At 53.1% G+C, this 57201-nt stretch carries 52 protein-coding genes, 2 tRNA genes and 2 pseudogenes (2 of these 56 only partly in view); 36 read left to right on the forward strand and 20 right to left on the reverse strand.

The genetic code is table 11. The features are described from left to right. The 3 genes in view from CpATCC19410_RS05395 to CpATCC19410_RS05405 are tightly spaced (at most 4 nt apart) and all read right to left on the reverse strand, a layout consistent with a single transcriptional unit that may run on beyond the window. Positions 1–230, reverse strand: the 5' portion of a protein-coding gene (locus CpATCC19410_RS05395; protein WP_013242415.1) for an ABC transporter permease. It extends 634 nt beyond the left edge of the window; 230 of the gene's 864 nt are visible here — the first part of the coding sequence; the start codon lies at positions 228–230; its stop codon lies off the left edge, out of view. 4 nt (positions 231–234) lie between these two features. Continuing rightward, on the reverse strand, positions 235–1185 hold the full coding sequence (locus CpATCC19410_RS05400; protein ID WP_013242414.1) for an ABC transporter permease: 951 nt from the start codon (positions 1183–1185) through the stop codon (positions 235–237). Next, positions 1185–2726, reverse strand: coding sequence for an ABC transporter substrate-binding protein (locus CpATCC19410_RS05405; RefSeq protein ID WP_013242413.1), 1542 nt, complete (start codon positions 2724–2726; stop codon positions 1185–1187). Before CpATCC19410_RS05405 ends, CpATCC19410_RS05400 begins: the two co-directional genes overlap by 1 nt. Positions 2727–2812: 86 nt before the next feature. Between CpATCC19410_RS05405 and CpATCC19410_RS05410 the strand changes: the two genes are divergently transcribed. The 3 genes from CpATCC19410_RS05410 to CpATCC19410_RS05420 are packed head-to-tail and all read left to right on the forward strand — an operon-like array spanning position 2813 to position 6175. Next, positions 2813–3733, forward strand: coding sequence for an AEC family transporter (locus CpATCC19410_RS05410; RefSeq protein ID WP_013242412.1), 921 nt, complete (start codon positions 2813–2815; stop codon positions 3731–3733). Positions 3734–3748: 15 nt separating this feature from the next. Continuing rightward, positions 3749–4297, forward strand: a complete 549-nt coding sequence (locus CpATCC19410_RS05415) for a hypothetical protein (protein ID WP_013242411.1) — start codon at positions 3749–3751, stop codon at positions 4295–4297. A 45-nt stretch (positions 4298–4342) separates the two neighbouring features. After that, positions 4343–6175 (forward strand): BCCT family transporter, encoded by a 1833-nt coding sequence (locus tag CpATCC19410_RS05420; RefSeq protein WP_013242410.1) that lies wholly within the window; start codon positions 4343–4345, stop codon positions 6173–6175. Here CpATCC19410_RS05420 and CpATCC19410_RS05425 read toward each other — a convergent pair. The 4 genes and pseudogenes from CpATCC19410_RS05425 to CpATCC19410_RS05440 all read right to left on the reverse strand — a co-directional run bounded on the left by CpATCC19410_RS05425 (position 6156) and on the right by CpATCC19410_RS05440 (position 11765). Next, positions 6156–7343 (reverse strand): HNH endonuclease signature motif containing protein, encoded by a 1188-nt coding sequence (locus CpATCC19410_RS05425; RefSeq protein ID WP_013242409.1) that lies wholly within the window; start codon positions 7341–7343, stop codon positions 6156–6158. The two genes, CpATCC19410_RS05420 and CpATCC19410_RS05425, sit on opposite strands and share 20 nt — an antisense overlap. Before the next feature lie 117 nt (positions 7344–7460). Next, positions 7461–8456, reverse strand: coding sequence for an LLM class flavin-dependent oxidoreductase (locus CpATCC19410_RS05430; protein ID WP_013242408.1), 996 nt, complete (start codon positions 8454–8456; stop codon positions 7461–7463). Between the two features lie 7 nt (positions 8457–8463). Continuing rightward, positions 8464–9783, reverse strand: a complete 1320-nt coding sequence (gene brnQ, locus CpATCC19410_RS05435; RefSeq protein ID WP_013242407.1) for a branched-chain amino acid transport system II carrier protein — start codon at positions 9781–9783, stop codon at positions 8464–8466. Positions 9784–9918: 135 nt separating this feature from the next. Then, positions 9919–11765, reverse strand: a pseudogene (locus tag CpATCC19410_RS05440) (ABC transporter ATP-binding protein). A gap of 123 nt (positions 11766–11888) precedes the next feature. Between CpATCC19410_RS05440 and CpATCC19410_RS05445 the strand changes: the two are divergent. From CpATCC19410_RS05445 to idi, 4 genes are all read left to right on the forward strand, one after another. Next, positions 11889–12395, forward strand: a complete 507-nt coding sequence (locus CpATCC19410_RS05445; protein ID WP_013242404.1) for a hypothetical protein — start codon at positions 11889–11891, stop codon at positions 12393–12395. A 302-nt stretch (positions 12396–12697) separates the two neighbouring features. After that, on the forward strand, positions 12698–13366 hold the full coding sequence (locus CpATCC19410_RS05450) for a DUF3558 family protein (RefSeq protein ID WP_013242403.1): 669 nt from the start codon (positions 12698–12700) through the stop codon (positions 13364–13366). Then, positions 13366–14916 (forward strand): hypothetical protein, encoded by a 1551-nt coding sequence (locus CpATCC19410_RS05455; RefSeq protein ID WP_014522452.1) that lies wholly within the window; start codon positions 13366–13368, stop codon positions 14914–14916. The genes CpATCC19410_RS05450 and CpATCC19410_RS05455 overlap by 1 nt, the downstream gene beginning before the upstream one ends. A gap of 33 nt (positions 14917–14949) precedes the next feature. Then, positions 14950–15504, forward strand: coding sequence for an isopentenyl-diphosphate Delta-isomerase (idi, locus tag CpATCC19410_RS05460; RefSeq protein ID WP_014300858.1), 555 nt, complete (start codon positions 14950–14952; stop codon positions 15502–15504). A 78-nt stretch (positions 15505–15582) separates the two neighbouring features. On the opposite strand, the gene CpATCC19410_RS05465 is transcribed toward idi, so the two are convergent. Then, complete coding sequence (locus tag CpATCC19410_RS05465) at positions 15583–16854, reverse strand: carboxylesterase family protein (RefSeq protein ID WP_013242399.1); 1272 nt, start codon at positions 16852–16854, stop codon at positions 15583–15585. Between the two features lie 32 nt (positions 16855–16886). Between CpATCC19410_RS05465 and CpATCC19410_RS05470 the strand changes: the two genes are divergently transcribed. Genes CpATCC19410_RS05470 through CpATCC19410_RS05480 form a run of 3 tightly spaced genes read left to right on the forward strand, consistent with a single transcriptional unit; the run spans position 16887 to position 19372 of the window. Next, entirely contained in the window at positions 16887–18965 is a 2079-nt protein-coding gene (locus CpATCC19410_RS05470) for a M3 family metallopeptidase (RefSeq protein WP_013242398.1), read from the forward strand. Positions 18966–18970: 5 nt separating this feature from the next. Then, positions 18971–19189, forward strand: a complete 219-nt coding sequence (locus CpATCC19410_RS05475; protein ID WP_014300857.1) for a hypothetical protein — start codon at positions 18971–18973, stop codon at positions 19187–19189. 42 nt (positions 19190–19231) lie between these two features. Further along, positions 19232–19372 (forward strand): hypothetical protein, encoded by a 141-nt coding sequence (locus CpATCC19410_RS05480; RefSeq protein WP_013242396.1) that lies wholly within the window; start codon positions 19232–19234, stop codon positions 19370–19372. A 55-nt stretch (positions 19373–19427) separates the two neighbouring features. On the opposite strand, the gene malQ is transcribed toward CpATCC19410_RS05480, so the two are convergent. Then, positions 19428–21614, reverse strand: coding sequence for a 4-alpha-glucanotransferase (malQ, locus tag CpATCC19410_RS05485; protein ID WP_014401309.1), 2187 nt, complete (start codon positions 21612–21614; stop codon positions 19428–19430). 189 nt (positions 21615–21803) lie between these two features. On the opposite strand from malQ, the gene CpATCC19410_RS05490 reads away from it, so the two are divergent. The 14 genes and pseudogenes from CpATCC19410_RS05490 (at position 21804) to CpATCC19410_RS05555 (ending at position 36633) form a co-directional block, all read left to right on the forward strand. Next, on the forward strand, positions 21804–23639 hold the full coding sequence (locus CpATCC19410_RS05490; RefSeq protein WP_013242394.1) for an AMP-dependent synthetase/ligase: 1836 nt from the start codon (positions 21804–21806) through the stop codon (positions 23637–23639). 347 nt (positions 23640–23986) lie between these two features. Continuing rightward, positions 23987–24667 carry a hypothetical protein gene (locus CpATCC19410_RS05495; protein WP_013242393.1) on the forward strand — a complete coding sequence of 227 codons (681 nt, stop codon included), beginning with the start codon at positions 23987–23989 and terminating at the stop codon, positions 24665–24667. A gap of 3 nt (positions 24668–24670) precedes the next feature. After that, positions 24671–25825: a radical SAM family heme chaperone HemW gene (gene hemW / locus CpATCC19410_RS05500; protein WP_013242392.1), complete on the forward strand. Its 1155-nt coding sequence runs from the start codon at positions 24671–24673 to the stop codon at positions 25823–25825. A gap of 74 nt (positions 25826–25899) precedes the next feature. Next, a pseudogene (gene hrcA, locus CpATCC19410_RS05505) lies at positions 25900–26920 on the forward strand (heat-inducible transcriptional repressor HrcA). A gap of 282 nt (positions 26921–27202) precedes the next feature. Further along, positions 27203–28339, forward strand: coding sequence for a molecular chaperone DnaJ (dnaJ, locus tag CpATCC19410_RS05510; RefSeq protein WP_013242390.1), 1137 nt, complete (start codon positions 27203–27205; stop codon positions 28337–28339). Positions 28340–28355: 16 nt separating this feature from the next. Further along, complete coding sequence (locus CpATCC19410_RS05515) at positions 28356–29126, forward strand: 16S rRNA (uracil(1498)-N(3))-methyltransferase (protein WP_013242389.1); 771 nt, start codon at positions 28356–28358, stop codon at positions 29124–29126. 47 nt (positions 29127–29173) lie between these two features. After that, positions 29174–30211: a PhoH family protein gene (locus CpATCC19410_RS05520; protein ID WP_013242388.1), complete on the forward strand. Its 1038-nt coding sequence runs from the start codon at positions 29174–29176 to the stop codon at positions 30209–30211. Then, on the forward strand, positions 30212–30802 hold the full coding sequence (gene ybeY / locus CpATCC19410_RS05525) for an rRNA maturation RNase YbeY (RefSeq protein WP_014401307.1): 591 nt from the start codon (positions 30212–30214) through the stop codon (positions 30800–30802). Further along, the gene (locus CpATCC19410_RS05530; RefSeq protein ID WP_014401306.1) at positions 30799–32124 is read left to right on the forward strand and encodes a hemolysin family protein; all 1326 of its coding nucleotides are present in this window, start codon (positions 30799–30801) and stop codon (positions 32122–32124) included. Before ybeY ends, CpATCC19410_RS05530 begins: the two co-directional genes overlap by 4 nt. A 60-nt stretch (positions 32125–32184) precedes the next feature. Then, entirely contained in the window at positions 32185–33036 is an 852-nt protein-coding gene (pdxY, locus tag CpATCC19410_RS05535; protein WP_014522451.1) for a pyridoxal kinase PdxY, read from the forward strand. A 97-nt stretch (positions 33037–33133) separates the two neighbouring features. Further along, positions 33134–34051, forward strand: coding sequence for a GTPase Era (era, locus tag CpATCC19410_RS05540; protein ID WP_013242384.1), 918 nt, complete (start codon positions 33134–33136; stop codon positions 34049–34051). Then, entirely contained in the window at positions 34051–34779 is a 729-nt protein-coding gene (recO, locus tag CpATCC19410_RS05545; protein WP_013242383.1) for a DNA repair protein RecO, read from the forward strand. The genes era and recO overlap by 1 nt, the downstream gene beginning before the upstream one ends. A gap of 85 nt (positions 34780–34864) precedes the next feature. Continuing rightward, the gene (locus CpATCC19410_RS05550; protein ID WP_230455527.1) at positions 34865–35536 is read left to right on the forward strand and encodes an isoprenyl transferase; all 672 of its coding nucleotides are present in this window, start codon (positions 34865–34867) and stop codon (positions 35534–35536) included. After that, the gene (locus tag CpATCC19410_RS05555; protein WP_013242381.1) at positions 35533–36633 is read left to right on the forward strand and encodes a VIT1/CCC1 transporter family protein; all 1101 of its coding nucleotides are present in this window, start codon (positions 35533–35535) and stop codon (positions 36631–36633) included. Before CpATCC19410_RS05550 ends, CpATCC19410_RS05555 begins: the two co-directional genes overlap by 4 nt. A 40-nt stretch (positions 36634–36673) precedes the next feature. On the opposite strand, the gene CpATCC19410_RS05560 is transcribed toward CpATCC19410_RS05555, so the two are convergent. Both CpATCC19410_RS05560 and CpATCC19410_RS05565 read right to left on the reverse strand, forming a co-directional pair. Then, a complete protein-coding gene (locus CpATCC19410_RS05560) occupies positions 36674–37099 on the reverse strand; it encodes a Fur family transcriptional regulator (RefSeq protein ID WP_013242380.1) in 426 nt (141 codons plus the stop codon). Positions 37100–37374: 275 nt separating this feature from the next. Next, a complete protein-coding gene (locus CpATCC19410_RS05565; protein ID WP_013242379.1) occupies positions 37375–37776 on the reverse strand; it encodes an ArsR/SmtB family transcription factor in 402 nt (133 codons plus the stop codon). Between the two features lie 468 nt (positions 37777–38244). Here CpATCC19410_RS05565 and CpATCC19410_RS05575 point away from each other — a divergent pair, with 468 nt between their 5' ends. Genes CpATCC19410_RS05575 through CpATCC19410_RS05585 form a run of 3 tightly spaced genes read left to right on the forward strand, consistent with a single transcriptional unit; the run spans position 38245 to position 40657 of the window. Then, positions 38245–39630, forward strand: a complete 1386-nt coding sequence (locus tag CpATCC19410_RS05575) for a glycine--tRNA ligase (RefSeq protein WP_014300853.1) — start codon at positions 38245–38247, stop codon at positions 39628–39630. A 51-nt stretch (positions 39631–39681) separates the two neighbouring features. After that, positions 39682–40209 carry a hypothetical protein gene (locus tag CpATCC19410_RS05580; RefSeq protein WP_013242377.1) on the forward strand — a complete coding sequence of 176 codons (528 nt, stop codon included), beginning with the start codon at positions 39682–39684 and terminating at the stop codon, positions 40207–40209. Positions 40210–40228: 19 nt separating this feature from the next. Further along, positions 40229–40657, forward strand: a complete 429-nt coding sequence (locus tag CpATCC19410_RS05585) for a hypothetical protein (RefSeq protein WP_013242376.1) — start codon at positions 40229–40231, stop codon at positions 40655–40657. 49 nt (positions 40658–40706) lie between these two features. On the opposite strand, the gene CpATCC19410_RS05590 is transcribed toward CpATCC19410_RS05585, so the two are convergent. Then, positions 40707–42779, reverse strand: a complete 2073-nt coding sequence (locus tag CpATCC19410_RS05590) for a TPM domain-containing protein (RefSeq protein WP_014522450.1) — start codon at positions 42777–42779, stop codon at positions 40707–40709. A gap of 170 nt (positions 42780–42949) precedes the next feature. On the opposite strand from CpATCC19410_RS05590, the gene CpATCC19410_RS05595 reads away from it, so the two are divergent. Next, positions 42950–43726 (forward strand): YdcF family protein, encoded by a 777-nt coding sequence (locus CpATCC19410_RS05595; RefSeq protein WP_014401304.1) that lies wholly within the window; start codon positions 42950–42952, stop codon positions 43724–43726. Next, the gene (locus CpATCC19410_RS05600) at positions 43719–44993 is read left to right on the forward strand and encodes a deoxyguanosinetriphosphate triphosphohydrolase (RefSeq protein WP_014300851.1); all 1275 of its coding nucleotides are present in this window, start codon (positions 43719–43721) and stop codon (positions 44991–44993) included. The genes CpATCC19410_RS05595 and CpATCC19410_RS05600 overlap by 8 nt, the downstream gene beginning before the upstream one ends. Here the strand turns inward: CpATCC19410_RS05600 and CpATCC19410_RS05605 are convergent. Both CpATCC19410_RS05605 and CpATCC19410_RS05610 read right to left on the reverse strand, forming a co-directional pair. Then, a complete protein-coding gene (locus CpATCC19410_RS05605; RefSeq protein WP_014300850.1) occupies positions 44990–45247 on the reverse strand; it encodes a hypothetical protein in 258 nt (85 codons plus the stop codon). The genes CpATCC19410_RS05600 and CpATCC19410_RS05605 overlap by 4 nt on opposite strands. Then, positions 45237–45764: a guanyl-specific ribonuclease gene (locus CpATCC19410_RS05610; RefSeq protein ID WP_013242371.1), complete on the reverse strand. Its 528-nt coding sequence runs from the start codon at positions 45762–45764 to the stop codon at positions 45237–45239. Before CpATCC19410_RS05610 ends, CpATCC19410_RS05605 begins: the two co-directional genes overlap by 11 nt. 138 nt (positions 45765–45902) lie before the next feature. On the opposite strand from CpATCC19410_RS05610, the gene glmS reads away from it, so the two are divergent. Both glmS and dnaG read left to right on the forward strand, forming a co-directional pair. Continuing rightward, positions 45903–47777 (forward strand): glutamine--fructose-6-phosphate transaminase (isomerizing), encoded by a 1875-nt coding sequence (gene glmS, locus CpATCC19410_RS05615; RefSeq protein ID WP_014300849.1) that lies wholly within the window; start codon positions 45903–45905, stop codon positions 47775–47777. 130 nt (positions 47778–47907) lie between these two features. Next, positions 47908–49824: a DNA primase gene (gene dnaG, locus CpATCC19410_RS05620; RefSeq protein WP_013242369.1), complete on the forward strand. Its 1917-nt coding sequence runs from the start codon at positions 47908–47910 to the stop codon at positions 49822–49824. A 62-nt stretch (positions 49825–49886) separates the two neighbouring features. On the opposite strand, the gene CpATCC19410_RS05625 is transcribed toward dnaG, so the two are convergent. The 3 genes from CpATCC19410_RS05625 to CpATCC19410_RS05635 all read right to left on the reverse strand — a co-directional run bounded on the left by CpATCC19410_RS05625 (position 49887) and on the right by CpATCC19410_RS05635 (position 51095). Further along, a complete protein-coding gene (locus tag CpATCC19410_RS05625) occupies positions 49887–50468 on the reverse strand; it encodes a neocarzinostatin apoprotein domain-containing protein (protein ID WP_013242368.1) in 582 nt (193 codons plus the stop codon). Between the two features lie 90 nt (positions 50469–50558). Then, the gene (locus tag CpATCC19410_RS05630) at positions 50559–50801 is read right to left on the reverse strand and encodes a hypothetical protein (protein ID WP_013242367.1); all 243 of its coding nucleotides are present in this window, start codon (positions 50799–50801) and stop codon (positions 50559–50561) included. 221 nt (positions 50802–51022) lie between these two features. Next, positions 51023–51095, reverse strand: a tRNA-Asn gene (locus CpATCC19410_RS05635). Positions 51096–51321: 226 nt separating this feature from the next. Between CpATCC19410_RS05635 and CpATCC19410_RS05640 the strand changes: the two genes are divergently transcribed. The 4 genes from CpATCC19410_RS05640 (at position 51322) to CpATCC19410_RS05655 (ending at position 53731) form a co-directional block, all read left to right on the forward strand. After that, positions 51322–51395 (forward strand) — tRNA-Ile (locus tag CpATCC19410_RS05640). Between the two features lie 217 nt (positions 51396–51612). Beyond that, the gene (locus tag CpATCC19410_RS05645) at positions 51613–52374 is read left to right on the forward strand and encodes a trimeric intracellular cation channel family protein (RefSeq protein ID WP_014300846.1); all 762 of its coding nucleotides are present in this window, start codon (positions 51613–51615) and stop codon (positions 52372–52374) included. 5 nt (positions 52375–52379) lie between these two features. Then, positions 52380–53189, forward strand: a complete 810-nt coding sequence (locus tag CpATCC19410_RS05650; protein ID WP_013242365.1) for a serine hydrolase domain-containing protein — start codon at positions 52380–52382, stop codon at positions 53187–53189. A gap of 179 nt (positions 53190–53368) precedes the next feature. Continuing rightward, complete coding sequence (locus CpATCC19410_RS05655; RefSeq protein WP_013242364.1) at positions 53369–53731, forward strand: hypothetical protein; 363 nt, start codon at positions 53369–53371, stop codon at positions 53729–53731. A gap of 17 nt (positions 53732–53748) precedes the next feature. Here CpATCC19410_RS05655 and CpATCC19410_RS05660 read toward each other — a convergent pair whose 3' ends face one another. After that, positions 53749–54570 (reverse strand): HAD-IIA family hydrolase, encoded by an 822-nt coding sequence (locus CpATCC19410_RS05660; protein WP_086591955.1) that lies wholly within the window; start codon positions 54568–54570, stop codon positions 53749–53751. Further along, on the reverse strand, positions 54570–54875 hold the full coding sequence (locus tag CpATCC19410_RS05665) for an acyl carrier protein (RefSeq protein ID WP_014300844.1): 306 nt from the start codon (positions 54873–54875) through the stop codon (positions 54570–54572). The genes CpATCC19410_RS05660 and CpATCC19410_RS05665 overlap by 1 nt, the downstream gene beginning before the upstream one ends. Positions 54876–54946: 71 nt before the next feature. On the opposite strand from CpATCC19410_RS05665, the gene CpATCC19410_RS05670 reads away from it, so the two are divergent. After that, positions 54947–55912, forward strand: a complete 966-nt coding sequence (locus tag CpATCC19410_RS05670; RefSeq protein WP_014300843.1) for an alpha/beta fold hydrolase — start codon at positions 54947–54949, stop codon at positions 55910–55912. Between the two features lie 84 nt (positions 55913–55996). Here the strand turns inward: CpATCC19410_RS05670 and aceE are convergent, their stop codons facing one another. Next, on the reverse strand, positions 55997–57201 hold the 3' portion of the coding sequence (aceE, locus tag CpATCC19410_RS05675) for a pyruvate dehydrogenase (acetyl-transferring), homodimeric type (protein ID WP_014300842.1). Its footprint extends 1531 nt past the window's final position; the window shows 1205 of its 2736 coding nt (coding positions 1532–2736); the start codon falls outside the window, past its right edge — the gene reads right to left on this strand; its stop codon occupies positions 55997–55999.

The following is a 57201-nucleotide window of genomic DNA, read 5'->3' on the forward strand; positions in this document are numbered from 1 at the left end:
GTGATGCGAGATCCCACCATCAACTGCGATAACACATCTCTGCCATAGCGATCTGTGCCCAAAAGATGGCTTATCGACGGCCCCTCCAACCGCGACCCCGGCATAACCCGAAGCGGATCATAGGGCGTCCAGACCAAGGAAACTAATGCAATAACAGCAACGACGATAACGATCCCCAGCCCGATCTTGCCGCCGAGCGAAAAACGACTACTGTAACGACTACCGCGCATGAACCTAGGCCTCCTTTCGAGTGCGTGGGTCTACCACAACGTAAGCCATATCCACGATCGCATTGATCACGATGGCAAGGACAACGAGGATCATCACAATCGTCTGCACCGTGGGCAAATCGCGATTAGTTACAGCGGTGAGTAGCAGGCTGCCCAATCCCGGAATGACAAAAACTCGCTCAATAACAACTGCGCCGACTAGTAGGGAAGTGAGCTGCAATCCCGTCACCGTCAGAACAGGCAATGCTGCGTTACGCAGTCCGTGGCTGCGCAGAGCCTGCCAAGAGCTCAGCCCGATAGCGCGTGCAGTGCGCATAAAATCTTCACGCATCACATCCATAACGGCTGCCCGAACATATCGAGTCATAATCGCAGCCTGAACAATTCCGAGGGAAATCACTGGCAGCACAAGACGCGCCAGAAAACCGCTGAAATCCTCATTGGGCACTGACCAACCGTTAGTGGGCAACCAGCGCAGGCGAACCGCAAAAAAAGAAATGAACAGGATTGCAGCAAGGAAGCTAGGAACTGCAATTCCGACCTGGCTGAGCGCAGAGATAAAGGTTCCGTCGACGTGACCTGAGCGCCTGGCCGCCCACAAGCCCAGTGGAATCGCAAGCACCAAGGCGAACAACATCGATAGAACAACGAGGATCAGACTGACCTGAAGCCGATCTGCGACGATAGACGAAATATCCGTTGAACTGGTCAACGAAGTCCCAAATTCCCCACGGAGGAGGCCACCGGTCCATGACACGTACTGCTCCCACAGCGGTTTATCTATCCCCATTGTGGCGCTTAGCTTTGCCACGGCCTCTGGCGTCGCGGTAACGCCGAGCGCCACTTCTGCCGGGTTACCTGGGACAATCCGAAGAGCTACAAAAATGACCACACTGGCAATAAATAACGTAAACACGTATTTAGCCGCGCCTCGTGCAAGTTTTGCTGCAATCACTACTGTGTTACCTTCCTTGGCTCTTCTTTCGCGATAGCAGCCAACGAGAGACCATCGCCAACAGCGTTGACGGGAACCCCGCTGACGTTCTTTGCAGTTACCACGATGTTGGGCAGATTGAACAAATTATCTGCTGCGGCTTGATCCAGGATCCGAGTGACGGCTTTTTTCATCGTGGGGACATAGTCCGCCTCATTTACGGTGTCTGCTTGGGCGATGAGCTCTTGGACTTTTTTATCGTCATAGCCCAAGTAGTACTTTGGGTTAGCAAAAATATTGGGAATGTCTCGAGCCTCGGTATGCGCGATCACCGACATATCATAATCGTGGCCTTTATAAACTTTGGCCAACCATACGGAGGGAAATTCGGTGGACTCGATGCTCACATCGAAGCCGATGTCTCGAAGCTGCGAGTATAAAATCTCAGAGGCCGTGGCAGCATAGGGCAGCGACGGCACAGAAATGGTTATTTTTGTTCCCGTTGCCCCGGCCTCATCCATTAGCTGGCGTGCACGGTCAGGATCAAAAGGATACTGCTCGGCTTTCTGATACCAGGGGTCCGTTGGCGGCACGGGAGCACCGCCCGTATCAACGCCGTAGCCCTCCCAGGTGGTATCAATGATTGCTTGCCTATCGACGCCAAACATTACCGCCTTCCGGACGCGCAGATCATTAAATGGTGCCCGTGCATGATTCATCGTGAGCAGCACTTCTCCATTGGTCGTGCCCACGTTGACGTCGAGATCACCATCGCGCTGTATGGATTCCAAGAGCTCAGGGGACTGCAAACCAATGACGGCGTCAACGTCTCCAGAGCGCACAGCATTAGTCAGGGAAATAGCATCCGCGAAATAGCGCAGAACAGCTCTCTTGTTCTTAGGAGATTCACCCCAGTATTCCCCACGGGAGGTGAAGGATAGCGAGGTCCCCACGGCCCAGTTATCTACCTCATAAGGCCCGGTGCCCACCGGCTTTGTGGCCAAGTCCGATACCCCGCCGGGCGTCATCATGGCGCCGATCAACGTGCCCATTGACCACAACCAGGTGTTGGAGCGATGAGCGAGCGTGACCTCGAGGGTGTGGGGATCGATGACTCGGGTGTTGGTCACCTTAGACATTTGTGCTTTCAGACCATTAGTCCAGGCGTCGGAAAGCACGCGATCAATAGAAAACTTTGCAGTGTCTGCTGTGAAAGCGTCGCCATTGGAAAAGCGGACGCCTTTGCGAAGATGAAACACATACGTTGTGCCGTCTTCGGATACATCCCATGAGGATGCAAGCAACGGCTCTACCTCGCCGCTCTGATTAACACGAACCAGCCCCTCATACACGTTGCCCATCAGTGCCTGAGGAATAGCAGCACCAGAAGTGGTAGTGAAATCGAGGGAGCTAGGGGGAGCCGTTAACCCAAGGGTCACACTGTGATCGCTGGCTCTATTCACCGACGCATTTTGCGATGCCGTCGAACCGGCAGAGCACGCACTCAAACCAAAGACCGCCAAAGTCATCAACGCGACCGCGCGTGGGGGGAAAGAGAACATGACAAGCAGACTAACCCGCGCATGTATGAGGGTAAACTTGTCCCTAATGGGTGCCCCCGTGGGGAAAATGAAGCACAATCTACCGTATGGAGAGCATTTTCCGTGGATTTTTTGTCATTTTTCTTGTGATCGGATTGGGGGCCGTCCTGGGCAAGAAGAATGCGTTAGGCAAAGGCGCTGCCAATTCACTGGGAAATTTTGTTTATGTTGTAGCTACACCGGCATTGTTGTTGGACAAAATCATGCACACCGAACTCTCCGCGATTTTCTCTGCCAACTTTATGGTTGTGTGCACCAGCGCCATGGGTGTCGCTTTTTTATCTTTCACCATCAGTCGGGTGTTCCTGCGTCGCCGTACCGACGCCTCCATAATCGGGGCTCTATCAGCAAGCTACGCCAACGGCGGCAATCTTGGAATCCCCATCGCTACCTATGTGCTTGACGACGCCACCATCATCATCCCACTCATGCTCTTCCAAATTGCTTTCTACGCACCACTAACCATGACCTGGTTAGACTTTTTGCATAACAAAAACCGTGCTAATTTCCTGCTTAATCTCGTGCAGACTCCGCTGCGCAACACAATGTTCCTCGCATCAATAACAGGCCTAACGATTGTGGCCTGTGGCCTGCGTGTGCCCGTAGCACTTACTGAACCAGTCCGTTTAATTGGCGACTCGTCCGTACCGCTGGCTTTGATTCTTTTTGGGATGTCACTCACCACCACCTTCCCCCGTGGGGAAACAAAGGTTATTGACACCATCGTGGCCTGTGGGCTTAAGAACTTCGCCCATCCAGCTTTGGCGTGGGGTATTGCTTCGATGATGGGAGTTACGGGACGAGAATTGCTCGTCGCTACGTTCCTAGGCGCGCTGCCTACCGCACAAAATGTATATGCATATGCGTTGCGGCATGGAACGTCGGAAAGCTTGGCAAGAAACAGCGGCATCGTAAGTACCCTCGTTTCTTTACCAACACTCATCGCAATCATGTATTTGTTGGGATAAACCTGTGAAGAAACTATGATGTGCTTGATGGCGATAACAGTCAGAACTTCCTACCGCGCTTTGGCCCAATCAAAGGCCACAATCACATGCGTACTATTTGTGATTCTCATGGCGGGTCTTTTGGGGGTGCTTTTCCTTGCACACCACAACGCCGCAGGAACCATGCGGATGCTCTACGCTGCTTCCGCAATCGCGCCTGCCGTGGGAGTTGTCATCGCCCTGGGCTCACTCGGAGCCGTCTTTGCGCAACGACGTCGCCCAATACTCAGAATTAGCGACAACATACAGATAACCCACTCAGGTGCGAGTTTTCCGGTGAAAGACCTTGCTCATATTCGGATTTGGAGTGACACAAAAGCGAGTTTTCTTACAATGTTGCCGACCAATGCCTTGCAGCAAAGAAGAAACGAGAATCTCTACACCGTTGAATTTCCTCAAGGGGCGATACCAAGACCCTATGAAATAGCAGATGAGCTGGGGCGGAGGAACCCTGGGGCTGTGGTGGATAAAGTTGGCCTGCTTCCCCCGTGGGGAAATGAAGTTCGAAATCCCCCACGGAATTAGTAACGTGTGACCGGTACTTGCAGGACTACCGGAAACGTTTATTTCATGAATTCCCCGATTTCTTCGGAGCCAATACCGCAACGAAAGCCCTTTTTAGGGCTCAAGACTGATCCCTTTATTTTTCTCGTATCGCTAGGCTTTGTCACAGTGTTTGTCATCGGGACAATCATCCTGGGAAGCGCTGCTCGAGATACTTTTACACGAGTGGCTCAAGGACTTCTCACGGGAACCGGATGGCTCTACATCGGTGGCGTGAGCTTCATTTTCCTTTTCTTAGTTGGAATCTTCATCTCACGGTTCGGCCGGTTGCGTCTTGGTGACGACAACGATGAACCCGAGCACAGCCTTATCGCCTGGTTTTGTATGCTTTTTGCAGGTGGAGTAGGTGCGGTACTGATGTTCTGGGGTGTGGCCGAACCGTTGAACCATGCGGTCAACGTTCCACGACAGGATGCAGAGCCGTTGTCGGAGAAAGCGATAACCGAGGCTTTTGCTTTCACTTTCTACCACTTTGGTATTCATATGTGGGCTATTTTTGCGTTGCCTGGGCTTGCACTTGGATACTTCATTTACAAGCGCAAACTTCCCCCACGGGTGAGCTCGGTATTCGCGCCGATTCTAGGCTCGCGTATCTATGACATCCCCGGAAAACTTATCGACGCTCTCTCCATCATCGCAACGACCTTTGGTATCGCTGTCTCTGTTGGACTCGGCGTATTACAGATAAATTCTGGTCTCCAACGCTTGTGGGGATTACCAGAAGTAAGTTGGGCACAGCTGCTTATCATCCTGGTGATCACAGCAATTGCATGTGTTTCTGTTGCTTCTGGCCTGGAAAAAGGCATCAAAATACTGTCGAATGTCAATATTGCTCTCGCAGTACTCTTGATGTTCTTTGTCTTGATTTCTGGTCCGACACTGACGCTGTTACGTTTTGCCACGGAAGCGTTTGGCATTTACGCTAAAGCGCTTCCTGACATGATGTTCTGGGCTGACTCATACGGAGATAATCCAGGATGGCAAGGTAAATGGACCGTGTTCTATTGGGCGTGGACGATCTGTTGGTCGCCTTACGTGGGGATGTTCGTAGCACGTATCTCCCGTGGGCGGACTGTCCGCGAATATATTGGTGGAGTCCTGGCCTTACCTGCGATTTTCTCTGTGATCTGGTTTGCGATTTTTGGACGTGCCGGAATAGAAATTGAGTTAAATGAGCCAGGCAAACTATCCGGCCCTGTTGTTCAGGACGGGAATGTTCCTTTTGCTCTATTCGGGTTTTTCCAGGAGTATCCTTGGACAAGTCTTGTATCGACGCTGGCTCTTGTAATCGTGGTGATTTTCTTCATTACATCTATTGACTCAGCCGGCATGGTGAACGATATGTTTTCTACAGGTGAGGAGGAAGTATCGCCCGTAGGCTATCGGATCTTGTGGGTAGTAGCCATTGGAGCTGTTGCAGGAGCATTGTTGATAGTCTCTCCTTCTTCCGGCATTGCGACGCTCCAAGAAGTCGTAATTATTGTCGCGTTCCCGTTTTTTATTACGCAGTTCATCATGATGTATTCGTTGATGAAAGGAATGATGGATGATTCAGCTGCAGAGCGCAGAATACAGACACGTCAGTGGCGGAAGACAGATACAGCGGAGAAGTTAGAAGCACATGAAGCTATGCCTGCTCCGGGATACGATGAAGAAGGCAATGAGCTGCCCGTTGTTTCACTGGCACACGATGAAGACGGAAACATTGTGATTCCGGGGAGCGTAGTGATTGAAGGCAACCTTGGGATTACAGGTGATGTTGTTGATGATCAAGAAGACGCTACAGGAGTTAAAATCGTGGAGCATTCGCGACCGCAATCTAGGGAGAATTGGGAGTAATTTCCCCACGGGAGAAGTGGCGTAGAGCCCACATACGGGCTGATTTGTTGGATAAAGGATGCTCGTTAAACTGCAGAGGAGCCTCAGGATCGGGTGGTTGCCAGCCAACGCGCCCGGTGGTGGGGCACTTTGCGTAATGCCCATTGCGATGCTTGCCGAGGATATGGTCATCGTCGTTTTGGGCGTTATGAGAACCGCATACCATCGCTAAATTTTCCAGGTTTGTTGTTCCTCCGTGTTTCCAAGCATCAATGTGATGACATTGTGCTCGGAAAGCGGCACGGCTGCAGGAGGGATCAGCGCAAAGAAGTTGATCAGCTGTGAGAATGATACGTTGTTTTGCATTTGCTAAGCGTCGAGTCCGAAAGAGGTTAACTGGTTCTGCGTTTTCGTCATATAGCACGGCATAACCAAAATCCGCGAGCAGATGATCAGCAAGGTCAGCGGCTTTGATGGTGGCACCGTCAGTGGTCACAAGTTCATTGCCGCCATTGTTTTTCCATCCATCCGCTGGTAAAAGAATGAGGCCTTCCCGAAGGACATTGCCATTGGGGGAACGGGAATCGTCGTGAAGCAAAGTGCCAGTGATTGCATCTGCGAGTGCTTGTTGGCCAGAGACGTTTTTGTTTTTAAAGTGGTGCGCGTAATCAACCATGCGGGCTTCGATTGCAGTCATGAGTTCTTCGGGAAGCGACAAGAATAAATACCGCATATTGTTGGCATCTGCGGCATGAGAGAAACGCGCATAGCGTAGCCCCTGGGAATGTGAGGGGGAGGGATTATTTTCTTCCTGCAGTCGGACGTCGGCATGTTGTTTTAAGACCGTGAACGGATGCTTGCATGCAAATAATAGGAGTTCAACCCGAAATGCTTCTTGGTTATCATGGTCGCGTAGCCGTGAGACTTTTGTATTAATTAGTGCGATTGTGTCTATCCCTAGATTTCCTTGCCTAGCAATAGCCAGAGCCTCTTCTCTCATCGCATTGTCTTTCGTGGGGCCAAACAGAGCTTTTGCAGTTTTGATATATCGGCCCATCGTCGTTGGTTCAATGCCAAATAGCGCAGAGAGCTCTACTTTTGCTCGAGGGGTTTGGGAAACCGAAAAGATATATTCGGCTAATGCAACTCCATTTGCGGCTAAAAACTCGAGGCATTCCTTGACGTTCATGCCTTGGAATCTAAAGGCTGGGGATGCCGAAAACTAGGAGCACACTATGGTGTTGTGGATAACTGGTTTATGGTCAGAGAATAGTCGGAGTTATCCACAGCCCATAGGCCTAGAGCTTTACGACGCTAAACCCCATGTGCTACCGACCTCCTGGACAGCCTGTAGCTGGTTTTCCCACGAAGAAGCTCGGAATAAGAGGATGAGCTCGTCGGCGTTTGTGCGTGCAATAAATTGCTGTAAATAATCCGTTATGGTTTGAGCAGTCCCGATAGCGCTGAAACGTAACATTTCGCGAACCTTGTTTCCAATATGCGTGTTGGCTAATATATCCAACTGATTGCAACTAAGAAATTCCCCACGGGGTGAGAGTTCCCTAAGGACGTTGCGGAGCACCTTGTTAGCCTCTTCGTGGGATTTCTGTATGGACTCTGCCCACGTGACGTTTACTCCCGCGATGACATACGGTTTATCTAGGTTCACTGAAGGACGAAATTCCCCACGGTAGGTGCGGATCGCCTCGTCGAGATGCTTAGGAGCGAAATGAGATGCAAAGGCGTAGGGCAAACCTAGCTCTGCTGCAAGACGCGCACTAAATAATGATGAACCCAAAATGTAAAGAGGCACTTGCGTGCCGGAGCCAGGGCTTGCTCGGATGCCGGGAATCGGGGAGTGATCTGATAAGTAGCTTTGAAGTTCGGCTACATCGTGGGGAAAAGCGTCAGCAGCGTGGAGCGAGCGGCGAAGGGCTTTTCCAACTGTGTTTTGGTCTGTTCCTGGTGCTCTGCCAAGCCCTAAGTCTATACGTCCGGGATGAAGCTCAGCGAGGGTGCCAAATTGTTCCGCCACGATATAAGGCGCATGATTCGGCAGCATAATGCCGCCAGCTCCTAGGCGGATATGGTTGGTGTGATTGGCAACGTGAGCTATAAGGATCGCTGGCGACGACGAAGCGATCGTAGGCATGTTGTGGTGTTCGGTGTACCAAATACGCGAAAACCCCAGTCGCTCTGCGGCACGAGCCAGCTGGACTGATCTGCCAAAACTTTTTCGTGCGGTTTCCCCACGGGGGATGGGGACGAGGTCAAGGATCGAGAGCGGCACTGGGGGATTCATACGTGAATCAACTTCTTCGTGCGTAATCGACTATTCCGCCGATTACTAGGAACCCGAATGCGGGGAGTAGCCAAGCGAGGCTGACGGCATGAAGCGGAGCCCAATTAACGAGGTTTTCTGCCACAGCGATGCCTTGGGCTCCGATGGTGGTGAGAGCAGACCAAATGGTAACCGCCCAGACGGGGAGGCGGAAACCCCACAGAAGTTTTAGTTTCCCCACGGATAGTTCGAGAATGGTGAGAGCAACCAAAGTAATCGCCACGGGGTAGATAAAGGTAATGATCGGGGCTGCGATGCTCAGAACTTTAGCGAGCCCCATGCTCCCTACGAAGAAGGAAATCAGGGAGAAAATCACCAGCCATGCTTTATATGAGATACCGGGGATCAGACGGTTGAAGAATTCGCTTGTGGCTGCGAGTAGTCCTACTGCTGTGGTCATGCAAGCGAGGAAGACGATGAGTCCGAAGACGACTTGTCCAGGAGTGCCCATGGTAAGTCGCGCGGCTCCGGAGAGCAGGGATGCGCCATCTTGATAGCTTTGACCGTCGGGCATGATGCGCCCCACGTAGCCGAGGCCGAGGTAGATGATTGCGAGCAGGGTGGAAGCGATTAAGGAGGCGATGATAGCGGGTTTGATTAGTGCTTTGCCTTCGCTGCCACTCTTATATTTGAGCGAGGAAATAACAAGGATGCCGAATGCAAGAGCTGCGAGAGAATCCATAGTCATGTATCCCTCGAGTAAGCCGGTGGTAAGTGGCGCGGTGTTGTATTTTTCAGTGGCGGGGGAGACGTCGCTGTGCAGATTGGCAATAGCCAATACCACCAGTACAACCAGCAAGATAAGCAGAGCTGGAGTGAGGAATTTGCCGAGTTTGTCCACGATCCCCGTGGGGTTAAGAGCGAGGAGTAACGCCACGGCGAAGAATAATGCGTTGAACCCCACGGAAGCCAGTGTGGAATCTTGGCCGAGTACAGGTTGGACGATTATTGAGTAGCTCACAGCACTTGTGCGCGGCATTGCGTAGAAAGCGCCGATAGAGAGATACACGATGACGGCAAAAGCGATATTGAACCAGTTTCCAGCACGAATGCCAAGATCTCGGATATCGCTTCCTGACATGGTCATTGCAATGATGGTGATGGCGGGTAGGGCTACGCCTCCGAGAAGGAAACCAATGATTGCTGGCGTGAAATTTTCGCCAGAACTTGTGCCGAGGACCGGTGGGAAAATGAGATTGCCGGCGCCGAAGAACATCGAGAAGAGCATGAGAGCAGTTGCAACGATAGCGCCGGTAGTAAGCTTACTTTCCTTCGTGGGGAGCGTCATGATGTGGATCATCCTTCTTATCTAATGGATGCTCCATACCCTACAACCTCTTTTCTCACATAGTGGAATTCTGGTACCAAAAAAGTGAAATATGGGATGTAAGTCACCATTTCCTGGGGTTTTATGTTCCCTTTTTTATGTTTGGAAACCGAATTTTTTCAATTTTTCTTTGTTTGCTTCGCTGGCATCTGCTGTCAATGCGAGTAGCTCAGCATAGATGCCGCCGGAATGCGCGAGTTCTGCCGGAGAGCCGATCTCGTCGACAGTGCCGTCGCGAAGCGTAATGATGGTATCCACATCTGCAATCGTAGAAAGTCTGTGGGCGATGATAATGGTGGTACGCCCCACCATAAGTTCTTCTAGTCCCGTCTGGACCGCGATCTCCGACTTTGTATCCAGTGCAGAGGTGGCTTCGTCGAGAACTAGCACGGGAGCGTCTTTGAGCATTGCGCGGGCGACTGCGATTCGCTGCTTTTGGCCGCCGGAAAGGCGGAGGCCGCGCTCGCCGATCAGCGTGTCGTACCCGTGGGGAAACGCGCTAATAAAATCATGTGCATTCGCACGCTTTGCGACGCCCACCACCTCCTCCAACGTTGCATCAGGGTGGGAATACGCAATATTTTCTCTGATCGTTCCGGAGAACAGGCTCGATTCCTGGAAGACTACGCCGACTGATGCACGAAGCTGCTCTGAAGATAGCTCGGAGACTTCTTTGCCGCACACGGACAGACGGCCTTTGCTCGGCTGGTAAAGGCCCAGCAGCAAATTGACGATAGTCGATTTACCACCACCCGATTCCCCCACGAGGGCAATGCGTTGCCCTTGGCCTGCCGCAAAAGACACATTATTGAGGACTTGTTCACCCTCGTTGTAAGAAAAAGACACATTGGAGAACTCGACCACAGGTTGGTCTCCCCGTGGGGAAATGGGGGAGATAGTGCTATGGCGAAGATTTGGTTCATTGGAGGCTGTTGTGGCTGCGGCGATGTCGGGGTTAACGGTTGCCTCGAGATCCTTCTCCATAACTTCGAAGTAGTCCTTGGAACCAGCGATGGCACGCTGCGTGGTGTCTACGACCCAGCTCATCATGGTCATCGGCATGCGAGCCATGTTGACGAGTTGGATGAGTAACACCATATCGCCGAGAGAGAAATGCCCATGCAGAGTTCTATAGAAGAGAACGAGGTAAATTCCGAAGAAAATAAGGTTCATGGCTCCGCCACGGAGGGCATCCATGAGGTGCCAAAAAGTTGATTGTTTACGCGTGAACTCAACAGTTTTGGCGTATTTGTGGCTGAATCCTTTGAGCTCGCGGACTTCAGCAACAAAACTTTTGACTACCTTGACTTGGCTTACGACTTCAGCAAAACGACCACCCGCAAGGTCAATCTGTTCATTTTTTGGCCCTCGATGATCTGCCATTTTTTGCTTGTTAGTGATGTTAACCACATATAGACGGGGATAATGATGGCAAGTAAGACCGCCAGGGGCCAGTAGTAGCTAGCAGAAATTCCCAACACTGCCACCACGGTGATGATCATGGGGAAAAAGTTGTTGGACATTGCTTGCAACGCCTGGGTGATTGATGTGATGGAGCGGTCGAGACGCGCGATTATCGTGCCGGTGACTTGATCGTCAAAATATCGCTGAGGCATGCCCAGGAGTTTGGCAAAGTAACGCGTGGACAGGATTTGTCGTAGTCGCGCCGCCATCACATCGCCGGTATAACCTCCGATATTGGTAAATGCTGTGTTTGCGAGTTGCGCGATAAGCAATGCGACAGCAAGCCACATAACGTGGGGAGTGGCCTTTTCGACGCTCATCTCTCCGTTTACTGCAGAAACAATAGTGTCGGTGGCATCTTTAATAATGAAGGGGGTGGCCAGTGCAAGTACGGCAACAAGTACTGCGGAGAAGATAACTCCCAAGTAAAAGGGCCAAAGGGCTGAGGCACTGCGGAGGATTCTAAGGATGGATCGCACGGGTGGGGTGACTGCTCTCTGAGTAAAATGGCTGGTTGGGAGACATTGAGTGCTCTCGGATCGTCTCCGTTGTTAAAATTATGGAAAGTTGTTCGTTATTCGTCGTAAGCGTGAGGATATTTGATGCGTATTTCCCGATCTCGGCTTGTTGTGGGTGCTCTGGTGGGCGTCGCAACGCTAACTTTAAGCGCTTGTGGCGGTGATGACGTATCAACGACCGTCTCGGTTACTCCAACGACATCGACCCCTGTTCAATTCCAGCCCAAGCAAGTTGCACCGGTCAAGGTTGACCATATCAATGCTCCTGAGACCGACCCGGGATTAAACGTAAAATGGGAAATCCTTGGCACCAGCGCCAATAGTCAGGGGGCTGGCTCAGTGATTTATGTGAAGGTAACTAACCTCAATGATCTTGCGGTACCCAAAGATGCGTTCCCCGCTCCTACCTTGCGCGTGAATGGGGCTGATATGCCACAAGTGGACGCTGGTACAGTGGCGCTGGATTTGCCGTTGGGTGCCGGTGCGTCGACCAACCTACAATACGCATTCAATACGTCTTACGGCACGCTTTACGACGCTACCTTTCAGATCGGTAACGCAATTTTTGAGGGAAACCTCAATAGTATTTAGTAATATATTATATTTCTCTTGGCCTGCGCTCCCCCTTTTGGGTGGGGCGCATCTTTTGCGAATGGCGACTCAATAAGTCTTCTGCCTGCGGATTTTAGATTCTTAAAGGCTAATTTTTCAAATAGCGGAACCAATAGATGCCCTTCTGTAGTCTAAATAATCTGAGTACGGCTGTTGCGGGCTTCCACAAGGAGGCCGGTGGCCGGCGGACCGCAAAAAGTTAACGTGGTGACCGCCTCCGGACAGCGCCCTCACTCTGGGTTGGAGGACCTCAGAGTGACAGCGCGAAGGGGGAGTCCGACATGGGCATAGGGGGTTTTCTCATGCACTGGCTAAACCTTGGGACTGATTCGCAGCAGTCGTACTCTTTCATGCGTCGTCATTCATTGCTATTAGCATTCATGATCTTCTGTGCACTCATGCTCACCGCATGCGTTCGTGATACTGCTAAAGAATCTGTGAGCGCACTCCTTGCACATCCGACATCGGAAAATGCACACCCTGATTTTCCCGAAGTCATGGAGCCAAATCCTAAGGATCCTAATTTCTCGTTTTTTGACCCGTGTACGGATGTGCCTGCGGAAACTTATGAGCGGGCGGGGATTCGGCAAACTCGTGGTGGGTTTTTCGGGCATCCTGGTATGAATCGAGCCCACTGCCATTTTTTCGTTGAAAGTTTGGGAGCCTCTGATGATTTAGCGATGGTGGGATCAATGGTGATTTCTTATGAGGAAACAATTCAACGGGAAGAGCTTGTCTTATATAAAGGGGAGGGGGTGCCCAACGGTGTCTATTTTACAAAGAATAGGGATCCTTCTTTAGGGCTAGGCACGGAATGCACAGCATACGTTCCTACGAAAAGAGGAAGAGTTTGGGCCTTTTACCGGCTGGGCGACGAAAACGATACTGATCAAGAGCGTGCATGTCGTAGCGCAATGGAAATCTTGAAGGAAATCACAAGGGGGCTGTGATGTTAGAGCTTGGAATCAATAATGATTATTTACAAAAATCGATAAAAGAACTTGACGAAATTAGAAAATTTTCTAAACAGATACAAAATGAAATACTAAAAGCCAACATTTCCGGCGCGTATTCTCCGCTTATTGGACTTGATCAAATTGGAGCTAACCACGGGATCGTGCTTAAAGGGGGAGTTGGTTCGGCTTCTGCAGTGCTGCAATCGCTGACGCAACAGATCGGTTGGCTGCACGATGCACTCCGCGCAAGCTATGGGGCTCTGACGGGGCAAGAAGATTATGCTCGCCGAGGAATAGATATTGCGGATGAAGGCGGCTCAGTGGGTGGAGAACCAGTTTGCTTCCCTATGCGCCCAGAAGCAGCTTATGAAAATTTCTCTTTTTCGCATCCGGTAGTCGTACAGCCAGTGACAATGGACGCTCTGGTCCAGGGGCTAGCAGCTACTCAAGAACAAGAGGTCTTTTTCGGGATGCAAAGTTGGTCAGATATGTCTCGTTTGTCGGCAGAAGTCGCCATGCGTTTACGTAAAGTAGCAGCAGAGTTGGCTGGCGGAAATAAAGGCGAGGTTATTGATCGCGCAGTAGAACGAATTAATGAAGTAGCTCAAACCAGTGAGATTTTCTCCGGTAATGCGAAAGCCATGGCAGAGGATGTTTCTAAACTCATTGGTATTAAAACAATGTTGTGGCTGGAAGCAGCGACGGCGAATTCTGGCATCAAAGCCATCACAGAACCCGCTGCAAGAGTGGCATCAGAAAGAGCGGCTCTTTTGCATTTCCAACAAAAACTTCAACGTATCGTCGACCGGTCAGTGCCTGACATTCGCAATCTAATGGGAGCGAATATTTCGACTGAATCCGGCGGGGGTAGCGCAGAAGTAGGCATGGATGATGTTGCAGGCAATGGGCGCCCCACTACAGCTGGACTTGAAGTAACAGGTATTAACACGGGAAGTCGCCTTGGTGCGCAAGGCACAAACTTTGTCTCGCCGTCGTTTGATTCTGTGAATAATGCTCAGCACCAGTTGCAGAAAGTGGGATCAGACAGTGTGGAAACACACATGGCGCATGCGGCAGGGCTATCTCATGGGGCGTTGAGCGATCCATCACGATTCGGAGTTGCACATGCCATCCCACATGGGATGGGTCATACAGCACAAAATAATGGCCTGAACGCGTTAGGTTTGCCGATTTCAGGTATGAATGCGAATAAGAGCGGAGCTTCTGGGGCATCGCGTTTCTCCATGCCCGGGAAGAGCCACATTCCCCATACTGCAGACTCTTTTCGACAGACCGGAACTAGGCAGCAGTGGTCTGGGCATTCAATGCATGGCGAACCTCTTGGCAGCGCCACCCGCCAAAACCAATCAGCAGGCCGCATGATGCCAATGATGACGACTCCTCCCGGAGCATCGCAGGGCGATAAGCGCGGAAAAGTTAAGTCGGTGACAAGCCCAGTTGAAGTCGACAAAAATATTGCCGCTCTCATCGGAGAACGCAGCGCCGTAGTCCCCGGAGTCATTGGAAGCTGGGTGCGACAATAATATTTTGGCGCGGGAGCAGATAATGTGGGGAGAATGAACGACGTTGATCTCGTCGTGCTTGTCGACGCACAAGGTAATCCGACCGGCACCGCTCCCAAATCTACAGTCCATACCCACGATACGCCTCTCCACCTGGCTTTTTCCTGCTATGTCCTGGGTCCCGATGGAAAAATCTTGGTGACTCGGCGAGCATTGAGTAAAAAAACATGGCCAGGCGTATGGACTAACTCAGCCTGTGGACATTTACTTCCCCACGAAACAGCTGCCGAAGCCGCCATGCGACGCGTTCCCCACGAGATTGGTCTCCCTCGTGGGGAAATAAAAAACCTGGTGTGCGTTTTGCCAGATTTTCGGTACCGGGCCACAGCTTCCCAGGGAATCGTTGAATGGGAAATCTGTCCTGTTTTTATCGCATATATCGATGAACCCCTTCTTTTACGTCCTAGAGCAGATGAAATAGATTCACTTTCTTGGGTGAATCCTAAAGACCTTTTCATCGCTGTAGACTCTGCACCTTTTGCTTTTAGCCCATGGATGGTCGAACAACTTACGCATGAAGCATTACGGCGCAAACTAACTAACAAATAGTTGGTTGACTCCTACAACAGCACCGAAGCCATAAAGGTCGGTGCTTTTTGCATGCGTTACCTAATCCGTGGGGAATATTTACTCGAATTCCCCACGGAGGGGGTTGGTGCGCAGCTGCGCACCGACCCCATCAACGCACACCTCTAATCCACTGGTGTCTTTACGATATTGAGGCCAGCTCGGAGCGTTGCCGCGAACAAACCTCAAAAGTATCCCCCGTGGGGAATCTGGCTGGCTGTCTCTGGAGTGAAAGAGGAGACGGAGATCGCTGCAGTGGGTGGCTTCATGATCACTTGAGCTGGTGTACCGGAGATACCAGGTATCGCCATATGTGCGTTTGAGCGTTTGTTTTACCCAGCGATGGATCATCGAAGTCCCGGTGAGAGCACGGAAAAAATCTGGCCTGGTGGAGTTTTGCTCAATGTATTCGGGTGTGGCTCCCATCTGCCGGGCGACGCGTTTTCGCAGTGGGCGCAACCATGTCGAGGTGTCTGCTTGTTGCGCTGCGGGGAGTTGGTAAAGCTCGCGGTCGGTGGAACTAATAATGATGGGGATAGCCGTGAGTTCGTTGGGGTCGTAGTTCCAGGGGCCGAGAGCTAAGTCAGTGGGGAAGTAACGTTTGTAGCGGTTGTAGCCTTTTTCGAGACGCTTGCGGCGTAGCTCTTCGAGACCAGATTGGGTAATCGGCGCGGATAGCGCCCACCGGAGTGCTGCTTTGCGGCGTTTCATTTCCCCACGGGGGAAGCTTGGCGACGCCGCCCACACCCGCCGAAACATCCCCCGATAGTGGTCGCGCCGGGTAAGCCAGAGTGCTATTCCGGCCCCTGCGGATTGACCAAAAAGAGTGACGTTGGTGGGATCGCCACCAAAGTCTTCAATGTGGTTTTGGATCCATTCGAGGGCGAGTGCGCAGTCGTCGATGCCTCGATAGTGATGAGGGGGGTCGTCGTGAAAGCGTGCAAAGCCTTGGATTCCGAGTCGGTAGTCGATGCTGACCACGATGACCCCTGTTTGGGCTAGGGCAGTTCCATCGAAGGAGAATTCGTTGCGAGAACCGGAGTCGTAGCCGCCGCCATGGATGACTGCTATGACCGGAAGATCGTTGAATTTTCTGGCATGAGCAGGCGTTGTTACTGTGAGGTGAAGCTGTGTCCGTAGGTTGTTGTGCGCTGCGGGATCTTTGCTCTCCGTGGGGGAATACACGTGGAGTGCGGGGGCAAATTCGCTGGTGAGCTTCCCATAGACAATAGGGTCATAGGTGGCCACGTTGCCATGATCGTGATGATGGATCGTGCCGGTGAAGGTACCGCCGGGGCAGGTAATGAGCTGCGAAGATGCGCTTTCGGACATATCGGTTACTTTAGCAACTACGATTGTGATCTATGACGTTACCTGTATCCAATCCTTTGTTAGAAGAGTCCTCGCTGCCGTACCAGCTTCCGCCGTTTCGAGATATTTCAGTAGAGCATTTTCTCCCAGCATTTGAAGCAGCGCTGGCCACGCATGTCCAAGAGATCACGCAGATAACAGACAACGCAGAAACTCCGTCGTGGGAAAATACCGTGGAAGCACTGGAGCGCAGCGGGCGAGACTTAGAGCGCGTGGCGTCAGTATTTTTTAACCTCCATTCGACAGACTCCTCTGCGGAAATGGACGAGATTGCGGCACGGGTCGCTCCATTGCTGGCTGAACATTCAGATGCGATCTATTTGAATTCTGAGCTGTTCACACGTTTAGAGGCGGTCGCGGCCCCGGAGGACGCCGAGTCGAAGCGGCTGCATGAGCATGTACTGAGGACGTTTCGTCGTCACGGAGCAGGTTTGGGCGAATCTGAGATGGCTCGATTACGCGAGATTAATTCTCGTTTGTCTGTGCTTGCCGATTCGTTTGGCCGCAATCTGCTCGCAGATACCAAAGCACTTGCCGCCCAGTTTCCCCACGGGGAGGAATTGGAGGGACTGAGCCCCGGACGCCTCGCCTCGGCGGCTGCGGACGCGGAGGCAGCAGGCGTAGACGGGTTCGTTATTCCGCTTGAGCTTCCTACTGTGCAAGCTGAGCAGGGGAGTCTTGTTCGACATGAGGCGCGGGCGCGGTTGTATGAGGCGTCGCAGCGCAGGGGTGCTGAGTCGAATGCGGAGATTGTTGTGGAAACTGTGCAGTTACGTGCAGAGCGGGCTGCATTATTGGGTTATCAAACGCATGCCGATTATGTGATCGCGGAGGAAACAGCGGGTTCGGCCGCGGCCGCGCGAGATTTATTGTTTGATTTGGCACCGGCTGCTGCGGCGAATGCGCGCGGCGAGTACAAGCTTCTCGACGAAGCCTCCCGTGGGGAATCTGAGGAATGGGCGCAGGAATCGACGATGGAGGGGGCGGATTGGCCCTATTGGGAATCGAAGGTGCGTGCTCGTGATTTTGCCCTAGATGAGGAGAAACTCTCACAGTATTTCCCTTTGCAGCAGGTGTTGCGCGACGGAGTCTTCTATGCGGCTAATCGCCTGTACGGAATTACAGTGATTTCTCGCCCGGATCTGGATGGCTACGCGGAGGGGGTCGAGGTCTGGGAAGTCAAAGACGCAAATGGTGAGGGAATTGGTCTGTTTTTGACGGATTACTTTGGGCGTTCGTCGAAACGCGGTGGCGCGTGGATGAGCAGTTTTATGAATCAGTCAGATTTGTTGGGAACTAAGCCCGTTGTGGTGAATGTGATGGGTATTACCAAGCCTGCTGATGGCTCAGATGCCCTTCTCAGCATCGATTCTTTGCGGACGGTGTTCCACGAATTTGGGCATGCGCTTCACGGACTGTTGTCTAAGGTGCGTTATCCCACGTTCTCGGGTACTAGTGTCCCACGAGATTATGTGGAGTTCCCCTCTCAGATTAATGAAAACTGGGCGTTTGATCCCGCCATCTTGAAGAATTTTGCGCGTCACGTGGATACCGGTGAAGTTATTCCGGACGAGTTGGTTGCTGCGATTGGGAAGGCTCGCCAGTTTGGCCAGGGATTTGCTACGACGGAGTATCTGTCTGCAGCTGTCATCGATCTCGCATGGCATTCGTTGACCCAGGAAGAAGCAGCACAGCTGTCTCCATCAGATATTGCGGAATTTGAGCGCAAAGCATTGGAGGAAGCCGGATTAGATGTAGAGCATATTCAGCCTCGGTATAAGTCCACTTACTTTAACCATATTTTTTCTGGTGGATATTCGGCGGGCTACTACTCCTATCTGTGGGCAGAAGCGTTGGATGCCGATGGCTTTGACTGGTTCACTGAGCAAGGAGCCGCAGGCGTGGCGGCGTCGGAAAGCGCGGCTAGGGACGCCGGGCAAAAATTCCGCGACCTTGTGCTATCGCGTGGCGGTGCGGATGATTTCACTGCGGCGTTTGAAGCACTGCGGGGACGCGCTAAAGATGTTGGGCCGTTATTGCGTCGTCGTGGCTTGGCTGGGACGGTGCAATAGGGGTGATGGAGCAGGTGACGGGTTTTATTGATTCGGCGAGTCAATTTTTAACATCGGCGCCTTTATGGCTGCAAGCACCACTAGTTTTGATCGTCGTGGTGCCTGTGTGCGGTGTGCTGGCATTAGTGTGGCTTCGGCTTATCGACGTCCTAGGAGCCCGCATTCTTCGCATCCTGATGTCCGTGCGGGCTAAAGTAGAAGCTCGAATGAGGTCAACTAAGTAACTACGGGGCTTGCGCGCCCCACGTAAGTGGAAAGTGTGAATAATGGCTAATCCAGAGGAGCTGCGTAAACGGGACCAGCAGCTTCCGCGTAGGAAGCGGAAGTACCCACAGTCTCGGGTAACTCAGGCCTTGTACCTGCTTATTGCACTAGTCGTGATCGCCTGGTTAGTCAGCCTTATATAGGTTGCGCATAAAGGCCCATTTCCCCACGGGGAAATGGGCCTTTATCAATCCGCGGCTAGCGCTTGTTCCGCTTTGACGCGTCCGCTACCGCTTGGAACAAGGGGAGATCGGCGATTTCCTCGATGGTCAGGGCTTGGATGTTGCCATCGCAAAGGGGGATGCACCAGTTGGGATACATATCGGAGGTTGTGCCGGGCTGGTTCTGGGCCCGGCGGTCGCCGACAAGATCCACCAGCGAGGTACAAGTGAGAGCAGAGGGGGTGCCGGCTAGGAACTTGTGGATAGCCGGTATAAGGGTGTCTGCGCTTCCTCGTTCTTCCCTATTGAGCCCTTGGAAAGCCTCTGGCACTGTGGCCCCGGAGAAGGCACCGGTGTGCTTGACTTCGTCGAGAATCTCGTTTTGCCAACGAATATCTTGTTCATGCTCTTGCTCAGGATCGACGGTAAGAATACCGAGCTCTTTACGCAACTCGATGTGCTCGCCAGCAAGAAGTCCCGCGGTAGGAGGAAGATCGTGCGTGGTCACGGAGGATAGCGCGAGCTCGCGGTATTCGTTTTGGTGCCGCGGCCCACCCGTGGGGGAACTCTCAAACCAAAGCACCGATGTGCCCATGATTCCGCGTTGTGCAAGGAACTCCTGAACCCATGGCTCGTATGTGCCTAAGTCCTCACCTATCACTACTGCGCCAGCACGCTCTGCTTCAAGCGCGAGAACGCCGACCAGAGCATTGTGGTCGTAGTTGACATAAGCCCCGGTGGTGGGGGATTGCATGCGGGGGATCCAGAAGAGACGGAAAAGCCCTAGGATATGGTCTACTCGAATACCTCCGGCATGACGCAGGACGGTGCGAAGCAGATCGCGCCATGGCACGTAGCCGGCTTCAGCAAGACGGTCGGGATGCCATGGTGGCTGAGACCAGTCTTGTCCTTGCTGATTGTAATTATCAGGCGGGGCGCCGACGGATGCGCGTGGCGCTAGAGAGTCGGCAAGGCTTTGGGCGTCGGCACCGCCAGGGTGGATCCCCACGGCGAGGTCGGCGATGATTCCTATGCTCATGCCTGCGTCGATAGCAGCTGATTGCGCTGCACCCAGCTGCTGATCGCAGATCCACTGAAGCCACATGTAGAATTCTGCGGCCTCCTCTGGAGCGGGGATAGCAGCATGGGAGCTGGATGCCGTAAGGTGAGCGATTTCTTGATCTGCACACCACAACGCGAAGTCGTAGAGGCCATCACCTTCAGAGGCTACAAAATCGCGGAAGTCCTGTTCACGTGCCGGATCGCGCTCGGCCTCAAAAATTGCATGAAGCACTTGGAGCTTTGCGTCATAGATCGGGTTGCGTTCAATTTTATCGCTGGAGTGGTTGAGAGCCTTAAACTCAGAAGAAATCTCCTCGATTTCCTTTTGCAACTCATCGTTAAGGCTGAGGTACTCGGGTATGTCCTCCACGCGGATGTAGATGGGATTAATAAAGCGTCGCGTGGTGGGGAGATAAGGGGAGTCCTCGACTGGCGGGAAGGGCTCGGCTGCATGCATCGGGTTGACCAAAATATAGTCAGCGTCAGCTTTGTCGGCCACAACTTTGGCCAACTCGCCGAGGTCATGGAAGTCTCCCATTCCCCACGAGTCATTGCTGCGCACTGAATAGAGCTGAGCCATAACTCCAGTGGCTGGGTTCTCCACAAACGTGCGCGCGGTGGAGAGCTGCTGCGGGGTGATAATGAGGAAACAGCTGGCAGTGAGCGTGTCGGAGGTCAGCGTGATGGTGTGCCAGCCTAAGGGGAGATCCTGTGGGATCTGGAAAGAGGCTTCGCCCCATGTGATGCCGTCGACAGTGCGCGGTGGTGTCCAGTTTTCAATTTGGGTGACGTCTGCTGCGACTGAGCCGTCTTCAAGCGTGATTGTGATGTCTGCGGGGGAGCCGTCGTGAACATGTACGTTGAAGACGTAAGGGTCTCCTTGCGTAGCGACGACGCAGCGGGGAAGCGGGCGCGTGTCTTCTTCATCGCGGCGCTTCTGAATAGCTGCACGGATCTGTTCCTCGCTCGGCATAGGAGCATCGAGCGGCATGTGATCGTTTGGACTGTCCCCGGGTTCATTTCCAAAGCGAACACCCAACGCACGAAGTGTTTTAACCAGCGTATCGTCGCTGACTTCGGTTACTTCGCCGCCGAATCCGGTAAATGAACAAGAAACTGCATGTGCTGCTGCGAGTTCGCGCAGCAATTCTGTATAACCCACGAGACCTTATTCTGCCATTGCAGCTACCGTTATGTCCCGTAGACCGCAGTTTAATTTGGAACACGTCTACCCCAGTGATGACTATGGGCACATAAAGGCTGTAAATTCAAAGTTTATCAACGGATGTGAGTAAAACATCAGGTTTTTGCGATGCACGATCAAAACAAATGAGGTGTTGAGAAAGTGAAAGTGGTTCAAGAGTCAACCACCGAGGCCATATACGAGGTAGGCGAAAATGAAACCTGCCTAACTGCGTTGCTGGATACGGCTAAAGCGCGTCCTTTTGGAGTGATGTACACCCGACCGAAAAACTACGAGTGGATAAACGTCACTTCTAAAGAGTTTGTGGAAGAGGTCTACGAAGTTGCTAAGGGCCTCATCAACGCAGGTGTGCAGCAAGGGGATCGGGTAGCTTTGCTATCAGAGACCCGCTATGAGTGGTCTCTGTTGGACTTTGCCATTTGGGCTGCTGGGGCTGTGTCAGTTCCGATCTACGGGTCTTCGTCGATTAGCCAAATTGAGTGGATCATTGAAGACTCTGGGGCGGTTTTTGCCATCACCGAGACCCGTGAGCACACAGAGTTGATGAAGAACCTGGTCCTGGGTGCGGACGGAAAACCAGTGTTGAGTGGCTCGCCGTCGCAGCTGCGGAGAATCCTGGAGATTAATTCATCAGCCGTGACAACGCTCAAGTTTGAGGGACGTTCCGTTGAGGATTCCGAGGTGAACGAGCGTATTGCTAACACCAAGGGGACAGACCTTGCATCGCTGGTGTATACGTCTGGAACTACTGGTCGCCCCAAGGGCTGCCGACTCACCCATTCCAACTGGCTATCGCAGGTGCGAGCGCTTTTGACTAATGACATCGGTGCTATCGCCGTTCCCGGTTCGCGCGTTTTGACCTTCCTGCCGCTAGCTCACGTTTTGGCTCGAGCAGTTTCTTTGGCTGTGGCCATTGGCGGAGCCACGCAGTCTCACTGGTCCGATTTTTCCACCATCGCAGTGGAGTTCCAGCGCGCCCGACCAAACCTGATCTTGGGAGTGCCGCGCGTCTTTGAAAAAGTCCGTAACGGCGCAGTGGCTAATGCCCAGGCCGACGGCCCGCTCAAAGCCGCCATCTTCCGCCAAGCAGAGTTGACCGCTCAAGAGTACTCACGAGCACTGGATACCGCAGAGGGGCCAAGCCGAGCGCTCACCCTTAAACATAAGACCTTTGACAAGTTGGTTTATTCGAAGATTCGCGCAGCGATGGGAAATGCAGTGAAGTATTGCATTTCTGGTGGTTCTGCGATGAGTCCAGAATTGATGCACTTCTTCCGCGGCATTGGCGTGCCGATTTATGAAGGCTACGGGCTGACCGAAACCACCGCTGCAGCGGCCGTGGACTTTACTGATCAGAAAATCGGTACGGTTGGGCCACCCGTGGGGGGCGCGTCGATACGCATCAATGATGACGGCGAAATCTTGGTGAAAGGCTCGATCGTTTTCGACGGCTACTGGAAGAACGATGAAGCCACCGAATCCTCCATGGAAAATGGCTGGTTTAACACTGGCGATCTCGGTGAAATCCTCGATTCTGGCCACCTCATCATCACCGGGCGTAAGAAGGATTTGATCGTTACCGCGGGCGGAAAGAACGTCTCGCCGGGTCCGCTTGAGGATAAGTTACGTTCGCATCCGCTGATCAGCCAGGCGATGGTGGTTGGCGATGGAAAGCCGTTTATCGGTTTGCTGGTAACGCTTGACGACGACGCCCTGAAACGGTGGAAGCTCAATCGAAACGTTCCAGAAGGTCGCTCGATCCGGGAACTGGCACAAGACCCGGTTCTCAGAGCCGAGATCCAGGACGCGATAAATGATGCCAATTCCACGGTTTCCCACGCGGAAGCAATTAAGAAGTTCTATATCTTGGACCGCGACCTTACTGAGGAAGACAACGAGCTCACCCCCACTATGAAGGTGAAGCGAAATGTGGTGGCGCGTCGATACTCCGACGAAATCGATGCGCTTTACACCAAGCGCTAGAGGCGTTTTCGCCCCTTTTCCTTTGTAGCTTTAAAGGAAAAGGGGCGATTTTTATTTCTGCCTCTTATCCTGTGGTTTCTAAGAGCGCTAGAAATTTTATCCTGCTGTTTTACCGCCTCTGAGCTGGCTAGCGTTCTCAAAACAGCAAAGTACCCGCCCAGCGAGCGGAGAAAGAAGCTTCTTTTCCCCACGGGATTTTGGTTCTGCTCGGCGGGGCGCCACCGCTTGAGACGGTTCCTGTTTTAAAGTCATCACTCGTAACGCATCGTTGCTACTGGTTCCCTTAACTATTCAGCCGCAACGATGGTCAAGGATGCCTAATGTACGTCTGGAAGGGGGTCAGCTGAATGCAAGTTTTTGATGCCACATTGCGCCACCGTGAGCTGACCCAAGAGATCTTTAATATTGGCGATGAGGTGGCAACCTACATCGAGAATCTTGCTGAGGCGATTGCGGACTGGGATGCAGAACTTGTTGAGGATTGTGTCGCCGAATTAGAAGAGATCTTTGAGGACGCACGCCGGGATTCCCGCGATGTAGTTCGGGAGCTCGTGGGACTACGCCAGGCGCTTACCTCGGGACTGGCCTCAGGAACTGTATCCGCGTCTGCCCCTACAAAAGATGCTGTTGATCGTCCGGTTGTGCTTAACGCGGAGTCTCTGAGGGAGAGATTCCCGATTCAGAATTCTCCCGTCATTGTTCGTGAGCTTTCGCAGGCACTGGAAGCCCGGACTGATTTAGTGGGCGAGTATCTTGCCCACATTGTGTCCTGGGAGCTGGCAGAGACGGAAAAAGCGGCGCGTGATTTGGATGCGCTTAATCTGCCGATGTTGTATTCGCGCACGGCTGAGGTTGTTTTTGCGGCAGCGCGGGCATGGGCTGAAGCCGTGGCAACGGAACACCCTGGGTACACGCGTACGATGCGAGGTTCATATCCACCGGCGTTTCTTAACGAGCGCGCGCGTATCGACGCCGTCGTGGCGAGGGTCATCGCTAAACGTGCGGGATCCGGCGAGTACGTTGGCTAAATCATGAGCCAGAAAAGCACACCTTTTGGGGTGTACATTCATGTTCCGTTTTGCTCTTCACGCTGTGGATACTGCGACTTTAATACGTATACGCCTGGTGAGCTAGGAAGTTCTGCTTCCCCGGAAAGTTATTTGAACGCTTTGGAAATAGAGCTGGATTTAGCGGCGCAGATTCGAGCGAGCTCGGGTGACACTAGAGAAGCCAGTACAGTTTTTGTGGGCGGTGGTACCCCGTCAATGCTCGGCGCAGCCGGCCTAGACCGTGTGCTGCTCGCCGTGCGTAGTTCCACGGGAATAGCCCCTGGCGCGGAGGTGACTACGGAGTCAAATCCGGAATCCACGAGTCCTGAGTTCTTTCATTCCTTATTGGAGTCTGGTTTTACTAGGGTCTCCCTGGGCATGCAATCGGCGTCTTCGAGCGTGCTGAAAGTACTCGAGCGCAAGCACACCCCTGGACGCGCGTTTGCTGCGGCTAAGGAAGCTCTTGCCGCAGGGTTTAATCATGTCAATCTGGACATGATCTACGGCACTCCCACAGAGACAAATGAGGATGTTCGTGAGACTCTTTCGCGCGTCGTGGACACAGGCGTGGATCATGTGAGTGCGTATTCTTTGATCGTGGAGGACGGCACGGCGATGGCGCGCAAAGTCCGCCGTGGGGAATTGCCGCCTCCTGATGAAGACACGTATGCGGATCGCTATTGGATGATTGATCAAGCCCTGCGTCAAGAAGGTTTCTCTTGGTATGAGGTCTCTAACTGGGCGCGCGAGGGAGGCGAGTGCCAACATAATATGGGGTATTGGCGCGACGGCGATTGGTGGGGCGCTGGCCCTGGTGCTCACTCTCATATCGCGCAGCGCCGCTTCCACAATATTAAGCATCCGGCTAGCTACTCTAAAGCCCTCCTAGCGGGAGAATTGCCGGTCAAGGAAGAAGAGACTTTGAGCGATGTGGAACGGCATGAGGAGAAGGTCATGCTTGGCTTGCGACTCAAAGAAGGAGTAAGCATCGCAGAGTTTTCGGCAGGCGAGCTGGACGTGATTGAGTCGCGGGTTAAGCAAGGCCTGCTGCATATGAATGCCGGTCGGGTGCGATTGACGGAGAAAAGCAGGCTCTTGGCGGATGGAATTATCGCGGACATCTTGGTTGCAGACTGAGAGCTGTAGAGCGCAACGATTAAGCTGGTTTGCGGTAATGGCGAGCAGAGACATCCATGAGGAGGGAAACCACCATGGCGGAATCTACTGAAAAACGCAGGCGTGAAGTACTTCGCGCAATAGTGGCGGACTATATCCAATCTCAGGAACCTGTGGGGTCAAAGGCTCTTTTAGAGAGACATAATTTAAACGTCAGTTCGGCGACTATCCGCAACGATATGGCGGTATTGGAGTCCGAGGGGTTTATCATGCAACAGCATGCGAGCTCTGGACGGGATCCCCACGGAGAAGGCATATCGTGCATTCGTCGATTCTCTGAGCGACATTAAACCTATGTCCGCAGCGGAGCGCCGGGCCATTTTGCTTTTCCTTGAAGGCGGTGTGGACCTTGAGGATGTTTTGCGCCGATCGGTGCAGCTGCTGAGCCAGTTGACCCGGCAAGCGTCGGTAATTCAGCTGCCTAATCTTAAAGTTTCACGCGTTAAACACTGTGAAGTTGTGTTGTTGAGCCCAGTACGGCTTTTGCTTGTGCTGATCACCGATAATGGGCGAGTAGAGCAGCGCAATGTGGAGCTAGATCAAGTATGCGAGCAGGAACATGTAATGAAGCTTCGAGACGCTCTCAACCGGGCCCTAGACGGTAAAACGCTCAGCGACGCCTCGGTATCCTTGGCCGAATTGGCAGACCCCACTAATACGGACGTCTTAGTTTCGCCAGAAATTCAACCGATGATACTGAGATGCGCGACTGTGCTTATTGAGACCCTGGTGGAACAGCCGAACGATCGTCTTATTCTCGCTGGTGCATCAAACCTCACCCGCATTGCTCGAGACTTGCCTGCGGCGTTGCCTTCCATGTTGGAAGCTCTAGAAGAGCAAGTAGTGGTGTTGAAGCTGCTCACCAACGTCCAGGGCCTCGGCCACGTGAGTGTTCTGATTGGCAAGGAGAATGAGGACGAGCAATTACGCGGCACATCGGTAGTTACCACCGGTTATGGCGCGCAGGGAGAAACCCTAGGTGGTTTAGGCGTAGTGGGCCCCACATTCATGGATTATTCTGGAACGATGTCTAAGGTCTACGCTGTGGCTCAATAGGTATCGAGGGTTCTTAGCGGGGAGTGAGCGCCTTTTACGGAGGCATCCTTGCTCCCGTGGGTCGGTTTCCTTTTTCAGTATCGTTCGCCACTAGCGAATCAGGTGCCCTAATTTTCTCTCCATGGCATGAGCATCGTTATCATTGTTGTTTCGGTCCTTTCAGTTCATATCATGGTGTTTGCGCTGTTGTTTTAGATATCCAGATGTGAATGCCAAGAAATGATTGAGCTTGGTTGGGTTTTATATTTCTCAAAAAATAGCTGAAGGAAGAATTCTTTTACTGTGGCTCGTGACTATTACGCAATCCTTGGCGTCGAACGTGACGCCACTGATAACGAGATTAAGAAGGCATACCGCAAGCTTGCCCGTAAGTACCACCCGGACGTTAACGGGTCGGACGAGGCCGCGGAGAAGTTCAGCGAGCTCTCAATCGCACAAGAAGTGCTGCTAGACCCCGACAAGCGTCGCATTGTAGATATGGGCGGAGACCCCATGGAGCAAGGCGGCGGCGCAGGCTATGGCGCCGGAGGCTTTGGCGGCGGCGGCCTAGGCGACATCTTTGAGGCATTCTTTGGCGGTGGGGGCGCCTCGCGTGGCCCTCGATCGCGCGTTCAGCCAGGAAACGATGCTCTCCTTCGCACCTCATTGACACTGGAAGAGGCATTTTCTGGAGTAAAGAAGCCCATCACCATTGATACTGCTGTTCTGTGCGATGTGTGCGAGGGAACCGGTTCGAAGACCAAGGCAAAGCCCAAGATGTGCACGCATTGTGGCGGAACTGGTGAAATCCAGCAGGTGCAGCGTTCCTTCCTGGGCAATGTGATGACTACTACACCGTGCCCGGTATGCCAAGGAACCGGTGAGGTCATTCCTGATCCTTGTGATAAATGCGCGGGCGATGGTCGCGTGAAAGCTCAGCGTGATCTGGTGGTCAATGTCCCAGCAGGCATTGCAGACGGAATGCGTATCCGTATGGCAGGTCAGGGCGAGGTAGGCCACGGGGGAGGTCCCGCAGGAGACCTTTATGTAGAGATCAACATCCGACCTCATGCTGTGTTCCACAGAGAAGGTAATGATCTACATCTAAAGGTCCACGTACCCATGGTTGATGCTGCACTGGGTGCTGAGCTGAATGTGGAATCCTTGGACGGGGAAACCATTACGTTTGCAATCCCCGCAGGTACTCAGCCTGCCGAACGCATTGTGGTGGAAGGCAAAGGCATGCCGCAACTCCGCAACACCGGCAATGGAAATATGATTGCTCACGTTGATGTGACTGTGCCGACGGCATTGGATGAGACGTCGAGAAGCCTGCTTACTCAGCTGCGCGAGCATCGTGATGAGGCAGCAAAGGTCTCGCACGCCGGGGACGGCGAAGAATCACTGTTTGACCGCATACGTAATAAGTTCCGCAGATAACTCGAGGACCCACCTGATGTCGTTGCCTACCTTTGTGTACGACCTTGATGCTGTTCTTCAAGGTCAGCACCCCCGCCTGCCCGAGGTAGGAGAGATCGCTCGCTTGGATGGGGCTGAGGGGCGTCATGCTGTGAGCGTGAAACGCATCGTGGCCGGAGAGCGCATCAAGCTTATCGACGCTCACGGCGCCTATGCTGAAGCGCTGGTAACGGAAACTTCCGGGAAAGACAGGCTCGCAGCGCGCGTTGAGATTAGTGAAACGCAAAGCCCTGTGGGCCCATCGGTTACAGTTTTCCAGGCGATTCCTAAATCAGAGCGCTCGGAACTGGCTGTTGACCTGCTTACCCAAGGCGGCGTGGACGCGATAGTTCCATGGGAAGCTCAGCGTTGTGTTGCTAAATGGTCGGGGACTAAACGCGAAAAGAGCGTGCAAAAGTGGCGGGCGGCCGCGGTTGCGGCGGCTAAACAATCACGACGCTCTGCTATACCGACGATTGGTTCTCCCATTAATACGTCGGAGTTGGCTCTGAGACTTAAAACAGAGGGCTTTGATCTGGTCTTGATGCTGCATGAGGATGCGCAGCAGGCTTTTGCAGCCCTTCCATTGCAACAGGCGAGCTCGATTGCGTTGATCATTGGCCCTGAGGGCGGCATTGGCCAGGAAGAATCCTCTGAGCTGCAAGCTGCGGGCGCGCGATTGGCCAAGTTGGGGCCTGAAGTTCTGCGGACTGCCTCGGCAGGAATCGTCGCGCTTGCGGCAATCGGTGTCCTGACTTCACGCTGGTAGAATCCAGCACAGACAGAGAACAACTAGAGATAGGTTGAATCAGTATAGTGGCTAGTGAGCAACAAACCGTGCGTGTCCGCAGAGATGCTGGCATCATCACCAAAACTGTTGAGATAGATGAGCAGCACTTACAGACGGTGCTCGGGGTCACCGACGAGAACCTAAAAGTATTAGAGAATCAACTCGATTGCTCTATCTTTGTTCGTGGCACTCAGGTCACGCTGACTGGTCCTGACCATGAGGTCGCTCGCGCAGTGAAAGTGCTCAAAGAACTGCAATCTATAGCTAGGAGAGGGCATGTGATTAGCCCAGCCTCCGTAAAACATGCCATAGGAATAGTGACTGTCGAGGCTCCCCAGTCCGTGTCTCAAGTACTTGCAAGCGACATCATCGCGCGTCGCGGAAAAGTGATTCGGGCAAAGACACTCGGCCAGAAGCATTACGTTGACGCCATAGATGACAACACTATTGTTTTTGGCCTAGGTCCAGCGGGTTCTGGAAAGACCTACCTTGCCATGGCCAAAGCTGTCCAGGCATTGCAAACCAAGCAGGTGAGTCGGATCATTCTCACACGCCCTGCGGTAGAAGCAGGGGAGAAGCTTGGTTTTCTTCCCGGTACCTTGAACGAGAAGATCGATCCTTATCTGCGCCCGCTCCATGACGCGCTCAGGGACATGGTGGATCCAGAAATTATCCCCAAACTCATGGAAGCCGGAATCGTGGAGGTCGCCCCCCTCGCCTACATGCGAGGCCGTACGCTCAATGATGCTTTTGTGATTCTCGATGAAGCCCAGAATACGACTGCAGCGCAGATGAAGATGTTCCTGACTCGTTTGGGATTTGGCTCAAAGATGGTGGTCACAGGGGACATCACCCAGGTGGACCTGCCGGGAGGACAGAAGTCCGGCTTAAGGCTGGTGCGAGACATTCTTCGGGGCGTAGAAGACGTAGATTTCTGTGAACTTACTTCAGCAGACGTGGTCAGACATCAGCTCGTGGGGCGCATTGTGGAAGCCTACGACGACTATGAAGAAAACCTGGAGCGGGCGGCGCGGGCGCGTCGGCAAGCAGAAAGCGAGAGCTAAGTGAGCATCGAAGTCGTTAATGAATCAGGTTGTGACGGGGTCAACGAGGAAGCTCTTATCGACGTAGCCACGTTTGTACTGGGAGAGATGGATGTGCACCCAGACGCAGAGGTAACTATTTCAGTCGTCGACGTCCCCACCATGAGCGACCTACACGTGCGTTGGATGGACCTTGAAGGCCCCACGGACGTGATGAGCTTTCCCATGGACGAGCTCACCCCGGGGATGGGGCGTCCCGACGCTGGTGCCCCAGGGCCCGCCTTGCTCGGAGACATCATCCTGTGCCCGGATTTTGCTATGAAGCAGGCAGAAAAAGCCGGACATGACCTGGGACATGAACTCGCTCTGCTCACTACCCATGGATGCTTGCATCTTCTTGGATATGACCACATCGAGCCTGCGGATGAACAAACAATGTTCTCACTGCAAAATGAGTTGTTATCCGATTGGTATGGATTCTGTGAAAAGCGCGGCGTGGAGTTTCAACCCAAACCCTCCAACGCTGGGGCTTTCCCAACAGCCGCAGAACGGGTGGAACTAGATAAGCAAGTGCCCGGTGGCGGAATTCCCGCTATCGGGGAGCCGCGATGACCCCTCTTATATGTGGGGCTGCGACCCTAAGCGCACTTCTTCTTTCCGGTTTCTTGGGCGCAGTAGAAGCTGCCGTCAGCTCAATTTCTGTGGCACGCGTTGAGCAGATTAACAAAGACACCGAGTCGCGTGCTTCGCGTACGTTACTGCATGTGCTGGAAAATCGTGCCGAGCACATCAACCTCTTGATTTTATTGCGTACGCTTCTCGACGTCACAGCGGCTGCCTTCGCAGCATTGCTAGCCATTGACCTCATCGAGTCAAGTGTTTGGGCGCTTACCGCAGCGATTGTCGGCGTATCGCTTATCACGTTTACTGTTATCGGAGTTTTTTCCCGGACCGTGGGGCGAAAGAATCCCTATACAGTCTCTTTATCTTCCGCGTGGTTATTAAGAGCATTATCGGCAGTCCTGGGACCAATCCCGCGGCTACTCATCAAGATCGGCAATATCATTGCTCCCGGCCCTGGCTTTCAAGATGGACCGTATTCCACTGAGGTGGAGTTGCGTGAAATGGTTGACATCGCTCAAGAACATGGAGTCGTAGAGGTCGAGGAGCGACGGATGATCCAATCCGTCTTTGATCTTGCGTCAACTACAGCCCGCTCGGTCATGGTCCCACGTACAGATATGGTGTGGATTGAGTCCGGAAAGACCGCGGGACAAGCGACGAGTCTGTGTGTGAGATCGGGTTTTTCCCGAATCCCAGTAATCGGCGATACCGTCGATGACATTATTGGGGTGGTCTTTCTTAAAGACCTCGTGCAAAGAACCTACTATTCCACCGACGGCGGGCGCAGCGTGACCGTAGACGAGGTAATGCGCCCACCGACCTTTGTTCCGGATTCTAAAAGCCTTGACACTTTGCTGCATGAGATGCAACGCGACCGTAACCACATCGCTATGCTTGTCGATGAATTTGGCGGGATCGCTGGACTTGTATCCATTGAAGACATCTTGGAAGAAATCGTCGGTGAAATCGCAGATGAATACGACGATCGAGAAATCGCTCCCATCGAACGCCTTGATAGCGAGTCTCTACCCATGTATCGCGTAGTCTCTCGTCTCTCCTTAGAAGACCTTACGGAAACCATCGAAGAGGATCTTGATAGGGAGATTGAGTTTTCTGAAGACATCCGGGACCAGGTGGACACAGTAGGCGGTCTCATAGCCTATGAGATGGGTCGCGTTCCACTCCCAGGCTCTGTAGTGAGTACTAGCGGAATACAACTGCGGGCAGAGGGGGGCCGGGACCGTCGGGGGAGGATCCAGGTAAGGTCTGTGGTCGTTTCAGTGTTACCGGAAGACTCAGCCACGGATTGATGTGCCCTTCGGGGGTACAACAAGTTTGTAATCTGTTAGGTAACGCGCATGATTAAACACATGAATATCCTCTCCATCCAGTCTCATGTCACATATGGACACGTGGGAAATTCCGCCGCAGTTTTCCCGCTACAGCGCATTGGTCACGAAGTCTGGCCGGTCCACACAGTGAATTTTTCCAATCACACTGGTTACGGCGAGTGGGGAGGAGAACTCATCCCCGCCCAGCAGGTGAAAAGCGTTATCTCTGGGGTTGCAGAACGTGGTGCTTTTCCCCACATTGATGCAATACTTTCTGGCTACCAAGGCGGATCAGACATCGCAGACGTAATTATTGACGCAGTTGCGCAGATCAAAGCCGCAAACCCTAACGCGCTTTATGCTTGTGACCCGGTGATGGGCAACGCCGCATCGGGCTGCTTTGTCTCGGAGCTCATTCCACCGCTCCTACGCGATCGTGTAGTACCTGTTGCAGACATTATTACCCCCAATCAATTTGAGCTGGAATACCTCACCGGGGTTCCTGCGCATGATCTCGAATCAACCCTGGAGGCGGTTGCCGCTGCCCGCGCTATGGGACCCAATACCGTTCTGGTCACCTCGGTGCGTAGGCCAGAGACCCCCGCCAACGCCATCGAAATGCTCGCCGTGGATGATAAAGGCGCATGGCTCGTCCAGACCCCGTTCCTGGACTTTAAGCGCAACGGCTCAGGTGACGTCACCGCCGCCCTATTCACTGGGCACTACATACGAGATCACGACGCAGCCTCGGCATTAGCCCGCACCGCATCGTCTGTCTTTGACCTCATTGAGACCACTTACCGCTCGGGCTCACGTGAGCTGCAATTGATCCAGGCTCAGGAGTCTTATGCAAACCCTCGGATGCAGTTCACTGTGGAAAAAGTCGGATAATCCGTGGGGAATTACGCATCGTAGTGTAGGAAGGCTCGCCCTATGGCTTACTATGGGGAGAGATTAACTTTGGATTTCCCCACGTAGAAGGAGACAGGTGAGTTTCACCGAGACCCCCGAAGGATTCCGTTCGGGATTCATCAGCTTTGTTGGCCGACCTAACACAGGCAAGTCGACGTTGACCAACGCTTTGGTCGGCGAGAAAATCGCGATTACGGCTAACCAGCCAGAGACCACTCGCCATCCTATTCGCGGCATCGTGCATCGTCCTGATGCTCAGATCATCGTGGTGGATACCCCAGGGTTGCACCGCCCTCGGACTCTCTTGGGCGAGCGGCTTAATGAGGTAGTCAAGGACACCTATGCGGATATGGACTTAATCGGCCTGACTATTCCGGCCGACGAGAAGATCGGTCCGGGCGATCGCTGGATCCTTGATGCCGTAAAAAAGGTTGCTCCCAAAACCCCGATTCTGGGCATTGTGACAAAAGCAGACAAAGTGTCTAGGGATCAGGTTGCGGTGCAATTGATGGCGCTTCACGAGCTGCTGGGAGGAGAGAGCGAGGTCGTTCCCGTCTCAGCCGTCACCGGAGAGCAACGGGATGTGCTTCTGGACGTTATCACTGGGCTACTACCAGAAGGGCCAAAGTTTTATCCAGATGACCATGTGACTGATGATGACACGGAGACTCGCATTGCGGAGCTTATCCGCGAGGCGGCTCTTGCAGGCCTTAAAGACGAGCTTCCGCACTCTGTTGCCGTTCAGATAGATGAGATTCTTCCCAACGACGAGCGTGAGGACGTCTTGGATGTCCACGCGGTGATCTATGTGGAACGGCCAGGGCAAAAGTCGATCATTATTGGCAAAGACGGAAGACGCCTCGGGCGCATTATCCACAACGCTCGCCCGGAAGTGATCAAGATTCTGGGGCAGAACGTGTTCCTGGACCTTCGTATCAAGGTCTTGAAGAATTGGCAGCAAGATCCTAAGCAGTTGGGACGACTAGGCTTCTAGTGCGTCGAGACAGCTACCGAGAGCGGGCCTTGGTGGTTCGTACATACGATTTTGGGGAGGCCGACCGCATCGTTGTTCTCCTCACTCGGGGGCGAGGCATTGTCCGCGCCGTAGCCAAAGGCGTACGGCGGGCAAAAAGTCGTTTCGGCTCGCGCTTGCAACCCTTTGTGGAGCTGGATGTTCAGCTCTACGTAGGAAGAACACTCGACTCCATTACTGCGGCGGATACCGTGGCGTACTTTGGCTCGCAGCTTATCGACGACCCCACTCGCTACGCTGCAGCGTGCGTTGTCCTGGAATCTGTGGAAAAGATGTCTATCGGGGCAGAACCCCAGCTTTTTGATCTCGCAGTGGAGGCATTACAAGGCTTACAAACCACAGCACAACCACTGTACGATGTGGATGCTTTCTTGCTTCAGGCCATGAACTGCGCAGGGTGGGCGCCTAGTCTTTTCGACTGCGCCCAGTGCGGCGCTTCCGGTCCGCACCATGCTTTCCATCCCGTCGCCGGGGGTGCAGTGTGCGTGCACTGCCGACCTCCAGGGGCAGTGGACGTTGATCCTGAGACGCTGCATATGATGTGGCTGATGGCTGGGGGATTCAGGGAAGCAGCTCTCTCCGTGGGGAATCGGGAGAGATTTCTCCAGGCACATGGGATTGTGCGTTCCTATCTTTATTTTCATCTTGAGCGGGGGTTAGCAAGCCTCAATGTTTTGGATCAGGTGTGAGGATGGCAGAATATAGGCCGTGAATCAGCTACCTGCGCCGCCAAATATTCCTGCGGAATTTCTTCCCCGCCATATTGCCCTTGTCATGGATGGAAATGGACGGTGGGCTACTCAGCGAGGTTTGAAGCGAACTGAGGGGCACAAGCGAGGTGAGGCCGTCTTGCTAGACATGGTAGAGGCCTGCCTAGCTATGAAAATCCCCTATTTATCGGCGTATGCATTCTCTACAGAGAATTGGCGGCGTTCCACAGATGAAGTCCGTTTTCTTATGGGATTTAACCGAGACGTGCTGCAGCGACAAAAAGAACGATTGCACGAGCTTGGGGTGAGGGTCCGATGGGCGGGGCGTCGTCCGCGCCTGTGGCGTAGTGTGATCAAAGAGCTGGAATCAGCAGAAGAGCTGACCAAGAACAATACAAATATGACGCTCGTGATGTGCGTCAACTATGGTGGCCGCGCAGAAATCGTGGACGCAGCTAGGGAAATAGCGCGGCTAGCTGCGCAGGGAGAACTGCGTCCGCAAGATATTACGGAAGCATCGTTTTCACAGTTCCTCGATGAACCTGATATGCCCGATGTGGATCTTTTCTTACGACCTTCCGGAGAAAAACGTACTTCTAATTTTCTGCTCTGGCAGTCAGCCTATGCTGAGATGATTTATCAGAATAAATTATTCCCGGATTACACCGCACGTGATCTGTATTGTGCGGTGGAGGAATATGCGCGCAGGGATCGCCGATTTGGAGGAACCAAGTGACAATCGACTCCACGCAGCCTACGGCTAAACAGCTGAGAAAATGGCGTCAATATTTGGCCAATGAGCGTGCAGAAGCCGCTGTGTACCGGGAATTGGCTAAAAGAAAAGACGGTGAAGAGCGAGAAATTCTTCTTTCTGTCGCCGACGCTGAGGCTCGCCATGAGCAGCATTGGCGTGATCTGTTGGGCGATAACGTTGGTATGCCGCAGCGCCCAGATCGCTCGACGCGAACTTTGGCCTTTCTCGCGGAGCATTTTGGCTCGGTATTTGCGCTTGCGCTGATGCAATCTGCGGAGCAACGGAGTCCATACACTGATGATGAGGATGCCACGGCGCAGATGAAAGCCGATGAGGCTATCCATGCTGAGATCGTGCGTGGGTTAGCGGCACGTGGCCGGGAGCAGATGAGCGGAAATTTCCGTGCTGCAATTTTTGGTGCCAACGACGGACTTGTTTCTAATCTGGCGCTTGTTCTTGGTGTGATGACTTCCGGGGTGAGCTCACACATCGTGTTGCTTACTGGAATATCTGGCTTATTATCTGGTGCTTTGTCTATGGGAGCCGGCGAATATATCTCAGTTAAGAGCCAAAACGAGCTTCTCGACGCTTCCGCGCCGCACCCTGGTACAAAAACCGTCATCCCGCAGCTTGACGTGGACGCCAATGAGCTAGCTCTGGTTTATAGAGCGCGAGGCATGAACCATGAAGAAGCAGAAAATAAGGCTGCTGAAGTATTCAGGGTGTTAGAAGCCCAGGGAAACACTGGAATCGTGCCAGAAAAGTATTTTGGCGAGCTGCATGATTCGAAGGATCTCTCCAACAACGGTGCCTGGTCTGCCGCAGTATCTAGTTTTCTGTGTTTTGGTGCAGGGGCATTGGTTCCGATTATTCCGTTTTTCTTCGGATTATCCAGCGCTGTGGCCGGCATAATTGCTTTGGTCCTCGTGGGGGTTGCATTGATGGCAACCGGTGGCGTCACAGGGATCCTGTCTGGAAAACCACCGTTGAAGCGGGCTTTGAGACAACCAGCGGTTGGCTTTATCGCAGCAGCTGTTACTTATGTTTTAGGTAAGCTTTTCGGGGTGGCTTTAGGATAAAACGATATGAGGGGCGGCAAGCTTGCCGCCCCTCATGAGGTTATGCGCTGAGTTTACATTGCTGGCAGAGTCCGTAGATTTCTGCGTCATGTCCGGTGAGCTCAAACCCATGAGTAGCCGCGACTTCTTTGGCCCATTTCTCCACGGGGCCTCCGTCGATTTCCACTGTTTTGCCGCAGTGGGAGCATACCAAGTGATGGTGATGATCATTGCTGAGGCAGTGGCGGTATAGGGTCTCGCCATTGGACATGTGTAGAACGTCCACAGCTTCAATATCTGTAAGCGACTGGAGTGTGCGATAAACCGTGGTGAGACCAACTTTGAGGTCTCGCTTTGTAAGCTCTTGGTGGATAGCTTTAGCTGAAGCAAAGTAGTCAAGGTCTTTGAGGACGCTGACAACGGCAGTCCGCTGGCGAGTACTACGTACTCCCAGCTTGGGCACATTTCGGTCGATAGTGCGATTCATGTCTTGTCTTCCTTCCTCGGAAAGAGCCGAGAGCAAAAAGCGGGATTCTTGAGTTATTCACCCGCGAGTGGTGTGGCAGTTTGGGAGGACAGCCAAGGTAAATATAAGGATTAGAAATGCCTGTTGGCTGCACTAGCGTTGTCAATAAGCTGTGAATTTTTCCTCCTAATGACAATATAGACCATACGGACGATCTTTCCTATTTGCCTCACTAATGAAAAAGTCCAGTCTAAAGCCCTTAAAGGGACCCTAGACTGGACCTAAGTGTCGGTTCGCTACACCGACCGCTTCTCAATGGCTATTTTTTCAAAGAGCCTAAGCGTTTTTTCCACAATCAGCATGGCTTCTGGCTGAAGCAAGCGATAGATGATCTGACGACCACGACGCTCGCTAGTAATCAACCCTGATTTCTTCAACACCCGTAAGTGCTGACTAATCAAGGGCTGACTGCACTTAAGTGCATCCACAAGTTCGAATACAAAGTGATCACGCTCCGCCAAGAGTCCAAGAATCTGGAGACGAAGCGGTGAATCAAATGCCCCAAATAGCGATGCCACTCCCACGTAATCGAGGGACGGATCAAACGGTTGATCTATGGCAATAATGCGAGGGGTCTGCGCGTTGATCTGATCCGACGATGAAGCCACGTAAGTGGAAAGGCGCGGGCTACTGTCCATTTCCGCCTAACCTTCCTAATGTTCCAATTCTGATTTTTCGTTTCAGCTAGAGGGAATCGCGATGAACGAAAACTCAGAAAAACCTATGTAGCAGTTATGCGACCTATGGTTTAACTATGCCACATTGTTTTCCCAACCTAAATTGCGTCACCCTAATTGGGTAGTGCAGTTGATTGACCAAATCGCTTTTTTGCTGCATAGGGAGGTGTTAAGGCGGATAGAAATAGTATGAATTAAATGGCTTGGACTGGCGGAAATTCGTAAAAGTGACGCAGATTTGAAGCCTGATGTATTTCCGCAAACCTTATTGCGGTAGCGGGGGAGGCTACGGTGTTGCGTAGAGAGTTTTTTTCGGGGTTTACTAGTTGAAGTATCGATGCTTTTGGACGTCGATAAGCCATGCCGGCTAGCCGTACTGGGTACAAAGCCATTGTGCCTAGGATCTATTTAAAGGAGTTGTTCAACCTCGTGGCTCAGAACAATGTCATCGACACCGTCGTCAATCTGTGTAAGCGACGTGGACTCGTCTACCCCTGTGGTGAGATTTACGGTGGAACACGATCTGCATGGGACTATGGTCCGTTGGGCACAGAGCTCAAGGAGAACATTAAGAAGCAATGGTGGCGCACTTTTGTGCAGGGGCGTGCAGATGTAGTTGGCCTAGACTCATCCATTATTCTTCCGCGTCAGGTGTGGAATGCCTCTGGGCACGTTGCAACCTTTACTGACCCTCTGGTGGAGTCGCTGCACACTCACAAGCGCTACCGGGCAGATCATCTGCTGGAGGCTTATGAGGCAAAGCACGGTCATGCGCCGGAGAACGGCCTGGCTGATGTTCCAGATCCTGAGACCGGCCAGCCAGGTAGCTGGACTGAACCGCAGATGTTCTCTGGGCTGATGAAGACCTTCTTGGGGCCTGTGGACAATGAGCAGGGGTTGCATTACCTGCGTCCTGAAACTGCTCAGGGTATCTTTGTTAACTTTAAGAATGTGATGACCACCGCGCGCATGAAGCCGCCGTTTGGCATCGCACAGGTGGGTAAATCCTTCCGTAATGAGATCACCCCGGGCAACTTTATCTTCCGTACTCGTGAGTTTGAGCAGATGGAGATCGAGTATTTTGTTCCAGCGGATCAAGCAGATGAAAAATTCCGTGAATGGGTCGACGCTTGTTGGGATTGGTTTGTAGACCTGGGCATTAATCCAGAGAACATGCGCCAGTTTGATGTGCCAGAAGAGGAGCGCGCGCACTACTCCAAGGGCACTATAGACATGGAGTATAAGTTTGGCTTCCAGGGCAATCCTTGGGGCGAACTCATGGGTGTGGCAAACCGCACAGATTATGACCTGGGCTGTCATATCAAAGAGTCTGGCGAGGATCTGAGCTATTTCGACCAAGCCACCGGTGAGCGCTATGTTCCATGGGTTATCGAGCCTTCCTTTGGCCTTACCCGCGCCTTGATGGCCTTTTTGGTGGATGCGTATTGCGAAGATGAGGCTCCCAACGCCAAGGGCGGCGTGGATAAGCGCGTAGTGCTCAAACTGGATCCACGTTTGTCTCCAGTGAAAGTAGCGGTTCTTCCGCTGTCCAAGAAGGACACTCTGACTCCGGTGGCAGAAGAAGTTGCCGCCAAGCTGCGTAAGTTCTGGAACGTTGATTACGACACGTCTGGGGCCATTGGGCGCCGTTATCGTCGCCAAGATGAGATCGGTACCCCGTTCTGCGTTACCGTCGACTTTGACACTCTTGAGGACAACGCCGTGACTGTTCGTGAGCGTGACACGATGTCTCAAGAGCGAGTAGCACTCGACCAGCTTGAGTCTTACCTCGCAGCACGCTTGCTTGGCTGCTAGCCTCGTCTCTTAGAATTGCCAGTTCACTACCCGCTTAAAGGATTGAGTTCAATGGATTACACAGCTTGGGGAAACCGGGCTAAGGGCACCGTAGAGCTTCTCGACGACGCCAACAACACCCTAGCCACCTTCCCCGCAGATAACTGTGATTCTGAGCACGTGAACGTTTGCGGTGCAGACTGGGTACTGAGCCGATCCAAGCAGCAGATCACAGCGCAGCTTCCTGATGGAAGCACCTTTGTAGCGGATGCTTCGCCCAAAGGTTTTGGACGAGCCAGCAGCATCGATATTGATGCTGCTGGGCGTAAAATGCGTGCGATCAACGAGAATAAAAACGACTGGGTTTATGTAGACGCAGACCCAGAGGAGACCAAGGTAGGGCAATTCTCCGGCGGGAATAATGGTGTTCGGAAGAGTTACACTGAGTTTGAGCCGGGGAATGCTCTAAACAACGATCAGAAAGCTTTTCTCTCCCTGATTACGCGGACGGTTCTGGAATCAAAGTTAAGCAGTTTTACTTTGATGCTTATTGCCTTTCTGATTCTGCTGATTCCTGTGGTCATACTCTCGCTTCTCTAATCAGCTAGAGAGCCTCCCCATGGATAAAGCGTTATGGAAGAACGATGTTCTCTTCAGCGGCACGGGGGAGGCTCTTGCGCGCATAGACAAAGATCATGTGGTGCTTTCGCACTCTCAGATCCGGGTGAGTGTGGAACGAAAATTCCCCACGGGGATAGTGGTGCGTGGAGAATCCACATCTGGGATAAGATACGTGCTTACCACCGTAGGGTTGAGCGTGCATCAGCTGAAAGCACAGTGCGGTGAGTACTGGTACCGCCTTGATCGTTCATCAACACTGAGCACCAAGCGGCGGATAATTCGCCAGGGCGAAGTGATCGGGACAATCGTTTTTTCGCGTAGCGGCACAGGAAAGATTTCCTTAGAACAACAAATCTCTACTGCATGTCTTGCTTTTTTAAGTTACGCATGCAGGCTTATCGACGCCCCACGCGATCTAAGAGGTTAAGGCCCAGCCCGGATAAAAACATGGGCGAGACCTTAACCGTAACGTGTGCTTAGAAGGCCCCTCCGCGGAAGCCCCCTCCACCGCCACCAGAGAAGCCACCACCGCCATTAAAACCGCCGAAGCCTCCTCCAAAGCCGCCCCGGTGTCCGTTCGAGAGGATCTCATTAAGGACCATTCCTGCTACGAATGCTCCAGTACCTCCTGAGCCGTTGTTGTTGCGTTGCTGGTAGCGGTCTACGTCGCGTTGAGCTTTTTCCAGTGCAGCCCTTGCGGCGGCGCCAGCCTGGCGGGCACGGCTAGTAGCCGTGCGAAGATCCTGCCCCTGTACTTGTTGCGCGAGAGCGATGAGTCGTTGGGCGTCGGCAAGCTTTGTGCGGGATTCTGCTCCGACCACGCGGCCGCGAGTACTAATAAAATCTTGCGCCGCCTGAACGTGCGCAGAGGCCGTACTGAACTGCTGGTTGAACAGCTGTAGCTGCCGGGCATGATCTGTCGTGGTCTTGCGGGCGATATCAAGCTGATCATCAAGATGGGTGTCTGCATCGGTAAGTGAAGACCAAGAACCGAGGGGATCAACAGTGCCGTGAGATTGTGCTTGATGCACTGCTTCCCGTGCATGCGTAACGGCGTTATCTAAAGAATCCCAGTCTAATTGGGCTCCCTGCTGCATTCCCTGTTCTCGCAGCTGAGTGGCTTCAGCGATCTCAGCGTTGATTTCTGCGATCAGTGCGGGGATTCCGGTTTGCGCGGTGACAATGGTGGAATCTGCGCGTTCAATTGCGACTATCAGTTTCTCCGCATTGGTGAGGGCATTCTCAGCGCCTCGAATTGCATCCACCATGCCGCTTTGCTCGCCGGCGGGACGTTTTTGTATCTCACCTGCATTATCCAGACAGCGTTCTGCCTCAGCGAGGCTTACTTTAGCCATCTCCGCATTGTGCTCGATGGAAGAGACCACTGAAGGGGAGTACTTTGCTTTTAAATCGCTCAGGGTCTGTTCTGCGGCGGGGATGCGAGCACTCACATCAACGGTGGATTGCGTGAGCTTGAGAATCTGCTGGGGAGCATTTACTAAGAGGTTGCGTAGTTCGGCAAAATTAGCTGCTTCGGCATCGAGCGCGGCATCTGCGGTTCCACAGCTGGAAATAATCTCGATTAAAAGAGAACGTCGTTCCAATTGATCACTAGCGGAGTTAGTGTCTAGCTGATGCTTGAGCTGGAAAGCACGCTGGAGCGTGGTGGTGGACTCATTCATGGCGCGGTTAAAGCTCCTGGTGCGCTCTGCACCGAATTCAGCCACTGCGATGCCGAGTTCTTCTTTCCCCCTTTTGATGGACTCGTCCGTGCTCACTAGTTCTTCTTGCGCGAGGGTCTCGAGCGCCGAGGTAGGCAGTTGGGCTAGTCCATTAGTCTCGCCTGGCTCAATAGCACGTCCTTGCTCGAGCACGGCCTGGCTATCCGCCTTGCGTTTGCGCCGTGACCATACCCATAGTCCGCCTCCTGCACCCGCAAGCCCCACAGCTCCGGCTCCGAGCCATGCCGCTGATTGTCCATTGGAATTGGAGGAAGAACCGCCAGCAGGACTTGTTCCTGAGGACGTGTTATTTGCGTTGGCTACAAACGCTAATGCAGAGCCTGACCAATCTTCTTGCTGAAGTTTGTCATAGACGGCGTTATACATATTGTCTAGGGACTTTGGCCATTGTGCGCCAGCGTTGATACCAAATTCGCGACTGTCTAAGGCCAACGCATAGACAGCAACATTAGCCCCGCCGTTGGCATCCACTGCTTTTTTAGTCCAGGCCTCGGGCGTTAAACCGTCAAAAGTATGGACAAAAACCACCCTCATCTGCCTGCGATGATTTTTTTGGAACTCGGAGATGGCAGAAGAAATTTCTTTAGTCTGTGCCTTGGTAAGAGTCCCCGTGGTGTCTGTGACTGGTTTGGTATATTTTTGCGGCGCTTCGGCCTGCACATGGACGCGTTCCGCAACGGCTAACGGAGGAGTTAACGCCAAGGGAAGTATTCCCAGTAGTGGCGTTAAAAGTAGAGCGCTACTGCAGACGGTGGCAGCGGAGCGTCGGCCTAGTGGACCCCATGTGGTTTTCACGCGCGTGTGCATGGGAGTTAGTTTAGTCGTCTTATCCAACGTTGTGCTTTGATCGGCGTTTGCTGACGGGTGTGTTTTGGCTACTAAGAAAACCACAGGACGGCAATGCAGGACGGCCTAGCCGCAGACTCTTTTTGCCATGGATCTGTTGGTAATCCCAAGGATTTGGCAGACTAGGTTCCATGAACATCAGATTTCCGAGAACTCGTTTCCTACGCCACACCAACGGCGGTAGCAGGGGAGAACGTCTTCGGTTTCCTGGTTCTCGGAAAGATGCGTTGTATCCAGTGGTAGTTGTGCTTTGCTTAGCGGCGTTACCGTCAGTTGCGGTGGTGCTACGCGGGCGAATTCGCCCCAAAAATAAACGGGGGCGCTTTGGCTCAATCGTGGTTCTGGGAACGGCGCAATATGATGGCGTCCCATCACGGCAGTTTGCGGCGCGTCTCCGGTGGGCAGCAGACCAATGGCAGACAGCACGCGTGCAAAAGGTGATTACGGTGGGCGGGAAGTTACCCGGTGATCGCTTTACGGAGGCCCAAGTTGGGCGTGAATATCTGTTAAAAGCACATGTGGATTCAGACCTTGTGCTTGAGGTACCTCATGGCAATGACACCTGGAGCTCTCTTAACGCTGTCAAAGAGGTTGTCACAGGGCCCGTGCTCATCGTGACTGACCCTAACCATGCGTTGAGATCTGAGCTTATAGCGCGACTGCAGGGGATAAAGGCGGTTGCCTCGTCGACGCCTTACAGCCCTACTCGTTTTCCTTCCAAAGCGTGGTGGATTACTTTTCTGCATGAACACGGAGGGCTGCTAGTAGTAGCCGTGTCGGCGTTGTTCGGACGTTCTGCGGCAGTGGGATTGGAGACTAAATTAAGAGACCTCCAAGCTGCGGTGAGGCCTTCGAGAGCACCCCGGATTCGGTTTTTAAAGGAAACTCGGAAGAGAAAAAATGTATAAGTATTCCTTGGAGGATGTTGCCCGTCGATGCGTGGAGCCGGGAAAGAAAAGCCAGATGCTGCACCACGATGATGAACGCGGACCATTTGCTCGTGATCGTGCACGAGTACTGCATTCGGCTGCGCTGCGCCGGCTGGCGGATAAAACTCAGGTGGTGGGCCCGAGGGAAGGCGATACTCCGCGCACTCGTTTGACTCACTCCCTAGAAGTCGCACAGATCGCCCGGGGGATTGGATCTGAGTTGGGGCTTAATCCCGATCTCTGCGAGATGGCGGGCCTTACTCATGACATTGGGCATCCACCGTATGGGCATAATGGAGAGACCGCGCTCAACGAGATAGCAACGGAGTGTGGCGGGTTTGAGGGAAACGCTCAGACACTGCGGATTTTGACCAAGCTTGAGCCCAAAATTTTGTCTCCGCAAGGAGAGTCCTTTGGCCTAAACCTCACTCGCGCGTCTTTAGACGCCGCCTGCAAGTATCCACGTACAAAAACTAATTTTGATGGCAGTATTAACCGGAAATATGGGTGCTATGACGAGGACCGCGAGATTCTCAATTGGATAAGACAAGGACATAGCGATCAAGCCCCTCCAGTGGAGGCGCAGGCCATGGACTTTTCTGATGACATAGCTTATTCGGTGCATGACGTGGAGGACGGAATTGTCTCCGGACGCGTAAACCTCAACGTGCTATGGGATTTTGTAGAACTTGCAGAGCTCGCAGAAAAAGGCGCGCGTGCATTTGGCGGCGATCCTGCAGCGCTTATCGACGCCGCCGATCGCCTACGAGACCTGCCCGTGGTTGCCGCTGCTGCCGATTTTAATGGCACTCTTAAAGGGTTTACCGCGTTGAAGTCCATGACATCCGAACTAGTGGGACGCTATATAGGCGCTGTTATCGAAGCCTCCCGTGGGGAAAACACTGAGCAAACCCCCTTAGGGCGAGGCACGGGGAGAATCGTTATACCCTCCGACGTTATGGCGGAGGTGACCCTACTTAAAACAATCGCTGTTTTATATGTCATGGATGCCCCCACCCACGTGACTCGACAAGACCGACAACGCGAACGTATCTATCGGGTCTTTGAGTATTTAACCGCCGGCGGATGTGGCGCCTTAGACCCGATGTTCCGGACCTGGTGGGAGCAGGCCAACAATCCAGCAGAGCAACAACGTGTGATTATTGACCAGATTGCTTCTATGACCGAGTCCAGGTTGGAACGAGTAGCTAAACAATCCGCTGATCTTGCGGGATTTTTTGGCTAACTTTCCTGGGTGATGGCCAACGTAATGCGCTCAGAAACCAAAGCTGAGAGAAGCGGATTGGCCTCCTGCATTGGCATGTGCCATCCAGCGCATTGGATGCGGGTGATGTTGAACTCGCGCAGCATATCCACAAAAGCGTCGATAGTACGAGGGGGCTTGCGGTCCGGTGTATATAGCTGGGATGCAGCCTGCTGGTATAGCGTCTTCCGGCTATCAATGTTATGAACACGAATGATGTTGTGGTTATTCGGCATCAGGGATCTCACAGAAGCTTTCATAGTGATCGTTGGTGTAGTACCACGTGTCGGGGTCGCGTTGGGAACCACCGCCGGTGATAAGGCGGCGTTCTCCACGGTGGTGTAACCCCGGCGTGTCCACTGTGTATTCACGATAGTAATTACGGGATTGACGGGGCAGGATGCCTTCATAGTTGCCAAACCTAACGCCGTCGTTGTCGGGATACGGGAAGGGACCACCAGAAAGGATCGTGCTGATGGTCTTTTTGGCTTCCTTGGGTAGCGAGTCCACGGTACAAGAGCTCAGTCCGGAGGACGGCGCAGCAGTGTTTTTTACGGAGGGTTTTGTGCGCTCTTGAGTCTGTGGAGTGGACACGGAAGATGTAGACAGCGGTGCGTGACTACTGTCTGTTTTCCCCACGGGGGAATCGTGAGAGGACAAATTTAATCCCAGCGCCCCTGCAACAATCGCGATGAGCACCCCTGCGATCGCAGTGGGGAGAGCTTTTTTAGGGGACGGTGAAGTAGAGGGCATGGATTTATTCTGTCATGTCGCTGGAATGGATTGCCGGAGGGGTAGACAAGCTTTTAACTATTCTCGTGGAGAGTTGAAAAAAATTGTTTTGAACAGTGCAAACGTCGCTACCAGCGGCAATGCGGTAGCATGAGGCGCATGTGTGGAATCGTAGGATTTGTTGGCACCCCCAGTGCATCTGGGCGTGAATATTATGCTCTTGACGTGGTGCTCGAAGGGATGCGGCGGCTCGAATATCGTGGGTACGATTCTGCGGGAGTAGCTGTCCTTGCAAACGGAGAGATCAATTTCCGCAAGAAAGCAGGCAAAGTTGCCTCTCTTGAACAGGAGCTGAAAAAGAGCCCAATGCCCGATTCCGTTCTTGGCATCGGACATACCCGTTGGGCAACCCACGGCGGTCCCACAGACACAAACGCCCACCCTCATGTGGTGGATAATGGCCGGTTGGCAGTGGTCCACAACGGCATCATCGAGAATTTTGCTGAGCTGAAAAGCGAGCTTGTGGCGCAGGGTCATAACTTTGTATCGGATACAGACACCGAGGTGGCCGCAGTTTTGCTGGGGAGCATCCTAGCTGGAGAAGCGCAGGGCGATCTCTCTCGGGCGATGCAGTTGACCTGCACTCGTTTGGAAGGTGCGTTCACACTTTTAGCTATTCATGCCGATAACCCTGATCGTATTGTTGCTGCTCGCCGCAACTCTCCGCTGGTCATTGGGCTGGGAGAAGGTGAGAACTTCTTGGGCTCGGATGTTTCCGGTTTTATCGACTACACCAAGAACGCCGTGGAGATGGACAACGATCAGATCGTAACCATCACGCCGAACTCTTATGCGATTACTGACTTCAACGGCACCCCGGCAGAGGGCAAGCCGTTTACAGTGGAATGGGACGCCGCGGCAGCGGAAAAAGGTGGCTACCAGTTCTTCATGGAGAAAGAGATCCACGAGCAGCCGGCTGCTATCCGCGATACCCTCATGGGGCGTTTCGACGAAAACGGCAAGCTTACCCTCGATGAAGTACGCATCGAGGAATCCCTTTTGCGCAGCGTAGATAAGATTATTGTTATCGCCTGTGGCACCGCTGCATACGCGGGACACGTGGCTCGGTATGCAATCGAGCATTGGTGCCGTATCCCTACTGAAGTGGAATTGGCCCATGAGTTCCGTTACCGGGACCCGATTGTCAACGAAAAGACTCTGGTTGTGGCTCTATCACAGTCTGGCGAGACAATGGATACCCTCATGGCCGTGCGCCATGCGCGGGAACAAGGTGCCAAAGTCATCGCTATCTGCAACACCCACGGCTCGTCCATACCTCGGGAATCGGATGCCTCGCTGTACACCCATGCGGGTCCTGAGATCGCAGTAGCTTCCACAAAGGCCTTCCTGGCGCAGATCACTGCCACCTACCTCCTAGGGCTTTACCTAGCGCAGCTGCGGGGCAACATGTTCGCGGATGAAGTGAACGCAGTAGTGGCTGAGTTACGTGCAATCCCAGAGAAGGTCGAGGAGGTGCTGAAGAACGAGGATGATGTCAAGGCTCTGGCTCAGGATCTTAAAGACGTGAAGTCAGTGCTTTTCCTTGGGCGCCACGTGGGCTTCCCCGTAGCCTTGGAAGGAGCCCTCAAACTAAAAGAACTCGCGTACCTCCACGCAGAGGGATTTGCCGCCGGTGAGCTCAAGCATGGGCCTATAGCCCTCATCGAGGAAGGCCAGCCTGTTTTTGTCGTGGTGCCCTCTCCAAGAGGACGCGACTCCTTGCACGCGAAGATCGTTTCCAACATTCAAGAGATTCGAGCACGCGGTGCGATCACAATTGTTATCGCTGAGGAAGGTGATAATGCTGTGGAGGCCTACGCCAACCACATCATCCGCGTCCCGCAGTCACCGACCTTGATGCAACCGTTGCTGGCCACGGTGCCCCTGCAGATCTTTGCTTGCGCAGTTGCCGCAGCAAAGGGATTTGATGTGGATCAACCTCGAAACCTGGCCAAATCAGTGACAGTGGAATAAGCCGGAGGAACCACGAGACTAGCGCGTCGTTAGTCTTTATAGCCGCTGCCCAGCTAGGAAAATTTTTTCGAGCTGGGCATTGTGCTACTCAGATGGTTGCAAGCGTGGATAGACCGCTAATGTAGTGGCTATGGCAAAGGGACGAATACCGGACAGCGACATTCAGGCGATTAGGGAGCGCACCCCGATCGAGGAGATCGTAGGGGAGTACGTACAACTAAAGCCAGCCGGAGCGGATTCTCTAAAAGGCCTTTCCCCGTTCAAAGAGGAAAAGACTCCGTCGTTCCATGTTCGCCCTAACCATGGGTACTTCCATTGCTTTTCCACGGGCAAGGGCGGCGATGTATTCAGCTTTCTCATGGAGATGGAGCACCTTACTTTCCCTGAGGCCGTAGAAGCCTGCGCGGAGAAAATCCACTATCAGATCAACTATCAGGGCGGAACTACAGGTGCGCGCCGGGAGGAGCCGGGAACACGCCGTCGTTTGATCGAAGCGAATAAGACAGCTCATGCCTTTTACCGGGAGCAATTAGAAACCCCGGAGGCTGCCACTGCCCGGCAATTTCTGTTAGATCGGGGGTTTTCTCAGCAGCATATTTATGCTTTTGAATGCGGCTATGCGCCTGAAGGCTGGGATGTTCTTACAAAATATTTGCTGCGCAAGGGTTTTGATTTTAAAGAGCTTGAGGCTGCGGGTTTGTCCACGATGGGCCGGCGTGGACCAATTGATAGGTTTCATCGTCGTTTGCTGTGGCCGATCAAGAGCGTTTCTGGTGACGTTATTGGTTTTGGGGCGCGAAAGCTTTTTGACGATGACAAGCTGGGCAAATACATGAACACCCCCGAGACCTTGCTCTACAAAAAGTCCAAAGTTCTCTTTGGTTTGGATAACGCCAAGAAAGACATTGCGCAGAATCACCAGGCAGTGGTGGTGGAAGGCTATACCGATGTCATGGCGATGCATGCGGCCGGTATCACTACGGCTGTGGCTGCATGTGGCACAGCTTTTGGAGAGGAGCATCTCCAAATTTTGCGTCGCTACATGCTTGATGATTCCTATTTTTCCGGTTCCCTCATCTATACCTTTGACGGTGATGAGGCCGGCCAAAAGGCTGCTATGAGGGCTTTTGAAGGTGATCAGAAGTTTACTGGCCAGTCGTATGTGGCGGTGGCCCCTGAGGGTATGGACCCGTGTGATTTGCGCTTGAGCAAAGGGGACGCGGCCGTCCGCGACCTGGTCGCGCAGCGGGTTCCCATGTTCGAGTTCATTATTCGAACACTCATAGCTGGATATTCTCTTGACTCCGTGGAAGGGCGACTCCAAGCCTTAAGACGTGCAGTTCCCATCGTCGCAGACATTAAAGATCGGGCGTTGAAGACGGAATACGCGCGTTTATTATCCGGTTGGGTAGGCTGGCCCGACCCCAATGAGGTAATCCAACAGGTACGCGTTGCAGAGCGCCGTCCGAGGAACGCCCCAAAGGCAAAACGAGCAACCCGATTTGATGCGAACAGCAATTCTTCTGAGGGCATAGCTACAGCTCTTATGGTGTTGCCGGATCGTAAAGATCCACGGTTATGGCCACAGCGAGAAGCTTTGAAACTTGCGCTTCAGTATCCGCACGTAGCCGGTAGGTATTTTGATGATCTACCAGACGATGCGTTTAGCAATGAGACATATGCGGCGCTCAATGTGGCTATTGCCCAGGCCGGAGGGTGCGCAAACGCGGATGGTGGGGCAGCGTGGCTTGCCGCGGTGTCCGATTGTGTTCATGATCTCGTGGGGAAATCGCTGGTGTCGGAGCTGGCCGTTGAACCGGTGCACATAGAAACCGAAGATGAAGTTGAAAACGGCCTGCTTAAACACATAGATAAAACGCTTTCTAGGTTGCAAGAACAGCGCGTGGGAAATCAGATTGCCCTGCTTAAAGGGAAGCTCCAGCGGATGCGTCCCAGCGACGACGAGGTAGCTTATAACTCCATGTTCGCGGACCTGGTGGCCTTGGAGCAGTCGCGTCGCGAGTTGCTTAAAAGGGTCTTTCAATAAATGTAAAACCACGACGTAAGCGCTTAATAGCGTCTCTGTCGTGGTTTTATTGCTAGCTGATTTTAGGAAGCGAAGGTGACGGGAAGCTTGGCTACGTCACGGAATCCCTCAGTGTGGTCACCGAAGACCTTCAATACGCAGGTGTCTGTTTTGCAATCGAGACCTTGTCCAGTAGACGCTGCGCGGAGAGTCACAGTGGCAGTTCCGTCCGCGTTCAGTGGGGTCGTGCCCATCCCACCGGCTTTAATCCAAGCCTGTGCTGTTGCATCGGAGTGCTGTCCAGTACACAGCGGGGCAGGCGAACCATGGGGTGCGGTTGCGCTGCAAATGGCGGCATAGTAGCCAGACTGTGGGTTAAGGCCACTGACGTTGAGGGTGATCTCTTGCCCCTCCACAATGTTCTGGTTAGCAGAAGCCACGATGGTAGCTTCTTTGTCGGATCCGGTAGCCTGGGCGGAAGTAGAGGCTGCAGCGCTTTCCGTTGGGTGATTGTGAGTCTGCGGCTTGGGGGCGGCCGCTGATGTTGCCGTGTCGACTTTCTTCTCTGAATCGTTCTCATGCGGTGGCGAGCAAGCGACGAGGGCAGTGCCAAGCGCCAAGACACCGGCTGCTGCGGTGAGGGAACGTCGGAAGTTGCGAGTCATAGGGCTTTAACCTTTCGGTTTCGATTATGAACGGGCTTCAAGTACCGCAGTCTATATCAAGGATAGGCTAAACTTCTATGAATGGGGTGGCTAGTCGTGATCAGGCTCTAAGACGGTTGATCCGTCTGCTTGCTTTAAGTTTTTTACTTCTTTCATCCGGGGTTGCGGATCCAGCTTATTGGCGATGGCCTTGCGGGTTACCTGCATTGCTTTTTGCGTCACGGGTGAGGAAACTGCCGCTTGGTATCCTTTTTTGATTTGTTCATAACGCCTACGACCGGCTTTTGTGCCAAAGACGTATCCGGCAGCAGCGCCAACCACAAATTGGATCATTGATTTTCTTCCTACTCACTTTGTTTTAGTACGAATACTGATCGCCTGTAATGCTTGGAATCCAGCCTACCTAAGAACTCTAAAAGCCAACTATCTCCGTGAGGGAATAAGAGGAGAGAAAATCAGGGAAAGATGATGGGTAAAGAAGCGTATGGTCTGGGATATGGATACTAAAAAGCCGGACGCGGTAACTTAATGTTTACCACGTCCGGCTTATTTTGCTCCTCCAACTGGACTCGAACCAGTAACCCTTCGATTAACAGTCGAATGCTCTGCCAATTGAGCTATGGAGGATTATTTGTTCTCAAGGTTTCCCTTGCGACATGAGAAGACTATATAAGGGTTTGGGGAATGGTACAAATCGCCAGGTAGATGCCGGTTTGGAAGTGCTGTAGGGATTGCAAAGAGACATCAGGGCAAAGTCGGGGTTTTGTTGAGGCAGATTGGAACAGGGGGCGATTCGACTTTTCTATACCTCATCCGCTTATAATGATCGCGGCCAAGAAACATGTGGCCGGTTGGGGCTATAGCTCAGTCGGTTAGAGCTACGGACTCATAATCCGTTGGTCCGGGGTTCGAGCCCCCGTGGCCCCACAGCCATCCCCGCTCACCATTACGGTGAGCGGGGATTTGCTTATCTGCCTGTAATGCTCGGAACGCAAAAGACCGCGATATGTCGCAGAAGCTCAAAATGCACTTACATTGGCATGAATTTGGCCCGCGGCGGAGACACACCTCGGCCGCAGCGGTGAGACTAGGGGCGCCACGCCGTACTCTGATGCGTTGGAAAGACAGACCATGGACTTGTTTTATGATTGTCCAAGTGAATACGGTTGATCCCCACATTCTGACGATGTACGCCACCTTTGATCTGATCGGCGTCGTACTCAACGGGATTATTGGCGGCACGATTGCCCGCCAGCGCGACTATGACGCTGTTGGCTTTGTTTTTCTAGCATTATTTTCTGCCCTCGGCGGTGGCATGCTTCGCGACGTCCTCATGCAGAGGGGAACAGCCGCAGCTATTGCGGACTCGCGTTATTTGCTATTGGCTATTGCAGGGGCGCTGTTGGCTTTGGTCATTAATTTCAAAGGGCGAGCCTGGGAAATTTTCAAGGTCAATGGTGATGCAATCGTTCTAGGAGTGTGGTCGGTTACTGGGGCGGTAAAGGCCCTTAACTTTGGTATGCCGCTTACTAGTGCGGTTTTTATGGGGGTTCTAACAGCCGTAGGCGGCGGAATGATTAGGGATATTTGTACGGGGCAAGTGCCTGGCATTTTCGGCGGTGGTCCGTTGTATGCGGTGCCGGCTTTGGTGGCGTCGATAAGCATGGTTACCTTTAGCAATTTTGGATTTTATGCTTTGGGGATGATGGTTTCTCCGGTACTGGGTGCGGGCCTAGCAATCGTGGCGTATTGGCGCGGATGGGTTTTGTTCCGAAATTCCGAGTGGGCGCCGGTTAACATGACTGCTGCCCAGGTGGCTGCTCTGGTTCGGCGCAGTGAGCGCCGTGGCTTTATCCGCGGCCGGAGCTCAAAGCGCAAAATCGAGGGCGACTTCGACTTAGGATAGGACGTATGGAACTAGAACAGCTGGTAGCCACATGGCCGGTGGATAACGTCGCAAGCGCAGTGATTTCAGGGGATCGTCTGATTAGTACAGGGGACTGTAATCGCGTTTTTGAACTAGCTAGTGTGACAAAGTTGCTGGCTGCCTATGGGTTCCTTATAGCAGTTGAAGAGGGTGTTTTTGAACTAGATCAGGAGCTAGGACCCGCTGGCTCGACGGTGCGCCATTTGCTGGCGCATGCGTCTGGCGTGGGATTTAAATCCAGTGATCCTGTGAAGCCAGTGGGGAGTCGACGCATCTATTCTTCTTTTGGTTTTGAGCTCTTGGCTGCTGCTGTGGAAGAAGAATCTGGCATGGCTTTTGCTGATTACCTCGACGAAGCAGTTTTTCAGCCCCTGGATATGCGCTCAACGCAATTGTGGGGTTCTGCCGGGCATGAGGGGCGATCCTCTGTGGCGGACTTAGTCTCTTTTGCCCGCGAGCTTCTTAATCCTCGGCTGCTGGCTCCTGCGACCCTCTCTGAGGCCTGCAGTGTTCAATTCCCGGAGCTTAATGGCATCGTTCCGGGGTACGGAATGTATAAGCCATGCCCGTGGGGCTTGGGATTTGAGATTAAAGGGGAGAAGGATCCTCACTGGACGGGAACTCAGATGCCAGCGAATACGGTGGGGCATTTTGGGCAGTCGGGGACATACCTGTGGATGGTTCCGGAATCTGGTGTGGCTATGGTCGCATTAACCGACCGCCCCTTTGGTGCATGGGCTAAAGAACCCTGGGCAAAGACCAATGATACCGTGTGGCACATGGTTCAACCTTAACTTTATATTGAATAAATGGGGCTGTGTGTTGGGGGATAAACCAGTTATTGAGAGTTGAGCGTGGGGCGTGTGATGCATGAAAATCGCGTTATCGAGCGGCATCACACGGGATCGTTGGGGAAGACGAAACCCGTCTTACGTTGATATGCGTATCAGCGTTGAGTTGTGAAACGGTGCTCATGCAAGAACAGGTTTTTGCGGTTCTCCGCGTGGAAGGAATGCCAAAAAAATGGCGACTGACCGTGGAATCTGCGATGGTAGAAAATATTGCGACGGAACCGATTGACGCGTTACCCGGCGTGGACGAGCTCAACGCAGCTTGGTGCACGACCTGGCGACGCAACGCGTTTTATCCGCGCGCAGTCGACTGCAGGGAGGTGCTCAACGGAACGGCTGAAGAGTTTGAGAAACTCCGTGACACCGTCGTGCAATTATCTGTCGACGAAGGCTTCTACGCCGATGTTGAGATCTTTTATGCCAATGGGGCGCAAAGCTTTACCACGCACCCCCGGACACCGGTGCGCTCCGGGGAATACGTCTGAATCAGTGCTCTGCTGAATCAGCGTTCTGCGTCAGGGGCGTAGTATCCGTCGCCGAAGGGGTCAAGGAAGGACTCGGCGAGATCAGCAATCGAGTCTATGACTTTGGTGGGGCGGAACGGATACTTGGAGATCTCCATATCATCAGAGATACCCGTGCGGACTAGAATTGTTCGCATTCCGGCTTCAAGGCCACAGCGCACGTCCGTGTCCATCCTGTCGCCGATCATCACTGTGTTCTCATAGTGAGCACCGATGTTATTTAGCGCAGAACGCATCATGACGGGATTCGGTTTTCCCACGAAGTAAGGCTCCTTGCCTGTTGCGGCTGTGATCAGCTGTGCTACCGCGCCGGTGGCCGGCAAAATCCCTTGAGGTGCTGGGCCCGTGACATCCGGGTTGGTGCAGATGAATCGCGCGCCCTCCAAAATCAGATTGATTGCGGTGGTAATCGACTCAAAAGAATAAGTTCGAGTTTCTCCCAAAACAACAAAATCTGGGTGGGAATTAGTAAGTATCCAGCCGTTATCGTGTAGCTCCGTAGTCAGGCCTGATTCCCCCACAACATAGGCGGTTCTTTCCTTCCCATGTCCGCCAGTCTGGCTGCTAAGAAACGTGGCAGTTGCTTTAGCGGAAGTCCAGATGCGCTCTGGAGGGATAACAAGACCGATGTGACGAAGCCGCGCGGAGAGGTCCCTGGGGGTGTGTATCGAATTATTTGTGAGGACCATGAAGTTAATGTCATTGTCCATGAGTTTGTTAAGGAAACGATCTGCCCCGGGGATGATATCGCCTTCTTTGATCAGAACGCCATCCATGTCGGTGAGATAGGAAATGGTCATTAGTGCTGCTCTCCTTTGTGCTCCGCATAATCGATGAGATCTTGTACCGTTTCCAGCGCAAAAACCGCAGTATCCGTTGTACGGAACCCAAAGTGCTCCTCTATCCGAATAGTAAGTTCGATGCGATCAAGGGAAGTTATTCCGAGGGAATCAAGGCGTGCGGAAGGGACTGCGCTTTCTTTGTCCACTCCTAAGAGCGCGAGTACTGCGATGGCTTTTTCACTGGTAGAAGCAGCTGTGCCTGGCGAGGCAGCGTCAGAAGTTTTGTCTTGCAGCTTGAGAAGCTGGTCTTGAAGCGAGGCCACGAGTAGAGCTCCTTGAGATGAGGGAGGGGCTAAGGACAATTCCGACTTTACGCAGGCGTAGGCTCAAACGCATGCGACTGCCTCGATTGACTCGCAAGGGCCGGCGTCGACAAGCTCTTGCCCATGCAAAGAAACACAGCACGCCACATGACAGGTTTTATAGCGAATCCCGCAAAGCCGGTAGGATCCGCTATTACCTTGATGGTCCCGAGGACGCCGACGTCACCGTTGTTTTTATCCACGGCTTTACGTTGGCGGCCTCAGCGTGGCACCTGCAAGTAGCCCACGTTGCGCATGAAGCCCGCTGTCTTCTCATGGATTTACGCGGACATGGAAACACGGGGGAGTATTCCGTAGAAGATTGCACCCTTGAAGGGGCTGCGGACGATGTAGCGCGCGTTTTAGAAGCAGCGAAGCCCAAGGGGCCTCTTGTGATAGTCGGCCATTCACTCGGTGGAATGGTGGCCATCAATTTCTTACGTCGTTACCCCGAATTTCGGGCGCGCACTGCCGGCCTAGTCTTAGTGGCCACAGCAGTAGACTCCTTTGCCAGCCAAGGAGTTCCTCAAGTCCTCGCCTTACCCGTAGCAGAGAAAATCCGTAACGCGGCGGAGGCCTCCCCAGCAGAAACCGCCACCCTCAGAGAAGCCATAGCTGCTTTGGTGGCTCCCACTCTGGCGGTGACTGTCTTTCAGACTCCCATGCCTCCCAGCGTTATTGATTTCCACGCTCAGCTAATTAATGAGACCCCTCTTTCCACATACGTGGGATTCCTTGATTCCCTACAAGAACACGAGGAAGCGGAGGGGGCGACGCTCCTCAGCGGAATAGAAGGCGTGGTGATCGTGGGAGAAAAGGATTCAGTCACCCCGCTCAGCCAAGCACAAAGGATTGTAAGTTTATGGCCCAATGCGGGATTACAAGTAGCTCCACATGCCGGGCATATGATTATTTTGGAGCAGCCTGCGATAGTAAATAAAGCGATTGATCAGATGATCGAACATGCTCACTCCGTGGGGAAAACACACACGGCCTGACCCCCGTTCTGTCTAAAAACACCGAAGGCCGGTGCCCTACACATAAGTGCGGGCACCGGCCTTTAGCGCAATCAAGACGCGTAATTATGCCTTAGTTGGGTCGGTGAGATGGAAGCGCTGTGCTGCCTCGGCGGCAACAGAACGATCAACCTTGCCTTCTTTAGCGAGTGCGTTGAGGGTAGCCACAACAACAGACTCTGCGTCGATGTTGAAGAAACGACGGGCCGCTGGACGGGTATCGGAGAAGCCAAAACCGTCTGCACCCAACGTGGTGTAGTGGCCTGGGACAAAGCTGCGGATCTGCTCTTGGAGATCCGTGGCAAAGTCGGAGACTGCTATGTAAGGGCCGTTGCCCTTCTTCAGCTGAGTCGTAGCAAAGGCCTCGCCTGGGTCTGTCTCTGGATGGCGCAGAGCCTGACGGTTCTTTTCCTGTCCCTCTCGTGCTAACTCAACCCAAGAGGTGACGGAGAAGATATTTGCGCCGATGTTGAATTCATCGCGCAGGATATCCCGAGCACGTAGTGCCTGTTGCATTCCGATACCGGAGGCAAGCAAGGAAACCTCGTGCTCGCCACCCTGAGCCTTCTCATAAAGATAGATACCCTTGTGGAGGCCCTCTACATCGAGATCCTCAGGCTCTGCGGGCTGAGAGATAGGCTCGTTGTAGATGGTCAGGTAGTACATGATGTTTTCGCCGCGGCCTGGGCCGTACATGCGGTCGATGCCCTCGCGCAGCAGATGCGCGATCTCGTAGGAGAATGCAGGGTCATAGGAGACCACGCTGGGGTTGGTCGACGCGATGATCTGGGAATGCCCATCCATGTGCTGGAGGCCTTCACCCGTGAGTGTGGTGCGGCCAGCGGTGGCGCCGAGGATAAATCCGCGAGCCATCTGGTCGCCTGCAGCCCAGAAGGAATCACCAGTGCGCTGGAAGCCGAACATCGAGTAGAAGATGTACAGCGGAATCATGACCTGACCATGGGTGGCATAAGAGGTCGCCGTTGCGATAAACGCTGCGGTAGAGCCCGCCTCGTTGATGCCTTCGTGCAGAATTTGCCCGTCTGATGCCTCGCGATAAGAGAGCATGAGGTCATGGTCAACTGGCACGTAGTTCTGGCCATGAGGATTGTAAATCTTCATGGTGGGGAACCAGGAGTCCATACCAAAGGTACGAGCCTCATCAGGAATAATCGGGACGATGCGCTTTCCTAGCTCAGGATCACGCATAAGTTCCTTGAATGCACGGACCACAGCCATAGTGGTGGCCACCTGCTGCTTGCCGGAACCCT

Origin of the sequence: Corynebacterium pseudotuberculosis (assembly GCF_002155265.1) — a bacterium.
Lineage (GTDB): Bacteria > Actinomycetota > Actinomycetes > Mycobacteriales > Mycobacteriaceae > Corynebacterium > Corynebacterium pseudotuberculosis.

Excerpts from the sequence above, each read along its gene's own strand:
- CpATCC19410_RS05405 (WP_013242413.1), bottom strand. The coding sequence starts at position 2,726 with ATGTTCTCTTTCCCCCCACGCGCGGTCGCGTTGATGACTTTGGCGGTC.
- CpATCC19410_RS05410 (WP_013242412.1), top strand. The coding sequence starts at position 2,813 with ATGGAGAGCATTTTCCGTGGATTTTTTGTCATTTTTCTTGTGATCGGA.
- CpATCC19410_RS05415 (WP_013242411.1), top strand. The coding sequence starts at position 3,749 with ATGATGTGCTTGATGGCGATAACAGTCAGAACTTCCTACCGCGCTTTG.
- CpATCC19410_RS05420 (WP_013242410.1), top strand. The coding sequence starts at position 4,343 with ATGAATTCCCCGATTTCTTCGGAGCCAATACCGCAACGAAAGCCCTTT.
- CpATCC19410_RS05425 (WP_013242409.1), bottom strand. The coding sequence starts at position 7,343 with ATGAACGTCAAGGAATGCCTCGAGTTTTTAGCCGCAAATGGAGTTGCA.
- CpATCC19410_RS05430 (WP_013242408.1), bottom strand. The coding sequence starts at position 8,456 with ATGAATCCCCCAGTGCCGCTCTCGATCCTTGACCTCGTCCCCATCCCC.
- brnQ (WP_013242407.1), bottom strand. The coding sequence starts at position 9,783 with ATGACGCTCCCCACGAAGGAAAGTAAGCTTACTACCGGCGCTATCGTT.
- CpATCC19410_RS05445 (WP_013242404.1), top strand. The coding sequence starts at position 11,889 with ATGCGTATTTCCCGATCTCGGCTTGTTGTGGGTGCTCTGGTGGGCGTC.
- CpATCC19410_RS05450 (WP_013242403.1), top strand. The coding sequence starts at position 12,698 with ATGGGCATAGGGGGTTTTCTCATGCACTGGCTAAACCTTGGGACTGAT.
- CpATCC19410_RS05455 (WP_014522452.1), top strand. The coding sequence starts at position 13,366 with ATGTTAGAGCTTGGAATCAATAATGATTATTTACAAAAATCGATAAAA.
- idi (WP_014300858.1), top strand. The coding sequence starts at position 14,950 with ATGAACGACGTTGATCTCGTCGTGCTTGTCGACGCACAAGGTAATCCG.
- CpATCC19410_RS05465 (WP_013242399.1), bottom strand. The coding sequence starts at position 16,854 with ATGTCCGAAAGCGCATCTTCGCAGCTCATTACCTGCCCCGGCGGTACC.
- CpATCC19410_RS05470 (WP_013242398.1), top strand. The coding sequence starts at position 16,887 with ATGACGTTACCTGTATCCAATCCTTTGTTAGAAGAGTCCTCGCTGCCG.
- CpATCC19410_RS05475 (WP_014300857.1), top strand. The coding sequence starts at position 18,971 with ATGGAGCAGGTGACGGGTTTTATTGATTCGGCGAGTCAATTTTTAACA.
- CpATCC19410_RS05480 (WP_013242396.1), top strand. The coding sequence starts at position 19,232 with ATGGCTAATCCAGAGGAGCTGCGTAAACGGGACCAGCAGCTTCCGCGT.
- CpATCC19410_RS05495 (WP_013242393.1), top strand. The coding sequence starts at position 23,987 with ATGCAAGTTTTTGATGCCACATTGCGCCACCGTGAGCTGACCCAAGAG.
- hemW (WP_013242392.1), top strand. The coding sequence starts at position 24,671 with ATGAGCCAGAAAAGCACACCTTTTGGGGTGTACATTCATGTTCCGTTT.
- CpATCC19410_RS05515 (WP_013242389.1), top strand. The coding sequence starts at position 28,356 with ATGTCGTTGCCTACCTTTGTGTACGACCTTGATGCTGTTCTTCAAGGT.
- CpATCC19410_RS05530 (WP_014401306.1), top strand. The coding sequence starts at position 30,799 with ATGACCCCTCTTATATGTGGGGCTGCGACCCTAAGCGCACTTCTTCTT.
- pdxY (WP_014522451.1), top strand. The coding sequence starts at position 32,185 with ATGAATATCCTCTCCATCCAGTCTCATGTCACATATGGACACGTGGGA.
- CpATCC19410_RS05550 (WP_230455527.1), top strand. The coding sequence starts at position 34,865 with ATGGATGGAAATGGACGGTGGGCTACTCAGCGAGGTTTGAAGCGAACT.
- CpATCC19410_RS05560 (WP_013242380.1), bottom strand. The coding sequence starts at position 37,099 with ATGAATCGCACTATCGACCGAAATGTGCCCAAGCTGGGAGTACGTAGT.
- CpATCC19410_RS05565 (WP_013242379.1), bottom strand. The coding sequence starts at position 37,776 with ATGGACAGTAGCCCGCGCCTTTCCACTTACGTGGCTTCATCGTCGGAT.
- CpATCC19410_RS05580 (WP_013242377.1), top strand. The coding sequence starts at position 39,682 with ATGGATTACACAGCTTGGGGAAACCGGGCTAAGGGCACCGTAGAGCTT.
- CpATCC19410_RS05585 (WP_013242376.1), top strand. The coding sequence starts at position 40,229 with ATGGATAAAGCGTTATGGAAGAACGATGTTCTCTTCAGCGGCACGGGG.
- CpATCC19410_RS05590 (WP_014522450.1), bottom strand. The coding sequence starts at position 42,779 with ATGCACACGCGCGTGAAAACCACATGGGGTCCACTAGGCCGACGCTCC.
- CpATCC19410_RS05595 (WP_014401304.1), top strand. The coding sequence starts at position 42,950 with ATGAACATCAGATTTCCGAGAACTCGTTTCCTACGCCACACCAACGGC.
- CpATCC19410_RS05600 (WP_014300851.1), top strand. The coding sequence starts at position 43,719 with ATGTATAAGTATTCCTTGGAGGATGTTGCCCGTCGATGCGTGGAGCCG.
- CpATCC19410_RS05605 (WP_014300850.1), bottom strand. The coding sequence starts at position 45,247 with ATGCCGAATAACCACAACATCATTCGTGTTCATAACATTGATAGCCGG.
- CpATCC19410_RS05610 (WP_013242371.1), bottom strand. The coding sequence starts at position 45,764 with ATGCCCTCTACTTCACCGTCCCCTAAAAAAGCTCTCCCCACTGCGATC.
- glmS (WP_014300849.1), top strand. The coding sequence starts at position 45,903 with ATGTGTGGAATCGTAGGATTTGTTGGCACCCCCAGTGCATCTGGGCGT.
- dnaG (WP_013242369.1), top strand. The coding sequence starts at position 47,908 with ATGGCAAAGGGACGAATACCGGACAGCGACATTCAGGCGATTAGGGAG.
- CpATCC19410_RS05625 (WP_013242368.1), bottom strand. The coding sequence starts at position 50,468 with ATGACTCGCAACTTCCGACGTTCCCTCACCGCAGCAGCCGGTGTCTTG.
- CpATCC19410_RS05630 (WP_013242367.1), bottom strand. The coding sequence starts at position 50,801 with ATGATCCAATTTGTGGTTGGCGCTGCTGCCGGATACGTCTTTGGCACA.
- CpATCC19410_RS05645 (WP_014300846.1), top strand. The coding sequence starts at position 51,613 with ATGATTGTCCAAGTGAATACGGTTGATCCCCACATTCTGACGATGTAC.
- CpATCC19410_RS05650 (WP_013242365.1), top strand. The coding sequence starts at position 52,380 with ATGGAACTAGAACAGCTGGTAGCCACATGGCCGGTGGATAACGTCGCA.
- CpATCC19410_RS05655 (WP_013242364.1), top strand. The coding sequence starts at position 53,369 with ATGCAAGAACAGGTTTTTGCGGTTCTCCGCGTGGAAGGAATGCCAAAA.
- CpATCC19410_RS05660 (WP_086591955.1), bottom strand. The coding sequence starts at position 54,570 with ATGACCATTTCCTATCTCACCGACATGGATGGCGTTCTGATCAAAGAA.
- CpATCC19410_RS05670 (WP_014300843.1), top strand. The coding sequence starts at position 54,947 with ATGCGACTGCCTCGATTGACTCGCAAGGGCCGGCGTCGACAAGCTCTT.